Source organism: Acinetobacter sp. 24-47-39 (assembly GCF_056783825.1).
In genome coordinates this window covers 1-57,671 of the sequence record NZ_JBWYIP010000014.1, presented here as the reverse complement: position 1 = coordinate 57,671, position 57,671 = coordinate 1, and the positions used below count along the sequence as shown (strand labels likewise).

Here is a 57,671-nt window from a genome sequence, read left to right as displayed (position 1 = left end):
GCATATGGTACAGGTGTCCATAGCTTAAAATCGGGCAGTGCAGGTATTGCAAAAAATGAAGATTCACAATCGGGTCTGCCAATGCGTGTTTATCATGATTTGATGAAACAATATGGCGTAACAGCGGTATTCTCAGGTCATAATGAATTGCTTGAAACGGTTGAACTTGATGGCGTGCATTATTGGGATGTAGGGATCTCTGGCGATGGCTTACGTGGCCCGGGCTATTTCCCGACAACGACTTATGTACCATTTGACTTATTGCCTGAACAAGCACAGCGTACTCATTGGAGCGCACATGGTGATGCACCAGAAATGTGGGCAGGCAAGAAAATGATTGAAGGTGGTAAGCACTATGGCTTTGTCGAGGTTGAAGTTTTACCACAACCTGCGCTGAATCAATATGAGATTGTAATTCGCCCTCGTTATTCATTACCTGTCACTAATACAGCTGGTGAGTTTATGAACAAGTTTGAAGAGCGTATGTATAGCAAAGTGGTACGTGTAAATAAAAAGATGTAAGTTTTACAAGCTAATTAAAATGCTAAGGATGGTAATATTCTTAGCATTTTTTATTTTAAATGAATGACGATAATCCTGAGTACTCTTGCTGACAGATTTAAAATATAAGTCGGTGGATTTTGGGCTTTGGATTGTTTTTAATAATTGAATCTCCCTCTTGCGAAACAATGTTTCTCATCTTTGAGAAAGAGGGACTTTTCACGAATTAAATGATGTCAGTAAATTCGTGTTGCTCCTCTTTTTAGAGATGTTGAAAAGGATTATTTAAATATAGAATCACCAAAAATATTATAATCATGCATGATTGCTTCAAAGGATTTTGAATCGGTAGTCTTATCAAGATTATCTAAAGCTATTTTCTCTACTTTATCTTGTTGGTCAGGATTCATATTGCTTCTTTTTTCTTGAATTTCTAATGCTTTATTTCTCATGTATCCGATTAGATATTCAGGTATTGTAAGAGCGGAAGGTTTACATATTCCTTGCTTTAAGGAAACTCTGCTTGCTCTCATTTTTGATGAAAAATTAGAATTAACGATACCTAAGATGAGAAAAGTTGGAAGTTTGGTAAATATATAAATATTTTTATCTCCTTGTAAAACGTCCACGCCAATACTTCTGAGGAAATACCTATTTATATTGATTGGTAAATTTAATGATTGAGGAGGAGTATCAATTGCAGATAAGGGAAAAATATGTTGTTCATATTGATAGAGATTATTTTGTTTACTTAAAAGACAGTTTCTTAAATTAATTTCAGCTCGAGTGATCTGATCTACGAAATAGTTACTTTCATTTTCAAAGTTAGAATTTTTCTTTTTAATATAGATTAATGTTCTCCATGAGAGTGAGGCACAGAATTTTGCCAACCAATCTTTATATTCACTAATATAAATATTTTGATCTAAAAAAGGGATAAATATTTTTTCAGAAAATTGTTTTTCCCAATTGGAAAAAAGTAGTTCGCAATCGGCACATAATAACGACTCTTTAATGATATCTTGTTGTCTTTTATTGATATTATCTATGTTTCGAAGATATCCAGTTGCGCTAGTTTTTTAAGCCAATTCCCAACGAATTTGGGGATAATATGACTTTCTTTTAACTCTTTAGCTTCATGGCAAAGTGCACACAAATTATTCATTTTTCTATATGTATATTTTGAAAGTTTGAATGATATCACTTAAATTGCATTATTAATCAATAAATCCCTCCCAACCTCGCTTTAAGAAAGGGAGGAGCTACACGAATTTGAAAACTGACATAAAATTCGTTCAAAGTCCCCCTTTTTTTAAAGGGGCTTTAGGGGGATTCATAGATTAGAAAACAAAAAAATCCCCTCTTTTGAGGGGATTTTTAGTTCCCCCTTTATTAAAGGGGGCTAGGGGGATTCTAAAATCAATTAAACCACTGAATCATCCAAATTTGGTGCTAACCAACGTTTCGCCTCATCCAACGTCCAACCTTTACGCTTCGCATAATCTTCCAACTGATCGCCAGAGATTTTGCCCACGTTAAAATATTCGGTTTCAGGGTTTGCGTAGTAGAAACCGCTCACTGATGAAGGTGGCCACATCGCAAAGCTCGAAGTCAGGTAAGTGCCCATCTTCTCAGTTGTACCTAACCAATCAAACAATGGCGCTTTTTCAGAATGTTCAGGACAAGCAGGGTAGCCCGGTGCAGGACGAATACCCACATACTTCTCTTTAATCAATTCTTCATTTGAAAGCTGTTCATCAGCTTGGTAGCCCCAGAACTCTTTACGAATACGTTGGTGCAAGTGCTCTGCAAAGGCTTCTGCAAAACGGTCACCCAAGGCTTGAACCATAATCGCGTTATAGTCATCACCTTTGGCTTTGTATTCTTGCGAAAGTTCTTCTGCACCAAAGATCGAAACCGTGAAACCACCCAAGTAATCTTGCGCGACATCTTTCGGTGCAATGAAGTCAGCCAATGAGAAGTTTGCTTTACCAGTCACTTTGTCAGACTGCTGACGAAGATGTTCGAAGGTATGGGTCACATTGCCATTTTCATCAGTCACCGCAATAGTATCTGCCGCCACACGGTTGGCAGGGTAAATGCTGAATGTTGCACGTGCATCGAAACGTTTATTGTCAATAATGTCTTTCAGCATCGCTTGTGCTTGTTCATACAAGTCACGTGCTGCTTCGCCCACCACTTCATCTTCAAGGATTTTCGGGAATTTGCCCGCCAAGCTCCAAGAAATAAAGAATGGTGTCCAGTCGAAATATTCCACCAAAGTTTCTAAAGGATAGTTGGTGAATGTTTCAGAACCAATGAAGTTTGGTTTAACAGGTGCATGCTTTTCAAAGTCAATCTTGAAACCATTTTCAACCGATTCAGCATAAGATAGCTTCGCCGCTTTTGGTTGCTTGTTGGAAAGACGAGTACGGATTTTTTCATAATCCGCAGCATAGTCCGCTGCCAATTGAGGTTTCATGTCCGCAGATAAAAGCTGTGTTGCAACACCCACAGCACGAGAAGCATCGGCAGTGTAGTACACGCCATCATTGTGATATTGCGGTGCAATCTTCACAGCGGTATGCGCTTTAGACGTGGTCGCACCACCAATCATGAGTGGAATGTTAAAGCCTTTACGTTGCATTTCTTTGGCAACAAAAACCATTTCATCCAATGACGGTGTAATCAAACCTGATAAACCGATGATGTCAACTTTTTCATCAATCGCTGTTTGTAAGATTTTCTCACACGGTACCATCACGCCAAGGTCAACGATGTCATAACCGTTACAGCCAAGTACCACACCTACGATGTTTTTACCGATGTCGTGTACGTCGCCTTTAACAGTAGCAAGCAAGATTTTACCTTTGGCTTCGCCTTGGGTTTTTTCTGCTTCAATGAACGGATTCAACCAAGCCACGGCTTGTTTCATCACACGTGCAGATTTCACCACTTGTGGTAAGAACATTTTGCCGGCACCGAACAGGTCACCCACCACGTTCATACCTGCCATGAGCGGGCCTTCAATCACGTCGAGTGGACGCGCTGATTTTAAACGTGCCTCTTCGGTATCTTCATCAATATAAGTCGTAATACCTTTTACAAGCGCATATTCAAGACGTTTTTCAACAGGTTCATTACGCCATTCAAGATTTTCTTCTGCTTTTTGCGCACCCGCTTGACCACGGTATTTTTCTGCAACAGCAAGCAGTTTTTCAGTCGCTTCTTGACCGCTTGCGCCTTGGTTACGGTTCAGCACCACATCTTCAACGGCTTCTTTCAGCTCAGCATCAATGTCATCGTAAATTGCAAGCTGACCTGCGTTGACGATCCCCATGGTTAAGCCTTGTTGAATGCCGTGATACAAGAACACCGCATGGATCGCTTCACGAACAGGTTCATTACCACGGAATGAGAACGATACGTTTGAGATCCCGCCTGACACCATCGCATTTGGCAGGTTTTGTTTAATCCAACCGGTTGCTTCAATGAAGTCCACACCGTAGTTGTTGTGTTCTTCAATACCTGTTGCGACCGCAAACACGTTCGGGTCAAAAATAATATCTTCAGATGGGAAACCCACTTCGTTGACTAAGACATCGTAAGAGCGCTTACAGATTTCCTTTTTACGTTCAGCTGTATCCGCTTGACCATTTTCATCAAACGCCATGACAATGACTGCCGCACCGTACTGACGGCAGAGGCGAGCACGTTCGACAAACTCGTCATAACCTTCTTTTAAGGAAATTGAGTTTACAACCGCTTTACCTTGGACGCATTTCAAACCTGCTTCAATGATCTCCCATTTAGAAGAGTCAAGCATGATTGGCACACGTGAAATATCAGGCTCAGACGCGATCAGATTCAGGAAATGCACCATCGCTTCTTGCGAATCCAGCATCCCTTCATCCATGTTGATGTCGATGATTTGCGCACCGGCTTCAACTTGTTGGCGAGCAACATCTAAAGCTTCAGTGAAGTTACCTTCTTTAATCAGGCGTAAGAATTTTTTAGAACCTGTCACGTTGGTACGTTCACCGACGTTCACAAACAATGAATCTTTAGTAATGTTAAATGGCTCTAAACCACTTAAACGACATGCAGGTTCAATTTCAGGGATTTGACGCGGTGCAATACCTTCAACCGCTTGCGCAATCGCACGAATATGATCCGGCGTCGTACCACAACAACCACCCGTAATGTTAATTAAGCCACTTTCAGCAAATTCTTTAATAAATGCTGCAGTTTCTTCAGGAGTTTCATCATAACCACCGAAGGCATTTGGTAAGCCTGCGTTTGGATGCGCTGAAACAAAAGTATCCGCAACGTCAGACACGGTTTTGACGTGTGGACGCATCGCATCTGCACCCAGTGCACAGTTAAAGCCAATCGATAAAGGCTCTGCATGGCGCATTGAGTTCCAGAATGCTTCTGCGGTTTGACCTGTGAGTGTACGCCCAGATGCATCGGTAATGGTGCCCGAAATCATAATTGGCAGTTCGTAACCAATTTCTTTAAACACTTCTTTCACTGCAAAGATCGCAGCTTTGGCATTTAGGGTATCGAAGACCGTTTCAATCAAGATGATATCTGCACCACCTTCAATCAATGCCTTAGTCGCTTCAATGTAGTTAACTTTTAACTCATCAAAGGTGATGTTACGGAATGCCGGATCATTTACATTTGGTGAAATTGAAGTGGTACGTGACGTTGGTCCTAATACGCCCGCAACAAAACGTGGCTTTTCAGGTGTTGAATATTTTTTACATGCTTCTTTGGCAATTCGAGCTGCTTCACGGTTAATCTCAGGAACCAAATCTTCCATATGGTAGTCAGACATTGAAACACGCGTTCCATTGAACGAGTTGGTTTCAATAATATCTGCTCCAGCTTCAAGATAAGCTTCATGAATGCCTTGAATAATCTGTGGCTGAGTTAGAACCAATAAGTCGTTATTACCCTTAAGGTCGTAGGCCCAATCCTCAAAACGTTCACCACGGTAATCAGCTTCTTCCAATTTGTGGCGTTGGATCATGGTACCCATTGCACCATCAATAATCAGGATACGTTTGGCAAGAAGCGCTTTTAAGGTGGCGAGGGTAGACATCAAATGACTCTCACAAAAATCTGCACAAATAATGGTGCAATATTTTAGCAGAGTTACGTCCACTTTTCTGATAAATAAAAATTTATGAACCTATTCCCAAAAAATTAAGGATGAATTTCATCCATCAACTACGATGATCAATCTATCAAAACTGAAACTGTCTATATTTCATCATGTTGTCATAATCTAATGTAATAATAACTGCCGTTGTAACAAATGTGACAGTGATGTCATCTTTATTTCATCTATTTAATTACCGATTGAAATAAAGATTAAAGACGAGGATTTTGTATTAACTATCTGATTATTATTGATAAATTTTGAATATTGGTTGTTTTTAAAGTTTAATTTTCTTAAATAAGTGTCGTTTGGATGACTTATATGACAGCTCTTTGTCATATAATTGTAATAATTAAATTGAACAATAGAGGGGATATTTATCCTCTTTCTCTGCTTGCATGAATTCTAATCAAACTCCAGTTTCAGATTCAGCACAATCGTCAACGCCTATGCAGTCGACGAATGTTCACGTGCCAACGCCGAAATTCTTTATGCCAGTGTTCCTTACACTGATTGTTTCAACCTTGATTTACATTGGTTTTCAGTTGGCTGCTGATTTATCTCATGTGCCTGCTTTAAATCTTTATGCTGTGATCATGTTGGCCACGGCATTGTTTATCGCATTGGGTTTCGAGTTCGTTAACGGTTTCCATGACACGGCCAATGCTGTGGCAACAGTTATTTATACCAACGCTTTATCTGCACCTGTCGCTGTAATGTGGGCAGGCTTCTGTAACTTCCTTGGCGTAATGGTCGCAAGTGGTGCAGTTGCCTACGGTATTATCGCGCTATTGCCTGTTGAATTGATTATGAACGTCGGTTCAGGTGCTGGTTTTGCCATGGTCTTTGCCATGTTGATTGCCGCAATCGTATGGAACTTAGGAACTTGGTTCCTCGGTATCCCTGCTTCTAGCTCTCATACACTGATCGGTTCGATTTTAGGTGTGGGAATCATGAACTACATCTTAAACGCAGGTAATGGTGCGTCAGGTATAGACATGGAACAGGTGATGAAAGTGGGTAAAGCACTTTTATTCTCACCATTAATCGGTTTTGCATTTGCGGCTGTATTGTTCTTATTGGTTAAAAAAATCTTTAAGAAACAAGTGGAATTATTCCAACCACCAGAAGGGAATAAACCGCCGCCGCCACTTATTCGTGCCATTTTGATTTTCACGTGTACCGGTGTAAGTTTTGCACACGGCTCAAATGATGGCCAAAAAGGTATGGGTCTGATTATGTTGATTCTGATCGGGATCGTGCCATTGGCTTACTCTTTAAACAAGAGTCTAGATCAACAACATATCCAAACGTTTGGTCAGTTATCTGCTCAAACTGCTGATTTGATTTATCCAAATCACCAAGATATTCCAGATGAAAAAGCGCGTGAAATTATCACGTCATATATCCAAACCAAAGAAATCACGCCTGAAGTTGTGCCAGCTTTGGCAAGTTTAACGGATCATTTAGGTGAAAAAGTAGGAAGCTACACATCCATTAAAGATGTTCCTGAAGATCAAGTAGCTGAATTCCGTAATGATATGTACCTCAGCACGACTGCATTCAAGCGTTTAGATAAAGCAGAAGCTTTACCTGCCATGACTGAAGCGCAAGAAAAAACAGTGGACAACTACCGTGATAACTTAGATTCATTCCTTCAATACATTCCAACATGGGTGAAAGTTGCGACTGCATTGGCATTAGGTCTAGGGACGATGGTAGGCTGGAAACGTATTGTTGTTACCGTTGGTGAGCGTATTGGTAAACAACACATGACTTATGGTCAGGGGATGTCTGCAGAGTTAGTTGCAATGTCAACGATTGCTGCTGCTGATGGCTTTGGTATGCCAGTGTCAACAACACACGTTTTAAACTCTGCTGTAGCAGGTACGATGGTTGCGAATAAGTCGGGCTTAAACTTCCAAATGGTTCGCACAATCTTATCAGCGTGGATTTTCACACTGCCAGCAACAATCTGTTTGTCAGGTGGTTTATTCTGGTTGTTCCTTCAGTTCACCTGATTGAAATCAATACTTAAAGATTAAAAAAGCGCTGAACAATCAGCGCTTTTTTTATGATCAATTGTTTATGTCGCTTATTTTTGGAATTTAGACCAAAGTTTTTTCAAGGGGAGTTTTTCTTCAGCAAAACCATATAATGCGGCAAATGGTAGGGCGGTGCGTGCGAGATATGCTACACGCCATAACCCCCCATGATTAGCACCATGCATGATTAAGTCTAATGGATGATTGAGGGCGATGTCAGGATTGGCAACCGACTGTGGGTTTCTCAAATCATGAATCCACAACGCAGCCATAATCGCATTGGTCGTCGCGGGTTCAAACGCTTCAACATCAAACAAATTGGCACCATTGAAAGCAGCTTTTAATAATGGGTTTTTGGTTACCGAATGTGTGGTGGTCGATGGAGCAATATTAATGCTGACACGTTGACCTTGTGACCGTGCTAACGTAGCGCGCCATTGTTGAATCCTTTTCGCCAACGCATAATTTGGACCTTGTTCTACCACAAGACAGTCACATATCCCATACTGTTTATCATGACATTGGAATAAGCGTTCTTCATTTTGTTTGAAAAAATAATCACGAGAGACAGTTGAAATACTCTTAGACAGAATATTTTCAAGTTTAGAGCGTGATTTAAACTTATCTAATCCACCTTGAATAACTTCCTGTGGTACAGCGTAGACGTCAGTGGGCGTACACATATACATTAAACTGGTATTGGATTTTTGTTGGCTGACATGTTGCATAATGGCGTCCATCGCCATAGAAACACGAACGTGCTTTTCGCCATCTAAATACGCAATCGCGGCAAGATCTAAATCTTGATCAAACTGGGTGAGCCAATGTGCAATCTCAGGGGTATCTGTTAATAAGTTAACGCCTAAACGCTCTGCAGCTTCACGTATAGATGCAGATGAATCTATTGATTCGACACTTGGAGCGTATAAGGTCGCATTGCCTTGCAGAACAGTATTCAAAATCTTTGTCCATACTCGCTCATGATTTAAATCAAGCGCCACGATATTGGCTTTCCATTTCGCCAGCCAAGGTAAAGGTCCTGCTTCAGAAGCTGCACCAAACAGCACCATTGTTCGATCCGAAAGGTCAAACCACTCTGGATGTTTCACACACGCTTGTAATGCCTGAGCATGTGATGCTTCTATAATGCCTCGGTCTAACCAAAGTTGAATTTGCTCGAGTAGGGCTTGATCTTCTAAATTTTTACCCTGATAAGGTACAAACCATTGTGGCTCAGCAGTAGAGTTTCCTTGAAGTGTGTAGGTATTTAAATCTTTTGATTTAAGATTCATCACTTCATTCAATGCGTGTGTATGTTGATCACGTTGAAAACTAAACTCTTCATAAGCTTGTTGAAGTCCATCTTGAGCGATGCGCAGCGCAGCTTCAGGTGATGAGAGCCCACATTCTACCAACCGTTTAAAATGAATCGGATAGGATTTGCGCCAATTCTTTTCATTGATAACTGCATCAGCGTATTCTGGCTGAATCTGTTGTAATGCCGCACTGACGATGCGTTGGCCTGATTTTGAACTGCTGGGTTTAGAGGACGTGTTAGAGGAAAATTGTAAACCATCAGGTTGATTAGACATGCAAAAAATCTCAAAAAAAAATGAATAAATTCGCGGATGCCTACATTATCCTGACAAAATTAATGATCTAGGTGGCATTAATTACCAGATATTGATTGAATTATTACGAGATATTTCTAAAAAAAGGAAGCCAAAGACTTCCTTTATAAATAAAATCAATTATTTAGTATTTTTTATACCATTGATCAATTCTTCTAACATAAATGCAGTGTTATCTAAGCCAGCGCCCGTTAAATACCAGGCATCGGCATCAACAAAGATGACACGATTCTCTTTGACTGCTTGACTATTCTTGAGTAATGGATGTGATTGAATATGTTGTTTCGCAGCATAGTTTTGTGTGTTTACAGCACCACGGTCTAACACAATGATGAAATCAGGATTTTGTTTTATTGCTTGTTCTAGACGCTCTAAATTGCGTTGCGCGGCAGCACGAGCTTCTGGGGAGTTTGGAGCAGGTCGAGCACTTGAGGTTTGAGGTGCTGCAGTCGGTACGACTGACTTTAAGCCAGAAATATCATAGGCGAATCCAAATCTTTCATTGCTTGCATGTGGCATGAAATTATCACCCTTGGCAAAAAGCATCAGGCCGGATTTACCTTTAGTGAGTTGTTTAAGTTGTGCTTGAAGGGCATAGACATGATCTAATTTAGATTGTGCGAGTTGTTCCTTATTAAACATTTTTGCTAAAAAAAGTGTGCGATTTTTCAGGTCTTGATTGAAGTTTTGAGTATCAGGCCAGAGGTTGATTGCAGGTGCAATTTTTTTGACCTCATCTAATTTCGCGGCAGAACGCCCGCCGACAATGATGAGATCTGGCTTTTGTTCTTTTAATAAGGTTTGGTTGGGTTCAAATAAAGATCCAACTTTTAAATATTGTTTGTCATTAAATTTTTTCAAAGCACCAACAAAAGTAGTTTCGGGTACGATTGATGCTTGAATACCTAAAGCATTCAGTGTATCCAACGCGGATAGTTCGTAAACAGCCAGCTTCTGTGGTGTATTTTGAAGTTGAATAGTTTGATCTTGATAAGTGAATTGAACAGGTTGAGCATATGAAACAAAGGCACTGAATGAAAGAATGAGTGCCAATGGAAGTTTAATGTAAGTCATATCAATACCTCGAGGTTTGATAAAAGCTTAACATAAATATATAAATGATAATCATTATCATTGTTGAATCTGTGTTTTTGATTTATTTACCAGCATCAACTTTTAATTTAAGGGTATTTGTGCGGAGTGTTTTAACCCTCCGCAATGATCAAAGAATTAGAAAGGTAGTTGAAGCAACTTGCTGAAGAAATGTGGAATAACTTGAGGTTCAATCAATATCGTAACTACGACACCGTAGGCTGCACCCCATAAATGTGCACTGTGGTTGATGTTACTGTTTCCACGTTTACCTGACCAAATACTATAAGCAACATAAAGCACGGCAAAAATAATGGCTGGAACTGGAATAAAGAAGACAAATATCAGTTTCCATGGTTGAAATAAAATATAAGCAAACAAGACTGCTGATACTGCTCCAGAGGCACCTAGACTTGCCCAGCGGTGATCATTTTTATGTTTTAAATAGCTTGGAATAATTGCCGCGATTAAACCGCCTAAATAGAACAGAACAAATCCGAGTTCATATAAGTATTGTCGATAAAAACTCTCAATTACACTTCCAAAGAAAAAGAGTGTGATCATATTGAACAGTAGATGTGTTCCATCTGCATGTATAAAACCATGCGTGATAAATCGATCGTATTGACCTTTCTGCATGGCTGGAGGCCAAAAAATCAAACGATTCATAATATTTTGATTGGAAAATGCAACCAGTGAAATGGCAACCGTAATTAAAACGATGGTGACAGTATGATTAAAAGGTAAATCAAGCATATGGATAAGATTGAATAAATTGCTTTAATTCTATTCATCATGCCATTTTTTTAAATTTAATTGTTATTAATATAATAATTCTGACAAATTTAGTTGAATTTTAAATATTATCCCCGATCTTCAGTTAAAATAGAGTCTTCAGCTTGAGGAAAAATTGTTATGTCGACTGAGAACACCAGCACTGCAGTTGCTGAAGAAATTCCAAATTTATTAATTACACCAACTGCGCAAGAGTATTTGTTTGAACTTTTAGAGAAGCAAAATACTCCTGGTATCGCGGTACGTGTTTTCGTAGAACATCCGGGTACACCACGTGCTGAATGCTGCATGGCGTATAGTGCACCAGATGAAGTCGTTCCAACCGACTATAAACAAGAATATCCAAAATTTGCTGCATATATTGATACACCATCAATCCCATACTTATTGGATGCAGTGATTGATTACAACAAAGATCGCTTTGGTGGTCAGTTGACTTTCCGTGCACCTAACTCGAAAGTGCCACGTGTAGGTCCAGATGCATCGATTGAAGAACGTATAACCTATGTATTACAGTCAGAAATTAACCCTGGTTTAGCAGGGCATGGTGGAAACTGTGCATTGGTTGAAGTGGTTGAAGATGCTGAGCATGGTTTAACAGCGGTCTTGAAATTTGGTGGTGGCTGTCAAGGGTGTTCAGCAATTGATGTGACACTTAAACAAGGTGTTGAAGTTACGCTAAAACAGCATATCCCAGAGTTACAACGTGTTGTGGACCAGACAGACCACAGCCAATCAGAAGGCGCTTATATGAAATAAGTTGCCTTTAAATTTACAAAAGTTGATTTGAAAAGCTCCCATTAAAAGGGGGCTTTTTTTTATGAAAACTGAACAAAATGAGTAATATCAATAAAATTGAAATGTAAAAACAAAACTATAAATGAGAATAGTTATCATAATCTATTGCAAAGTGATTATCATTTGTTACAATGCGACACAATTCGAACAAGATCTCTCCACACATTCTTTGGTAATTACACAATGCAAAAGACATTTTTAAAATCTAAGTTAGCGTTTGCTGTCTTAACCACCATGTCGGTTTCAAGTTTTGCACAAGAGCAAATTGGTCAAGATACTAATGCAAAACAAGATACAACTAAGTTAAAAACAATTGTCGTAACTTCAGCGAGTGGTTATGAGCAAAATATAGCGGATGCTGCTGCTACGATTTCAGTGATTACTGCCGAAGAATTAGAAAAAAAATCTTATAGTGATGTAACTGATGCATTGAAAAATGTTCCAGGTGTATTTGTACAAGGCGGTGGAACGAACCAGACGATCTCCATTCGGGGTATGGGATCAGCTTATACCCTATTTTTAGTAGATGGACGTCCAATGAATGATGGTAGTCTTTTAACAACAAATGGGGGGGTTCAAGGAGCATCAGTAAACTTCTTACCGCCAATAGAATCGATTGAACGTATTGAAGTGATTCGAGGCCCGTCATCCTCTCTATATGGTTCTGATGCAATGGGTGGTGTAATTAACATCATTACTAAAAAGCATCAAGATCGTTTGACTGCAAGTATTCGAACAGAATATATCAAAGCTGGTAAATCGAATGACGTTAACAACGACGCAACCAATACCAGCTTGTATGTAAATGCACCATTAATTGATAAGCTTCTTTCGGTTCAAGTTACAGCTGGTCTTCAAACGATTGAAGAAAGTTCATTACAAAAAAATACAGCCGAAACAGGTGAGAGTGAACCAGATTTTCAAAAAACAAATCTAGGTACAAAGTTTGTTTTTACACCAGATGAAAAAAACACACTCACTGCTGAATATGTAAGAACTCAACAAGAGCGTACACACAACCCAGGTAAAAGTTATACCCAGTATGTTTCAGTAACGGGTCCTAAAGTTGATATTGATGGTAAAGATTTCGTTCTATCTAATGGAAATTATTATCCAGCATATAATACGAATAATCGTAATGATGATGGTGAGCTAATCTATCGTTCAGATGTCGTACCGAATACAGGGACTTACTCCGAATTAGAAAAAAATAATTTTAGTCTTACTCATGATGGTGATTACGACAATCTAAAACTTACTTCTTACTTGCAATATGATAAAGATAAAAATAATGCAATTACAGGGCGTACTGTGGGTAAAGTTCAAAATCCAGGGGGGATTTTATTTGAGACTATCACAGCCAATACACAAGGAACGTACTTTTTCGAAGATCATAGTCTGACCATTGGCGGGCGATATTTAAAAGAAAATCTTGAGGATGGTACAAGTAACCAAAATGCAGCGATGGCTGGTAAAGTCACTAAAATGGATCGATATCAATGGTCAATTTTTGCAGAAGATACTTGGAATGTCAGTGATAAGTTAGCACTAACCTTAAGTGGTCGTTTCGATGAAAATGAGTTTTTTGGTGATAATTTCAGTCCAAAGGCATATGCAGTTTATAAAGCTACAGACAACGTGACTTTAAAAGGAGGTGTAATTTCAGGCTATAAAGCGCCGAGCTTACGTAATTCTTCTCCAGATTACATGCTGAACTCAATGGGCGGGGCAATTATGCCAAACCCAAATTTAAAGCCAGAAACCAGTTTAACGTATGAAACAGGTTTTGCATTCACTCATCCTGAATTGGGTTTATCTGCAAGTCTTATGGTCTATCAAACTGACTTTAACGATAAAATTACTCGATCTGGTCGTTTAGATGGTAGTCGACTTCCCCCAAAAAATGACGGTGAGCCGCCTTACACTCAATCTGAAATTAATGATTTCGTTAATAGCAGTGCTTTCTATCAGTCCAACCCTAATCTGCCATATAACGCAAATGGTTATACACTCAACTATAACATTGATAAGGCCGAAATTAGAGGGCTTGAACTGACCACAGATTACAACATTACAGATTACTTAAAATATAGACACTCTTATACATTCACAGATAGTGAGCAAAAATCTGGACAGTATGAAGGTAAACCATTGAATAATTTGCCTAAACATATGTTTAATGCAGGCTTAGATTGGGACTTTAATGATCAATTGTATTTATGGACTCAATTGAATTATCGTGGCAAAACAGTGGGTGATACCGATGGAGATAAAACACCAGCTTATACATTTGTAGATGTTGGAGCTGTGTATAAGTATAGTGACCAATTCCAGCTATCTACTGGTGTATATAATGTTGCAAACAAAAATGTACTGAAAGATGGAAATGATTGGGTGCTTGATGGTCGACGTTACAGCTTTGCCTTGAATTATAAGTTTTAATGTCTTGTGCTTGGAGTGAGAGCGAGAATCTCACTCCAAGCTTTGAATAGTCGAGTTTAGAAGGAAAATAATGAAGCGCGTCGATGGCTATGTGGTTGACACTATCTATCCTATGTTTTTTTATCCAGAGATGCAGCCAATTTGGCTGAGTACAATCAGCCAATTTCAAGGTTATATAGCGCCAGATATATCTCAAAATTTTCGATATTTAGAGTTAGGTTGTGGTTGTGGTCTTAACTTGATTGTGGCAGCAATTGCAAATCCGCACGCTGAGTTTGTCGGAGTGGATTTTAATGACAAAAACATACAACGAGCTACAGAGCTTGCTCAATCCTTACAGTTAAGCAATATAAGATTCTTAAATATAGACTTTGAAAAATTTAACAAAAATAATAATGAAGTGTTTGATTTCATTGTCTGTCATGGAGTGTATTCTTGGGTTTCTGAACACAATCAATATTTTATTAGGCAGATTCTAGATAAATCTTTAAAGGACCAAGGGCTATTCTATTTACACTATATGTGCTTTCCTGGATCCGCTACTTTACAGCCTATTCAAAAAATCTTTAACTTGGTTGATAAAAATACGTCTCAGCAATCTGCTCAAAGTATTGAATTGTCTACAGCACTAGTGAGTGAATTAAATCGGAGAGGCGCTTTTATTGGATATGACAAAATACAAGGAATTGTGAATACATTAAAAAATGATACCAATTATCTCGCTCACGAACTTTTAACTGATTATTGGCAACCCCTTTATAGTGTAGATGTACATGAGATTTTAAAGATCGAAGCTGATCTATCATATATTGGGAGTGCAGTTCCAACTGAAAACTTAGATTCGCTTAGCATTCCAATCGACTTGCAACAGTTGATATCAGATGTGAATATTTCGAATACAAAAGAGTATCTAAAAGATATTGCTCGGGATTCAAAGCAGCGTATGGATTTGTTTCAAAAAAAATTAGTGAATTACCGTTTTGAAGACCATTTAGGAATTTTACATAAGATTAGATTAGATCTTATTCTTAACAATCAGCGATTGGATAATATTAATTTAAAAACATCAATTGGCCCAATTCAAGCTCCGAAGGAGGTGATCAGTGCCATTATTGAAAGTTTAAGAACAGGTTCTAAAACTTTTCAACAGTTACATCACCTTCCTTGTTTTCAGCAAAATTTAAAACTACTTGTTGAGAGTATATTTTTATTGATGAATTGCCATTATATCTATCCTATAAGCGAGCATAGAGAATCAAAGGACCTACGTAAAATAGAACGTCTCAATTCATGGCTGAGTGAGCATCAAATTGAGATTCAAATACCGACGACATATTTCTAATAAACCGCTCTAAGGAGCGGTTTTCTAATTAAGATGTGAGAATACTTAGTGCTGGTTCAGAATAGTAGAATTTTTCAAGATGTACACGTGCACGTTGTTTAAGGTGTTCACTAGAAATCATATGCTTAATTACGGGGCAGAGCAGAGCACTTAATTCATTTTGAACAAGGCTTTCGTTGATATTGATATCTTGCAAGATCAGATCGAAAGAGCGGTCTTGATTATGACAATACCACGTGTAAATACCATCGTGTACTTGTTGCTTTAGATATTCAGTTTGACGGAGGTGATCCCAAATATCATGTCCCATTGCCACAGTATTTGGTAGATCATTGATCTCAACATAGTTTTTAACAGCAGAGAGTGGGACTTGCTTTATTTTGTGCCAAAGATTGGCTTGGAAATGATATAGCTTATTGTCATCAAAGTGTTGGTTAATGACTTGTTCGCTAATTTGACTGATCTTGATAATATTTTTTTGAAGATAATGTTTGACCGTATCATCAAGATTGGAATCGGTGACACTTTCAAGAACTGATTTCCCCATTTTCATAAAGCGGCCGACACCGGGTACTTTTTTATTCATCACTGAATTATCAATATAATCCTGAATAGAATGATGGATTAACTCGGTGAGCATACTCGAAAATGCGGGATTGTTCACGATACGTTTAATCAGGGCTTGGCGGTGAGCGCTTTTAGATGAAATATAAAGTGCAATTCGATCAATGGTGTGAACCGAGATAATATCTTCGATTAGAGTCGTTTCGTTAAGCGGGTGAACCAACGCAAATCGAATATGCTCCGCAATCTGTTGAATGAGAGAATCAGTTGCAGGCGTATTTAGAATTTGTTTTTGAAGCAGCGCATTAATCGCCTCGAAAGACCAAATTTTCTTTAAAGGTTGTTTTCTAAACCATTGATAAAAATATAAAAATTCATTTTCAATAGTGTCATCTTGAGAAAATTCATGATCAAGAAATGCCAAATGAGCCTCAATCAACTGTTCGATTTTAGGATTTTTTTCCATGAAAATTCTCAATATCCTTAATTTGATGATGACGTTTTAACGGTATTCATCTTATTTAAAAAACTTAAGTAATGTTGCGCCACAAGATCAGGTGTTTCTACGATAGGTGTATGACCAATTTGATCTAATAGAATAGGGGGATGTGCTTTTTTTAAGGCGGTCCCTAATTCATGTGCAACTTCAACATTTACTATCTGATCTTGTTTTCCCCACAAAATCAATGTTTCAACCTCAATATTTTTTAACAATTGAGCAAATGATTCAACGGTGTACTGTTGATTGAGTTTAACAAGCTGATAAATCAGCTCAGATATATCCGCCGCGCGTTGAATAAGTGCTTGCTCTTGTTGTTTCTTGATTAAACTGGGTACGAAGGGAGCTTTATGCATGACTCTCTTAGAAACATAATTCAAGTCTCCAGGTTGTGAGATTAAAAGCTGCTTTAGATAAATTGGATTATTGAGAAAGAATGTTTTATTACTTCTGAATAATCCACCAGCACTGATCAGAAATAAACTTTTCATTTCTTGAGGATATTTAGCAGCATACATCAGTCCGATTGATCCACCGACAGAGTGACCCGCTAGATTAAGCTGGTTTTCAATGCGTAATGCTTCTGCAAAACGACGTAACTGTTCAGTCAGATGAGGAAGTGATAAGTCAAATCCCTTCGGTGTTAGCGTTTGTCCACTTCCAGGCAAGTCAACGATAATGACGCGATATTGCTGTGTGAGATTCCGAGCTACATGATTCCAACTGTCTCGGTTCATGCCTATACCATGAATTAACAGTAAGGCAGGTCGATCAGCAGGACCACCTTCACTATAAGACCACACAACATCACCGACGCGAATTGTTTTATTGGATAGTCCTGCCCAAGCACGTTCTTCATTTAAAACTTTTTGATAGTCGATGAATTCAACAGTATTTGCTCGGGTAGATGAGATGCCGAGGCTGAGCATTAACGTGAGTAAAATGCAAAATAAATGTTGATGCTTTAATGTGGGTAAAGGAAGATGAACAAACATGCAGGTGAAATCCCTTAAAACAGGGCGACATTATAATCAAGTGACTTTTATAAAGTAGTAGTTAAAAGTAAAAAACAAATCCTATTTTTGTGATAATTGGTTCTCGATTTATATAAGTTTTACTTCATAAACATAAATTTAAGCGCTGAATCAGCTGCTAAAGTGTTTAGTAAGGAATGATCATAATCATCAGATTTGAAGAAATTGAAGATATTTTTAGCAATTAACAAAAATTGTAACAGAGTTTAAATTTTGTCAGTGACAATCAAAAAGCACAGTATTAAAATTACCTCAAACCTTGATAAACCATGGATACAAGATGCTAACTGCACAAGAAGCTTTAGAACGTTTAAAAATTGGTAATCAACGTTTTGTTGAAGGTCAAACCAAGCATCAGCGATTATTGACGCATCATGAGCGTGCTCAGATGGCTGAAACTCAAGAGCCATTTGCGATTGTATTAGGATGTTCTGATTCACGTGTTCCAGCTGAAATGGTTTTTGATCAGGGCTTAGGTGATTTATTTGTTATTCGTGTAGCAGGCAATATCGTAGCTCCATCTCAAGTTGGAAGTGTGGAGTTTGCAGCCGAAAGTTTTAATTGTCCTTTAGTGATTGTATTGGGTCATACACATTGCGGCGCAATCGACTCAACGATTGAAGCATTACGTAATCCTCAACAACCGCCATCTGTTAATTTGATGTCTATTGTCAATCGCGTACGTCCATCAGTCGAAATTTTAATGCAAACTGAGTTAAAAGATGATTTGAAAAAGCTTTCAGTACACGCGGTTCGCTCAAATGTTTTTGCTTCAGTTAACCAGTTGCGCCATGGTTCTGCGGTGTTGGAAAACTTGATTGCACAAGGTAAATTAAAAGTTGTAGGTGCAGAATACTCACTTGAAACAGGTGAAGTTACATTCTTTGACTTCTAATATCAGCATTTTAAAAAAGCCAGCTTAAGCTGGCTTTTTTATTGATTGGGATTTATGGATCTATATGTCTATAACTTTATAGAGCGCCTTTAATATAAGGATATGCATTATTTAAGAGTTTAGGTTGAGCTTGTTCATTAGGATGAATCAGATCTTTTTGCATGAGTTTATTATTTCCAGCAACACCTTCTAGAAAAAAAGGGAGCAACTTCACATTAAATTGCTGGCTCACAACCCTATAATTATTTTCAAAGGCTTTGCTATAGGCTGAGCCGTAATTTGGAGGAATCTTCATGCCAAACATGAGGACTTTGGCATTAGATTTTTGGCTCAATTGAACTAATCGAGTTAGGTTTTGTTGAATCAATTTTGGAGGTTGACCTCTTAAACCGTCATTACCTCCCAATTCAATTACGACAATATCTGGTTTGTGTGTTTGAAGCAATTTGGGCAAACGTGCTAATGCACCACTGCTTGTTTCACCGCTGACACTTGCATTGACCACTCGATGTTGTTTCGGATACTGTTGATCAAGACGTTTTTGCAAAAGATTGACCCAACCTTTCTCGGTGGGTACGCCGTAACCAGCACTTAAACTATCACCAAGAATAAGGATAGTTTTTGCAAAGCTATTGATCGGTAAAAGAAACAGACAACTGCAGATAAATAAAAAGGCAGTTTTTCTCAACGTAACAATATTTAAACTTTGACTGATTTGCATAAAGGCTTTCTATGGTTCGTAATGACTCAACTTCTTCAATCATGCCACAAGCGTTAATTTCTGCACAGCAATTGACACAAACGATACAGATCCAACAAAAAAAGTTGACGATTTTTGAGAATCTAAATCTACAAATTTATCCTGGCGAGCAAGTCGCAATCACAGGCAGATCGGGTTCTGGAAAATCTACACTGTTGGGAATTCTGGCGACATTAGATCAGCCAAGTTCAGGAACATTGTCGATTAATGGTATAGCAGTTGAGCAATTAAGCGAAGAGCAACGCGCTCAAATTAGACTTGAAAATATTGGTTTTGTATTTCAATCCTTTCAGCTTTTACCTTCTTTATCTGCGCTTGAAAATGTCATGTTACCGCTGAGAATTCAAAAGAATTTTGATTATGCCAAAGCAGAACAACAAGCCCTTTATTGGTTGAATAAAGTGGGTTTAGATCGTCAAAGTACTCAAACACCTAAAGTACTGTCTGGGGGAGAACAACAACGCGTAGCAATTGCACGCGCTTTAATTGCTGAGCCCAAAATTGTATTTGCGGATGAACCAACGGGAAATTTAGATGGGACGACAGCCCAGGAGACTGAACAGCTTTTATTTGATTTGAATCGGGAGCTGGGCACTACATTGGTTTTAGTCACCCATGATCAAAAGCTAGCACAAAAATGTGAGACGCATTATGAATTGATCAATGGTCAATTACAAAAAGTACAAGGTGCTTCAAGATCTGGAGAGCGTGTATGAGTGCGCTATTTAAACCTTTGTTGAAGCAAAGTTTTGCTAGCACAGGGATTTATTTGCTCATTTTTGCATTGAGTCTCGCGATTAGTGCGACAACCGCTTTAAAGTTCAGTAATGATCAGATTCAACAAGCTGTTTCATTGCAGGCTGCTAAGCTTCAAGCTGCAGATCTAGTGTTGAGTGATCAATATCCGCTCAATGAAAAATTTAAACAGAAGGCAAGTCAATTCAATCTACAACAGTCCCAAGTGACAGTTTTTGGTTCAATGGCACATACTGATGAACAATTTGTCATGGTGAATGTCAAAGCGATTGAGTCCAATTTTCCGCTACGTGGTGAACTCATTATTCAACCTGATCAGACTGCTATTCGGTCAGGAGAGGTATGGCTGAGTCAACGTGCTTTAGATTTATTAAATGTTAAAATAGGGGAGAGGGTTCAAATCGCAGATGCGAGTTTTACAGTCACAGGAGTCATTGAAAAGGATTCTAACCAAGAACTCGGATTTTCAGCCTTTTCACCTACAGTGATCATTTCACAATCTGATGTTGCGGCAACCAATGCGATTCAGCCTGGTAGTCGTATCGAATATCGTCTGCTTATGTCTGGTGAGCCGAATAGACTTAATGAGTTTACGGCTTATTTTGATCAGCTCCATCCTAAAAAAATGATTGAACCAAATGCAGATGATCAGCAAGCAATGGAAACCCAAAGCTCAATTCGCTTGAGAACTGCGGATGAGGCGAATACCCGCTTGATGCGTCCAATTGAAAATCTAGATACTTTTTTACAGCTTGCAAACATTCTTACAATTTTACTGTGCAGTATTGCAATTGCGTTGACCAGTCAACGGTACGTTCAACAAAATCAAGATCATGTTGCTTTAATGAGATGTATGGGGGCTGCAAAGTTCCAAATTCTTAAGAACTATATTGCATTGCTTATGATTGCCGTCGCAATTTCGATGTTCATCGGTACTGGATTAGGGATTGGTCTAGGCTATATTTTATTACAGTTTATGTTACAACTGATTCCGCATTTAGACATCCAATTTAGCTTGTTTGATTTGGTTCTGGGTCCTTTGCCGATTGCAATATTCACCAGTGTCATTGTGATGTTTGGATTTATTGTCCCAAGTTTGATGCAGCTCTTAAATACGCCTCCAATTCGAGTTATCCGTGAGGATGTTAAATCTACGCGTTCTCTCTTGACCTTATTGGGAGCGGGAGCTGTAAGTCTTATTTTATTTTGTATTTTGCTCACTCAAAATATACAGCTCTCATTGCTCGTCATCGGTACGATCCTCGCATTGTGTGCAAGTATGTTCAGCTTGGTTTGGTTGCTCTTAAAGATGATCAAATCTTTGAAAAATAGATGGTCAGCCTATGTGCGTGTACCTAATCAAACAGCACTTCAAATTACTGCACTTGCATTAGGTCTGAGCCTGATTACAGTTCTTGTGGTATTAAGGACGGATTTATTAGATCGTTGGCAGCAACAGTTACCTGAAGGTACGCCAAATCAATTTATCTATGGTCTTCCTCCATTTGAAGTTGAGCAATTTAAAGCTCAGATCGAAAAAGAAGGTTGGCCAAGTACCCCATTGTATCCGAATGTCCGCGGACGCCTAATTAAACATAATGGTCAGCCATTTTCAGAATCATTAAGAGCGCAAAATAACTCACTCAGACGAGAGTTGAATTTGACTCAAGCTCAAGGCTATCCAGAAGATAATGTCATTGTCAGTGGGCAGCCGCAATTGCAGCAGGTGGGAGATGTTTCTGTAGAGGCAAATCTTGCTGAAGAGTTAGGAATAAAAGTGGGTGATCAACTCAGTTTTAGCTTGCCAGAAGGGGAACTTCAAGCCAATGTTGTAAATTTAAGAACAGTCGAGTGGGAAAGCTTCAGTCCAAACTTTTTCTTCATTTTTTCACCGAATACGATGGATGAAAATGCTGGAAGTTATTTAGGAAGTTTTTTTGTACCTCAATATGAAAAATCCAAGTTAGTCAATCTAATTCAGCAGTTCTCAAATACTGTATTTATCGATGTTTCCTTAATTTTAGAGGAAATTAAAAACTTAGTATCTGTTCTGGTTCAGATTATTACCATTCTTGCGCTTCTCGTCAGTGTTTCAGGCTTTTTGGTGTTGATTGCTTGCATTAATTTATTGATGGATGAGCGAAAGCGAGAAGTCGCGATTTTAAGATCATTTGGCAGCTCAAAATCCAATTTGAAAAATATGCTGAGTTTAGAAATTGGATTTATCGGCTTTATGGCTGGCTTAGTATCGTGTTTTTTTGCTGAGGTCATCAGTGCGATCGCCAGTTATAAAATGGAGCTCGCAATACAACCGCATTGGGAAATCTGGGTGATTCTACCCATGAGCATGATGATCTTATGTGCGCTGATTGGTCGTTATCGTTTAAGCTACCTAACTGAGATTCCTCCATTAAAAAGCTTGCGCGAACTCAATCAATCATAAAATTTATGAGGTCTAAAAAATGCAATTGGAATTAATACGCCAATTGCATTTTCATTTGCTGCAAAATTTCAGCCCAAATGGGTTGTATTCCGCTCACTAAGCCTAAGTTATATTGATACATGAGCCAACATAAGAAGATGCCTAGAGGAAGTACCACGATGGTGGTGGTGAAGCCTAGTCTAAATCGTTGACCGATGTACCAACATAAAGCCATGACTGCACCCATCAACATTCCGCCAATATGCGCTGCATTATTTATTCCAGGGATCATGAATCCCATAGCAATATTTAATGCCAAGATGATCAGCAGCGATTTACGATCAAAGAGAAATTGTTGTTGTGGTAAAGGGGGAAAAAGAGATAAGAGTGTTAAAGCACCACCTAAACCCATAACGGCACCTGATGCACCTGCGGATACACGTGGAAATAAATCATGATTGACATGCTCCAATAGCTCGTAACTATTCCGAATATCAATCAGCCCACTGACCAAGCTTCCCATAATGCCTGCTAATAGATACAAGCCTAAAAAATAAACGTGTCCAAGTGTTTTCTCAGCGACATTGCCAAAGATATACAATGCCCACATATTGAGCATTAAATGAATAAGACCAAAATGAAAAAATGTACTGCTGAAGATTCGGAGGGGTTCCTCTAAATAAGTCAGCGGTGCATAATCAGCACCCCAGCGCAAAGCATCTATTGTTGCTGGGTTTGATACATCCACCCCGCTAAAGATTTGCCAGATAAAAAGTCCAACATTCAGTGTAATGAGTAAAAACGTAATCTGACTTAACGGTAGACGTGATTGGCTTTGAAATTGGGGTGGTTGCATTTCAGTCATGTCATTGTATTCTGTGATAGTGATATGGATTAAGGTCAAGCATGTACTACGCTAACAAAAGGAGCAACACACTGACATGAAAGCATTTATTGTTCGAACTTTATTGGTCATTGTCAGTATCATCCTTGTAATTCAACTATGGATTTTTTCAAGTCTTGCATGGTGGAGAACCAATGCTGTTGATACAACGATGCTCATGCGTTGGACATATTGGACCGACAGTTCGAAGCCTATTCAGCATCAATGGCGTGATTATGAGAATATCAGTGATCATCTGAAACGTGCGATTATTGCAGCTGAAGATGCGAAATTTATGCAACATCATGGTTTTGATTTTGATGGCATAAAACATGCTTTGGAAAGAAATAAAGAAAAAGAACAAGTGGTTGCGGGTGGATCTACTATTTCCCAACAGTTGTCCAAAAATCTATTTTTATTTAATAAGCGTTCTTTTTTGCGTAAAGGACAAGAGGCTGTCGCCACTGTCATGATGGAGCGTATGTGGTCAAAACAACGCATTCTTGAGGTATACATGAACTCCATTGAATTTGGAGATCATATCTTTGGTGTGGAAGCTGCAGCACGTCATTATTTTGGAAAATCTGCAAGCAGTCTAACACGTGAGCAAGCCGCATTTTTGGCAGCGATCCTGCCAAATCCGCGTTATTATCAACATCACCGACAAGATCGCAAACTCAAAAATAAACAGCGTATTATTTTGCGTTACATGAATGCTTCAAGAATTCCGTGAGATGTAATTGTCTAAAAACTTTCGTGAGATCAAAAATGCACAGTGATCATGCGCATTTTTTATGAAATTGTCATAAATTTGAAGCATACTTAAGAAAGATCTTTAGCATGCAGGTTTTGTGGTATGAATACCGCGATGACAAATACTCCAACTGAATATACTTATAATGAACGATATATCAATCGTGAACTTTCGATTTTAGATTTTCATCTTCGTGTTTTAGAACAAGCGGTTGATCCATTGCATCCATTGCTTGAGCGAATGAATTTCTTATTGATTTTTTCAAGAAATATGGACGAATTCTTTGAAATTCGTGTTGCGGGTGTTATGGAGCAATTGGAGCTCGGTAATGAAAGCCGTAGTCCAGATGGGTTAACACCAAAGCAAGTTCTTGAGAAAATTTCACAGACTGCGCATGCTGCAATAGAGCGCCAATATCGTATTTTGAATGATGAAATTTTTCCAAAATTACGTGAAGAAGATATCTGCTTCTTACGTCGTGGAGAGTTAACACCTGCTCAATCCCAATGGATTAAAAAATATTTTCAGGAACAAGTAGCGCCAGTACTTACTCCAATTAGTTTAGATCCAGCTCATCCATTCCCGCGTTTAGTCAATAAATCACTCAACTTTATCGTCACGCTAGAAGGTAAAGATGCTTTCGGACGACAGATTGATTTAGCTGTTGTTCCTGCGCCACGTTCTTTACCACGTGTGGTTCGTTTACCTGACGAGTTAACCGATGGTAAAGAACACCACGTGATGCTGTCAGCGATTATTCATGAGCATGTCTCTGATTTATTCCCAGGAATGACTGCGACAGGTTGCTATCAATTCCGTGTGACGCGAAATGCGGATTTAGCCCTTAATGAAGATGTCGAAGATTTGGCAAAAGCATTAAAAGGGGAGTTAAACTCTCGTCGATTTGGACGTGCTGTCCGTTTAGAAGTGACAGAAAATTGTCCAAAACATATTTATGATTATCTTCTCAACGAATTCGACTTACATGAAGAACAATTATATAAAGTTGATGGACCTGTAAACTTGGCGCGTTTAGTGTCTAATTTTAAACGTCCACATTTAAGATATGACTCCCATACGCCGGTCATTCCTAAAGTATTAAAGAAGTCTGAAAATGTTTTTTCTGCAATGAAGAAACAGGACATTCTTTTACATCATCCATTTGAATCATTTGCTCCAGTTATTAATTTATTACGTGAGGCAGCACGAGATCCACAAGTTTTAGCGATTAAGCAAACATTATATCGAAGTGGACCTGATTCTGAGATTGTTCAAGTGTTGGCTGAAGCTGCACGTAATGGTAAAGAAGTCACAGCTGTCATTGAACTTCGAGCGCGATTCGATGAAGAGTCAAATATTGCGGTAGCAAATGTTTTGCAAGAGGCTGGTGCTGTGGTGGTTTATGGCATCGTAGGCTATAAAACACATGCAAAAATGATTCTCGTTGTGCGCCGTGAAAATAATAAATTGGTTCGTTATGTGCACTTAGGTACAGGGAATTATCATGCAACCAATGCCCGGATCTATACCGATTACGGATTGATGACAACGGACAAAGAGCTTTGTGAAGATGTGCATCGTATATTCCAAGAGTTGACTGGAATGGGCAAAATGGCAAAATTGAAGAAATTACTTCATGCGCCATTTACGTTGCATACACAGTTAATTAGTTATATTGATGAAGAGATTGCTCACGCCAAAGCGGGCAAGCCAGCTCAGATTATCGTAAAAGTGAATGCGCTGACTGAAGTGCAACTGATTAATAAACTTTATGAAGCATCACAAGCTGGTGTGCAGATTGATTTAATCATACGTTCAATTTGTTGCTTAAGACCGGGTTTATCAGGTCTTTCTGAGAATATCCGTGTGCGCTCTATTGTTGGACGATTCTTAGAGCACACACGTGTGTATTATTTTGGAAATGCAGGGCAACCACGACTGTATTGTTCAAGCGCAGACTGGATGGATCGTAATTTATTTAATCGTGTTGAAGTTTGTTTCCCTGTTGAGGATCCAACTTTGAGAAAGCATATTTATCAACATGGTTTATTAAATTATATGAAAGATAATCAACAAGCTTGGTTGTTAAATGGTGATGGAACTTGGTCACGTGCGCAATGCGATGAAGGTGAGACTCCTCATAATGCGCAACATAAATTGCTTGAACTTTTTAAATCTTAAATGATTTTTATAAAAAAAGGAGCCAAATGGCTCCTTTTTTGTGATGGCTTATTAGCAAATATCAGCAGTAATGCGCTGTAGAATTTGTAAAAGGACATCAAATTCGCTTTGCAATGGCGTACTTTTACGCGTCACTAATGACAGAATGCGTGAAGGGGCATTCTCAATTGGTCGGATCACCAATTGATCATTATTTTTCAGCATATGTGTATTTACCGCAATCTGAGGTAGTAATGTAAAGCCCAGATTAGAACTCACCATTTCAACCAAGGTTGGTAATGAGCTCGCTTTAAGACGATGATCATTTTTGCGTTCACCGATAGGGCATACACTTAAAGTATGGTCTCTTAAGCAATGACCTTCTTCAAGTAACATGAGGTGTGTCAAATCAAGGTCTTCTAGAGATTTAGCTTGCGACGTTTTGTGGTCAGCTTTATTTGCAACTAAGTACAAACTCTCTTTCGCAACTTCAGCGACTTTTAAGCCACGTGTGTCGAATGGGAGCGCTAACATGATCATGTCTAAATTGCCATGTTCTAGCTTTTCAACCAAATGTTCACTCTGTGCTTCATGAAGATGTAGTTGAATTTTAGGCAGCTCTTTATGAACTTCTTCTAACAATTGCGACAAAATAAATGGTGCAATCGTTGGAATAATTCCTAAATGAAGATCACCAGTAAGTGGTTCGCTCATCTCACGGCTCAGTCGCATGAGATCTTGAGCATCTGCAAGAAGGACACGTGCTCGTGCAACCACTTGCTCACCGAGAGGGGTTAAACGTACATTTTGGCGATCACGTTCAACGAGAACGCCACCCAATAAACGCTCGAGCTCCATAATCCCGCCAGAAAGCGTAGACTGAGTAACGAATGAGCGACGTGCTGCTTCTGTAAAATGCAACGTCTCAGACAGAGTCACGAGATATGACAGCTGTCTTAGGGATGGTAATGCAGCCATAGTGTCCTAGTGTTTATCATTTAAAATGTTTTGCAAACAAACCACTCAGTTGTGGGATGAAATGCGCAGGAATATCATGCCCCATTCCTTCGATTAATTCAAACTTTGCGCCTGATATTGCTTTTGATACTGCCTTGCCGTGGCTAAAAGGGAGTAGACGATCCTTTGAACCATGTACAACCAGTGTTGGCTTTTGAATTTGCTTATCGATAGAAACTAATGAGCCTGTACATAATATTGCTAAAAACTGTTGAAGTACACCCGCTGGATGATAACTACGCTTATATAATTTACGCGCGTTTTGAATAACTTCCAATTGATTGACGTAACCAGGTGAACCAATCGTCTGAATGACTTTAATACTATGATTTACAATACCATCTTCATCATTCGATGCAGGGCGACCAATAAGACTAAATAATTGTTTTGGAAATGGTGGCGGAAGAAATGGCTGATTATTACTGGTAAATAATAATCCTAGTTTATCCACTTTTTCTGGATATTTTGCTGCCAAAATCTGTGCGATCATTCCCCCCATTGATGCACCAATAATATGCGCTTTTTCAAGACCTAATCGTTCAATGAGTAACGCTACATCTTCAGCCATATCATATAAATTGTAAGGAGAGCCTTGATTTCCTAAACCAAAAGCAAATCGACCCATAAGTTTAAATGTATTGAGGCGAGGTCCCTTGTGCTTAATTTTTGTTGAGAGCCCAATATCTCGGTTATCGAAACGAATGACTCTGAAACCTTGATCTATTAATGATTTGCAAAAAAAATCTGGCCAAAAAAGCATCTGTGCACCCAGTCCCATGATGAGAATAATCGTAGGATGTTCAGCCTTGCCACCAACTTCAATATGAAGGTCGATCCCATTGCCTAGACTTACTTTACTTTCTTGCATGAATGGAGCATAAGGTGAAACTTGATATTCTAGTGCGTTATTCATTTTTATTGTGTCCAAACTGAAAGGGTACTTTCATTTGAAAATACCCTAAATCTTTGAATAATTAAACGGCAGCTGGAATTAAATCCGGAACCAGTTTGGTCAATGTTAAACGTTGCTTCGCTGCTGTTGGTCCAAGTAGCACAAATCCACGAAGCGTTGATTCTTGGTCAAGTGCTTTAGCAATAATTCCGTCATCGAGTTCTTCAGTTTCCCAAGTTGCTTCTACACCTTGAGGTATAGGTAATACAGTCAGTGGTGCCGCAGGGGTTTTCACTGCGACTGGCATCGCTGGATAATGAACTTGTGTATTTTCACCAGACAATGTTTTAGCTAAAGCACGTGCTTGTTGCATAATTGGCATGACATACGGAAGCAGTAAACCATTTACTTCTGCACAATCACCTAATGCATAAATATCGGTCTTATTGGTTTCCATTAAAGTGTTAGTCACAATTCCACGGCTGGTATGGATTCCTGCTTCTTGTGCAACTGATGTATTTGGTTGCAGGCCAACAGCGGAAAGAACAACGTCAGCTGTAAAGCTCTGTCCATTTGCAAGCGTTACGGTATAGCTTTCGTCTGAATTTTTACTTACACGATCTACAGTGGTGCTTAATGCAAACTGAATACCTGTTTCTTCAAGATTTTGCTGGAAAGCATGTGCAACGTGTTCTGGTAGAAGGCGACCCAAAGGTTGTGGGGCAAGATCAATCACAGTCGCTTGATGACCAGTGTTCTGTAAATCGTTGGCAAACTCACACCCAATGAGGCCTGCACCTAAAATGACAACACGCTTGTCTTGTTTAAGGTCGAGCTTAGAGCGAAATTCACGATAATCAATCAGTGAGTTAACTACATGAATATCATCAGCGCCATCACCTGAAATGGCTAAACGAATAGGGTTAGCACCTACAGCTAATATTAATTTGCTGTATATAAGGTTTTCAGCTTGTCCATCTTTTGTGTAGGTCAATTGATGTTGATTTGCAGAAATTGAAGTTACAGTCGCATGATGAATAATTTGCATATTCAATTGCGCAGACATTTTCTCAGCATCACCTAAGGCAATTTGCTCTGGCGCTTTTTTACCTACAAGTGCATTAGATAAAGTTGGTTTTGCATAGTTCACCGCATCATCTGAGCAAATCATAACAAGTGCTTGTTCAGCATTCAGTTTGCGAAACTCTCGCGCTAATGTGTAACCTGCCATGCCAGAGCCAACAATGATGATCGGTTGCATAGTACTCTCCAATACTGATAATTTTTTTAGTAAATAAGAAAAAAGACCATATCAAAATGGTCTTTAAAGGAAATCTGTATTAGATTTCAATCATTTCAAAATCTGCTTTTGATACGCCGCAATCTGGGCAAGTCCAATCATCTGGAATATCTTCCCATTTAGTGCCTGCAGCAATGCCATCTTGTGGCCAGCCTTCTGCTTCGTCATAAATCCATCCACAAACGATGCATTGATATTTTTTCATTTGATTCTCCAAAAAATACTGACAATTCCATTTATTGGTGTCAGCCAAAATCTTTCTCACACCTAGACTCGAGTGATATGAATTTTTATCGTTCATATTCAAGCAAATTTTTACGCAGTTCGAGGTGGAAAGTAAAGTAAATAACGGAGTTTAGCTGACTAAAAGAGAAGCTGAATGGCAGATTAGGACAAAACGCATGCTAATTATGCTAATGCATGATAGGACTGAGCATTAAATCTTTGAAATATTTGCCAAAATTATATGTATTATGATTTAAAAAAATTGTCAGACTTTTGTCGCGTATTGATTTACTAGCTATTCATATAAAATTTATACTGTTTGTATTTTATACTTGTTATTTAATTAAAAAATGGTTTATTAAAAATCAATAAGTTATATTGGTTGGTATTTTTTCTTAGCTCATGTTTGCTATATTTTTTGTCAATAATTCGTTAAAATTCACGCATTCTTTTGTCTAATTTTTATCTCCTATGTCTACTTCTTTGTCTACATCATTGTGGTCACACATTCGTACGGTCCAAGATTTTCCAAAACCAGGAATTTGTTTCTTTGATTTAACTCCTTTGTTCATGCAGAGCATTGCACCTTTAACTGACGCCTTAATCGAAAGTATTCCTGCGGAGCAATTGGCAGAGGTAGAGAGTTTCGTTGCGGTTGAAGCACGTGGGTTTGTTTTGGCGAGTTTGTTGGCGCAACGTACTGGTAAGGGGTTGTTGTTGGTTCGTAAAGCTGGAAAATTACCACCACCAGTAATTGGTGTGGGCTATAGCCTTGAGTATGGCATGGACCGTTTAGAAATGTCTGCGGATGTACAGGCTCAAAAAGTGATTATTGTTGATGATGTATTGGCCACAGGTGGTACATTAAAAGCAGTTAAGCAATTGATGGATAAATGTCAGCACACTGTTTTAGGGGCGAGTATTTTCCTTGATTTGCCAGACTTACACGCGGATTTAGGAATGAATATTTGGTCTGTTTTGGACGATAAATCAAAACCTCAAATTTAAGTCGAAAAGCCTTGTGATTCACAAGGCTTTTTTAATGTGATTGATGATTTGAGTGGCTGACTAATCCGATCAGGTAATTCAGGCGATCAGGGTTTTCCAGTTGATGACGGCCACCAATAATACTTTCAACGTACATGTATGGCTCTAATAAGTCAGAGGTACTATGCATATCAATCAGTTCATCACCAAGTTCGATATAAGCGATTTGAGATGAGGTTTTGGATTGAAGCTCCTCAATTGTAATCGCTGGATAATCAGGATCAAAAGATGGCATTAGGCTCGGATTTGCAATCACAGCAGGAAGTTGAAATCGATTTGACATCTTTAATGCCCAGTAACCACCTAGACTATGTCCTACTAAAATGTCTGGTTTAATTTTCTCGATCATATCGATATAAAAACGTTCAACAGCAGCGTATTTTAAATTTCGATAATCAACATTAATGCAATATTTATTTTTAGAAAGAATTGCCTGAAACTTGGTAGATTCTCTTGAAGAATCTAATCCATGCATAAACAATACTTTAGGCTCTTGAGTGTTCATAAGTCATCATTAAATCCATTCTATTTTTTATGATTGTTGAAAGTATACTTTTCCACAATTTATAGGATGATTGTAGAGTGCTGTATTCAAAGTACAACTTAGCTTTTGGTCTAAGAAATGTTCAGACCTAGACTTTAGTGGATGAAATTAAGCGTTTTTCAAATGGCTGATTATTTTTTCTAATGCTCAAGTACTTTGAATTCTGCTATGCTATGCAACTTCTTTTTTAAATAAAATTACGAGGCAGAGATGACGCAACAAAACGCTCAATCGACTTCTGAACAAGCCATTTCCGAAAACGATTTAATCGCACAGCGTCATGCCAAGTTAAAACAGATTCAAGATAAGGCTCAAGAGCAGGGTACGAGCCCTTGGCCAAACACGTTTAAGCGTGAACATTATGCACAAGACCTTCAGGATCAGTTTGCTGATAAATCAAAAGAAGAAATTGAAGGCAGTGAAAAAGTTTATGTCAAAGTTGCTGGTCGGGTGATGTTGAACCGCGGTTCGTTCATGGTGATCCAAGACATGACCGGCCGTATTCAGCTTTATGTTGCACGTAAAGAATTATCTGCAGAGACTTTAGACACCATTAAAGGTCTTGATCTAGGTGATATTATTGCCGTTGAAGGTTACATTGGACGTTCAGGCAAAGGTGATCTTTATGTGCATATTGAACATTTTGAACTCCTCACTAAATCACTCCGTCCTCTTCCAGATAAGTTCCACGGTCTAACAGATACAGAAGTTAAATACCGTAAACGTTATCTTGATCTGATCGTTAACGAAGAAACGCGTAAGACTTTTGAAATTCGAGCAAAAGTAGTTGCTGGTATTCGTAACTTCTTGACTGAAAAACGTTATATGGAAGTTGAAACGCCAATGATGCATGTGATTCCAGGTGGTGCTTCTGCGCGTCCATTTGAAACGCATCACAATGCCTTAGACATGCCATTATTCTTACGTATTGCACCAGAACTTTACTTAAAGCGTTTGGTTGTAGGTGGTTTTGAACGTGTGTTTGAGATTAACCGTAACTTCCGTAATGAAGGTGTGTCTACACGTCACAACCCAGAATTCACCATGATCGAATTCTACCAAGCTTATGCAGACTACAAAGACTTGATGGAACTGACAGAGCAAATGCTAGAAAAACTAGCAATTGATATCTTAGGTTCGACAGATGTACCTTATGGCGAAGAAGTGTATAGCTTCAAAGGTCCATTCAAGAAAATCTCAATGTTTGATGCAATTCTTGAACATAACCCACAATTTACACCTGAAAATGTAAATGATCGCGAGTTCTTAGCTGAGTTTGTTAAGAATGAACTTAAAGAGCAAGTGAAGCCAGGTTTTGGTCTAGGTAAGCTTCAAACGATTGTATTTGAGGAAACTGTTGAAACGAAACTTCGTCAACCGACCTTCATTACTGAATATCCTGCGGAAACCTCTCCATTGGCACGTCGTAACGATGACAACCCGCACATTACTGACCGTTTTGAATTCTTCATTGGTGGTCGTGAGCTTGCAAATGGCTTCTCAGAGTTAAATGACCCAATTGACCAGGCTGAGCGTTTCCAAGCACAGGTAGCTGAAAAAGATGCGGGTGATGATGAAGCAATGCACTATGATGCCGACTTCGTTGAGGCGCTTGAATATGGATTACCTCCTACAGCAGGTGAAGGGATTGGTATTGATCGTCTGGTAATGCTATTTGCCAATGCGCCAAGTATTCGCGATGTGATCTTATTCCCACATATGCGTCACAAAAATGCGTAATAGCGAAATTAAAAAAGCCCTTCTTTGAAGGGCTTTTTTAATTTTTCTTAACATAAAATTAAATTTAAATGTTTTTTAGTGTGAGTGCATTTTGAGGTTTTAATCACAAAATATTTAATTAAGGTGATAAAAAATATAGAAAATTATCATTAAGGCTAATCTGTTTAACCAGCTGTATGTTTATCAAAATATTTATACAATGTTATTAAATGTATCTAATTAAATGCTTAATGTAAAGTTAATGGATTTATAAATTAAAAATTCAAATAATCAATAAGATATAATCCTAAATTGATTTGTGATGAACCCGAATAGACTTATAAAAATCCTATCATCGAGCTTACTATTTTCTAGTCCACTGGTGTTTGCCAATGGTATTCTCCTCAACGATGAAAACCTGAGAGATGATTTAAATTGGCTGAATCAACAAGGTGTGATTCAAATAAGCACCTCGACATGGCCGCTAAGTGGTGATGAAGTCCAACGTGCCCTCTCCAATGCTAAAATTAACTCCATTGAACAACAAAAGGTTATTCAGGAAGTCGAAAGAGCGATTAAGCAGCAAAATGAAACATTAAAAGTTGATGCTTTCGCGGAGAGTGATCAAAAGAAAATCCCACAATCTTTTGCCGATCATCAAAAAGCACAATATGCGCTTGGTGCAGAGTTAAATCTTGGGGGGCAAAATTGGGATGCGAAGCTCAAAGTTAGAGGTGAAAAAGACCCTCAGATAGACAATGGGCAAGACGTTAACCTAGAAGGCTCATATCTTGCGGGTAAACTTTGGAATCAATGGCTCATTGCTGGTCAGATTCCAACCTACTGGGGACCTGGACACGATGGTAGTTTGATACGTGGAGATGCAAGTCGACCAGTATATGGTTTCACTCTACAGCGTGCTGAACAGTCTGCTTTTGATCATAAATGGCTCTCATGGATCGGGCCTTGGCAATACCAAGCTTTTGGCGGCCAGGTAGATGATTATAAAGCAGTTCCTGATGCTAAAATTATTGGTTTACGTTTGACCGCACAACCACTACCTTATTTAGAGTTCGGTGCATCACGCATTATTCAATGGGGTGGTGAAGGTCGCCCTGAGGATTTAGGAACTCTCTGGGATGCTTGGATTGGTAAAGATAATGTTTACGGGGATACTGTTAATCCATCTAACCAGATTGCTGGATTTGATGCGCGTTTGAATCTAAGCTATTTATTGAACCAGCCAATCGGCGTCTATGCTCAATACGTGGGGGAAGATGAAGCAGGTGGCTTACCTGCTAAGAAAATGTATCAGGCTGGGGTGGATTATTCTTCATCTTTAAAAAAAATGCCTTATCAGGTTTATGCTGAGTGGGTAGACACCACTACAAATGGGAAGGCCCAAGGAATATCTTATAATCACAGTGTTTATACAGATGGATATTATCAACATGGCTATCCTCTTGCACATGCGATTGGAGGAGATGGTGAGATGATTTCTTTGGGTGGAAATATTCGTTTTGATGCCATGAATAGACTTTCAGGTCGCGTATTATTTGCAAAAGTAAATCAATCAAATCGAGATACCAATGCTGCATTTTCTGAGGAAGATGATATCCAAGCATTAGATTTAACTTGGACGCATTTTGTGAAGCCGAATTTGCCATTAAAGATTAATGGTTGGATTGCAGATTCAGATCGTCATGGTAATGATGCAGGTGCTTCTGTTGGTATTGAAATACCTTTAGATGTCAAAAAACTGGGACGTTAATATTCTGAGATTAGCATTTGAAAAAGCCACCTAAAAAGGTGGCTTTTTTTATATGAGACTTGTTTGTATCCGAACTTTCATTTCTAAGCTAAGTTGCGCGATATAATCCTTCATCCATGGGTAATTCTGTCCCATTGGATTTACTTTAGTGGCTGTGTCTAAAAAACTAAGCTCAGGCTGACTGAATAATTGCTTTTCTAAGCAGTCTTTAAATTGCTCAGCGTTCGCATATAAATCTGTTTCAACTACAAAAAAGTGTTTTGGATAATTGTAAAAGGCGTAGCACAAATTAAAAGCTTTTTGATTGCCTTTTAAATGACCAATACTAATTTCACTTCTATGATCTTGATTGCTATGTGTAACGCCAATCAAGAACTTTAGTTTTTGATCAGTATGTTCAACAGCAAACTGTAAGCCAATTTGATCAGCAGTTAACTCGTGCTGAACAAAAATATTTAAAGCAGAACCATTTTCAGTAAACGGTTCTTGTAACACTAGAATTTGATGATGCTGATAAATATGACCAGCAATTTGAGCTCGCTCTAAATGTTGTTTAAGAGATTCAAGGCTAAGCATGGGAGATAAAAATAACTAATTTAGAGATTTTTTATATTGAATGAATCCTGTCTCGGTTGCAACACGATTATACAAAAGTCTAGCGTTATCATTGCTTTTATGGGTTAGCCAGTACACTCTATCATAATTATTTTTACATTCATCATAGCTAAATTCTATTAATTTCCTGGCTAAGCCCTGATTCCTGTAATTTGCATCAATAAACAAATCTTGGAGATAACAATAAGGGAGTGTAGTCCAAGTGCTTGCGTGAGAAATGAGATGTACAATTCCGACGACATTTTGATTTTTTATAATGGCATAGCCAAACATATCGGTTTGCGACGCATCAGATAATCGTTTGAAAGTCAGAGCCGCTTGTTGAGGATTCAATTCGGTCTTGTAGAATTCAAGGTAAGCTGACCAAAGGGCTAACCATTCTTGGTATTTTATATTAGAAAGGCCTGTAATTGTTATCATAATTAGATTGTCTCTTTGCTTATATTCTATTTGAGTATATTAATATAAAAAAACGAGATAAAGCTCCGTTGTCTAAATCACTATAATGAATATAAATTTTCAAAAGTGTCATAAGTACACATATTCTAGCTGGTGTTGTCCATGTCATTAAATGAGGAAAGACTTACTCATCTTAAACAGCTTGAAGCTGAGAGTATTCATATCATTCGCGAAGTTGCTGCAGAATTCGAAAATCCAGTCATGCTTTATTCGATTGGTAAGGACTCGGCAGTTATGCTGCATTTAGCGCTTAAAGCATTCTATCCTGCAAAACTCCCTTTTCCACTGTTACATGTAGATACAGGTTGGAAATTTAAGGACATGATTGCTTTCCGCGACAATATGGCTAAGCAACACGGTTTCGATCTTATCGTCCACCAAAATAAAGAAGGTAAGGATGCTGGGATTAACCCATTTGATCATGGTAGTTCGAAATATACTGATATCATGAAAACTCAGGGTTTAAAACAGGCATTAGATAAATACAAGTTCGATGCTGCATTTGGTGGTGCTCGCCGTGATGAAGAAAAATCACGTGCCAAAGAACGTGTGTATTCATTCCGTGATGATAAACATCGTTGGGATCCTAAAAACCAACGTCCAGAACTTTGGAATCTTTACAATGGTAAAGTGAATAAAGGCGAAAGTATCCGTGTGTTCCCATTGTCGAACTGGACTGAGCTTGATATTTGGCAATATATTTACTTAGAAAGTATTCCACTTGTTCCATTGTACTTGGCGGCAGAACGACCTGTTGTTGAGCGTAGTGGTACATTAATTATGGTGGATGATGAGCGTATGCCTTTAAAAGAAGGTGAAGTTCCACAAATGAAATCGGTTCGTTTCCGTACTTTGGGGTGTTACCCATTGACAGGTGCGGTGGAGTCAACTGCTAACACCTTGCCAGAAATTATCCAAGAAATGTTGCTTGCAACGAGTTCTGAGCGCCAAGGTCGAATGATTGACCATGATGAAGCCGGCTCGATGGAAAAGAAAAAGCAAGAAGGTTACTTCTAGAATCTCTCTTGCGCAGCAGCGTTGCTCCTCTCTTTGTAAAAGAGAGGAGTCATCCTCCTTTTTCAAAGGGGGAACGAGGGGGATTCAAATACACCGATTTCAACATATTTGTGGAGCTATGAGCCATGTCTCATCAATCAGATTTGATTAGCCAAGATATCTTGGGTTATTTAAAACAACACGAAAATAAAGACTTATTACGCTTTTTGACTTGCGGTAACGTAGATGATGGTAAATCAACTTTAATTGGTCGTTTACTTTACGATTCAAAATTGATTTATGAAGATCAATTGCAAGCAGTGACACGTGATTCTAAAAAAGTCGGTACAACAGGTGATGCACCTGACTTAGCGTTACTTGTAGATGGTTTACAAGCAGAGCGTGAACAAGGTATTACGATTGATGTAGCTTACCGTTATTTCTCTACAGAAAAACGTAAGTTCATTATTGCCGACACTCCGGGGCATGAACAATACACACGTAACATGGCTACAGGTGCGTCTACGTGTGATCTTGCGATCATTTTAATTGATGCGCGTTACGGTGTTCAGACGCAAACACGTCGTCATACGTATATTGCAAGCTTACTTGGTATTAAGAACATTATTGTTGCGATCAACAAAATGGACTTGGTTGAATTCTCTGAAACTCGTTTCAATGAAATTCAAACAGAATACGCAGGCTTTGTTGCACAACTTGGCGATCGTAAACCATCTAACATCATCTTTACGCCGATTTCTGCGTTAAATGGTGATAACGTTGTAAACAAATCACCAAATACACCTTGGTACACAGGCGAAACTTTGATGGGTACGCTTGAATCTGTAGAGATTAATCGTACTTCAGCTAAAGCTGACTTCCGCTTCCCTGTACAGTATGTGAACCGTCCTAACCTCGATTTCCGTGGTTTCTGCGGTACGATCGCCCTAGGTGATATCAACGTTGGAGATACGATTACTGCGTTGCCATCAGGTAAATCATCTACAGTTAAAGAAATCGTTACTTTTGATGGTAACTTAGAACGTGCAGTTGCCGGTCAAGCAGTGACATTAACGTTAAACGACGAGATTGATATTTCTCGTGGTAACGTACTTGTACGTGCAGACCAAGAAGTACCGGCAATTTCTCGCTCTGTTCAAGCGACTGTTGTATGGATGGCTGACCAACCGCTTGCGATTGGTAAGTTATATAACGTGAAGATTGGTACGCAAACTGTTCCTGCTAAGGTAACAGCAATTAACTTCCGTACAAACGTAAATACGCTTGAAAAAGTTCAAGTTGAAAACTTAGAGCTGAATGCGATTGCGAATGTAACGATTGAATTTGATGCACCAGTAGTATTTGACCGTTATCAAGATAGCCGTTACACAGGTTCATTTATCTTTATTGACCGCTTAAGCAACGTTACAGTTGGTGCAGGTATGGTTGAAGAGGCAGTTGAGTGGACTGCACATAATGAGCCTGTAACATCAGAAGCACGTGCGGCGCGTTTGGGTCAAAAACCTGCTGCGGTAACTGTATCAAATGCTGCAATTGTGAATGCACAAGTATTAGAAAGCTTATTGATCCAACAAGGTGTTGTCGCGATAGCTAAAGCTGGTTTAACTGCTGAGCAAGTTGCATTATTACGTGAAACTGGAGTGGTGGTCATTACTGATACTGCAACAGGTACGGATGCAAGTTTTGAAGTAGAAGCTGCTGAAGAATTGGCTGAGAAGATTGTGGAATTGGTTCGTCTTTAAGATTGACTGATTTAAAAAAGCCCGCCTGATGGCGGGTTTTTTTATTTAAAATTCAATAACGACCACACTAGCCCTAATGAGCTAAGATAGAATGAACATTAACGATAAATTCGAGATATGATGAAAATAGTAGCGTATTTGCTTTTGATGCTCTTAACGGCATGTGTTAATGCTCCGATACAACAAAAACACCCTAGTAAAGCTTGTTTAGAATACCAACAAATGATGACAGCGCCTATGCCTAGAGAAGCTATGCAAAAACTGCAAAAAAAATGCTTCGAATCTAAAGAATTGAGATTAACGGTAAAATTGGACTAAAAACTTAAAACATTTTCGTAGAGTAGAAAAGCTAAAAAATAAAATCATCGTTTAAAGTTAAATATTTTTTTATTGCTCATGAGTCTTGATTAAGATGGAAACTAATCCATTCTATTTAATATACATTTACTAAGAAAAAATTATTAAATCATGCCTCAAGGTTCAAAATTTTAACGATATTGGATTAGTTTTGTGTGCTTGAAACTTGAAAAATATAGGAATAGTGATTGCATTGGTGCTAAATTAAATGAGATGAAATGATTAGGCGCTACAATGAATAAAGCACTCCCAAAATTTCACCCCAAACATCTCAATTGGCTGATGCCGTTAATTTTGTCATGTTTGATGAGTGGTTCAATTTCTTTAATTAATATTGTAATGAATCGTGGATTTTTTGATGGGATCTGGGCGGTCTGGATAAAGACGTGGGCAATGTCTTGGTTAATCGCATTTCCATTGATCTTAATATTTTTACCTGTGGTAAGAAAAATCTTAATGCGTTTTGTAAAAACGATACCATAGCCCTTGAATGAAAGGTTTGATTAGCATTTAAAACAACAATTATAAAATTCTATGATCTTGCAACTGTTAAAAAATCGGGATAATTTTGCAAGTCGATAAAAATTACAACCTAAGGATTGGCATGACATATAACTCAGTATTCAAGGAAAACTTATTTCAGAATCAGGTCATCATTGTGACAGGAGGTGGTTCTGGTATTGGACGTTGTACAGCTCATGAGCTTGCATCATTGGATGCACAAGTGATTATTACAGGGCGTACCCAAGAAAAACTCGATAAAGTTGTTGCTGAAATCATGGAAGATGGTGGTAGAGCCTATGGCATCGTTTGTGATAATCGTGATGAAGCACAAGTGAAAGCCATGATTAGCGAAGTAACTAAAAAATTCGGACGAATTGATGGCTTGGTGAATAATGCAGGCGGACAATTTCCAGCGCATTTAGAAAAAATCTCAGCCAATGGATTTGATGCTGTCATTCGAAACAATCTACACGCTACATTCTATCTTATGCGCGAAGCTTACAATCAGTGGATGAATAAGCATGGTGGAAGTATTGTCAACATGACTGCTGATATGTGGGGAGGTATGCCGAATATGGGACATTCAGGGGCAGCCCGTGCAGGGGTTGATAATCTGACCAAGACAGCTGCTGTCGAATGGGGCAAATCTGGAGTTCGTGTGAATGCCGTAGCACCTGGATGGATTTTGTCATCAGGTATGGATACATATACTGGTGAAATGGCTGAAAAAGTGATTCCAAGTATGGCGGAGAAAGTTCCTTTGCAACGCATGGGAACAGAAGCTGAGGTGTCGTCAGCGATCGTCTATTTATTGTCTGAAGCGTCTAAATTTATATCGGGTGTCACGATACGGATTGATGGCGCAGCTTCTCAAGGCACACGTATATTTCCATTAAGTCCGGCTGAGAATAATCAAGCCTATGATGGATTTCACCGTTCTTTTTTACCCGAAGTGATTCAAAATTTAAAAAAATAAGAAATGCCCAATTGAAGCTTTAAACTTAACAATTGGGCATGTAAATTTAAAGTTTCTTACTGAATCGTGACTGTCACGGGTTTACCGTACAGGGTGTAGCTATAATTCGGAGCAATCGTGTATTGATAGCTCGGCATGACATAGGCTTTGCCTTTTTCACTAAACGTAATCGACTGACCATTTTTACTATATTTGGCAGAACCAGGCAGAACAATCATTGAATTAAAGTTTTGTGCTGAAGCCTTACCTATTTGAGTAACTTTTTCTCCACTAAAAACAACAGTCTGTCCCACTTTCGCAGTAATTTGACCTGGAGTATTGATCTTGACGACTAAATCAGAAGATTCATGAGCATAATCGGTGGTTAAGCCATGTGTTCCTTGTACATACATACGATTAAAATCATCTTTATTGGTGCGGAAAGTCCAAGGCCAGAAAGTTACGCCACGTAAACTCGCCATCGACATTAACTCTTTGCTTAATCCTGCAAAAGACGGGTTAAATGTAGATGAATATTTTTGAGTCGCGTCTAATATTCGACGTGTGTTTACAATATTGCTTTGTGCGTTCGGCGTACTCGTTAAGAAGCCTGTAGAAACACCCGGTAAGGTATTTTTCATCTGTAAGATTTGATCACCATTAAAACTGATGACAATCGATTGATCATAGGCATTGTGCTTATCTAAAAGTTCTTTAATCTTCGCTACAATTTCAGGCTTAGCACTTTTAATTTCGATGAAATTGGTCACATGGGGATATTTTTTGACTGCAGCCAAAACCTCATCCATGGTTGGAACTGGGCGACCATTGGGAATCGTTCGTAACTGACGAATTTCAGCTAAGGTAAGATCTTCAGTATTTCTATTATCACCTGTGGTACGAGTTAATGTTCCATCATGCATCAGGAAAACATGACCATCTTTCGATAGATAAACATCATATTCAACTGCGTCAGCACCCACCTCAATAGCTTTAATTGTTCCTTCTAAAGTATTTTCATCCTCTAAAGCTGGAATGCCACGGTGGCCTGTGATCAGGGGTTTTCTTAACAGGGTATTCGGTGCCATCTGCTTCATAATGTTTTGGAAAACATCTGGCTGTTTTGTATAGATCCCATTAATCCCAGTGCTTAAAATATCAGCTGCTTTGAATGCATCAATGCCATCTTTTTGATCTGGATGAAGTGTGCTTGCCCAAGGTGTAATCAATAAGCGTTGTAGATGAGATACGACTTCTGATTGCACTAAGTGCGGCGGTAAAATGACAATTTTTGATAAAGAAGAATTGGTATTATGCGCAATTTTTACAATATCTGATTTACTATTGGTTAAACCAGATTGTTTTGAATAGTCGAGTGCTGTACGCAATACAGGGATTTCAACACGAGCTTTACGTAAGAGTTCAGGCTGATCCGACACCAAGGTGATATCAGCGAGATCATAGTTTTCTGTCAACGTTTTCAAATTTCGGATTGTTTTTTCTGAATTGATCGTTAATAGCGGAATATGACGTCGTGTTGAATCATTTAAATAATCTTTTAAATGAGTAATTTTCTTTTGATCTTGGTTAAGAAGATTGAGTTGCTCATCCAGTTGATAGGCAACATGAGTTGCTAATGGAGCTGAGTTCAGTGTAGTTGCGCCAGCAGGCTGAGCGAGTGCTGGTGCCATGGAGACTGGCAATTGCTGATCGATTAGATCTGTAACTCGATTAGACTCTGGTAGGGCTTCAAGTTGCTCAGTCACTTTAATTGAATCTACACGCATCAAAGCGCCAGCTGTAGAAATGCCAATGCCACCCTGATTTAAATTGTAAGGTAGCGTGCTATCGAGTACGAGTTCATCATTAATATAATGGCGTACGCGTTGGCCATGTACAATGACTGTTGCTTTGTAGGTTTTATTTAACTCAAAATTCTCTTTATATGCAGATTTCTGTAAAACATTCCATGTGTTGTTAGGTTGACGCATAGAAAGTTCAAGACCACTTGCAGCGGTTGCATCAACCCGAAATGCGAATTGATAGTATGGAGTAAAAGCTGGATCAGCATATTGATCAGCGGCACGATAGATGATGCTACCCCAACGCCCGCCATTGTTATTTTCTAAGAACGCAAAATCCATATCGATACGATAATTACGATGTTGCTGTAGTTCGTTTGGCAACATGATGGTCGTCATTTGTGTATCGTGCGCCGTACCATTGATGAATAGTGCTCCATCTTTAACTTCAATATTCCCTGGATTGCTACGAAGTTGAGTCCAATCGTTTGGAATAGCAGTTAAAGCATTGAAATTTTCTTCAAAAAGTATTTTGGGTACAGGAACTTCAATTTCTGGTGTTTCAGGTTCTGGAGATGGATTAGGATTTTCTGTTTGATCTGGATTTGATACAGCATTTTTTTGATCATCATCGGAGCAAGCCGTTAAGCTTAATGTTAATAATATTGCTGACGTCAGTGTTGTAAATTTCATCATTAAAAAGTACTCGAAAAGTATGTCCCTAAGCGAGACACAATCTAAGTACATAAAATGACAATTCTATGGATTTGTCATAAAGTAAAAAAAATATTACATATTAAATATTTATGAAATTCATCAGTTTTAAATACTGTCGTGTTTAAGCGGTGAACATCATTAAAAGTCCAGTTGAAATCTTATGAAAAGATGAGGGAAAATGCGATTTTCGAAAAAAACCAACTCAGCGAACTGAATTGGTCTCCAAATATCAATGTGATGTGCTTATTGAATGGTCACAGTCACGGGTTTTGCATAGATGGTATAGGTGAAATTGGGTGCTATGGTGTATTGGTAGCTTGGCATGACATAGGCTGTACCACGTTCACTGAAACTCACAGATTGACCATTTAGACTATATTTTGCAGAGCCTGGTAGTACGAGCATCGTATTGAAGCTTTGGTAACTAGATTGACCCAGTTGCGTTAATTTTTGCCCAGCGATTTGTAAAGGTTGACCAACAGTTGCTGTTATTTGTCGTGGAGTTTTAATTTTGACCACAAAATTAGATGCATCTTGCGCATAATCTGTGGTCAACCCATGTGTACCTTGAATGTACATACGATAGAAATCATTTTTTATTAAACGGAACGTCCAAGGCCAGAAGGTCACCCCACGTAAACTTGCCAGATACATGACGTCCTGATTCAAACCACTATAATTCGGATTGAATGTTGAAGAAAATTGTCGTGTTGTTTCCAAAATTCTTCGAATGTTTAGAAAAGTAGTTTGTTCCTTTGGTGGATATACCAATAAACCCGTTGATACACCTTTTAGAGTGTTCTTCATTTCAAGAATTTGTTGCCCATCAAAACTTATGACAATGGCTTGACCATATGCATCATATTTATCAAGTAAATCTTTAATTTTTAAAATTATTTCGGGTTTTGCACTCTTAATCTCGATAAAATTGGTGACATGTGGGTACTTTTTAACTACTGCAGCCAATACTTCATCCATCGTCGGTATGGCAAGTCGCTGCCCGGTCGTTTTTAGTTTACGAACTTCTTCGAGCGTCATGTTCTCAATATTTTTTGCGATACCCGTTGTGCGCAAAACCGATTTATCATGCATTAAAACGACATGGTCATCTTTTGTCAGATATACATCATATTCCACGGCATCAGCACCAACTTCTATCGCCTTAAGAATACCTTCAAGCGTATTTTCATCAACTTGAGACGGGATTCCTCGATGACCTGTAATAAGCGGTTTACGAAGTAAGGTGTTGGGCGCCATTGAGCGCATGATGGAATGAAATAATTCAGGCTGATGTGTATAAATGCCATTTACTCCTGTTGTTAATATCTCAGCAGCTTGATAGGCATCAAGCTTAGGACTGGTCTGTCCAGAAATATTGTGGGTAAAACCTGCCCAAGGTGTGATCAATAAACGTTGCAAGTGTGCAACTACATGAGACTGAACCAAATGGGCTGGTAAAATCACAATTTTAGAAAGTGATGTATTGGTTGCCTGTGCAATTTTCACAACACTATTTTGATCTGAAATCAAATTGCCCTTTTCAGACCAGTCCAATGCTGTACGGATTTCTGGAATCTCCACACGCGCTTTTCTTAATAGATATGGATCATCAGAGACTAGCGTGACATCACTAAAATCATAATCTGAAGACAAAGATCTTAATTCAGCCAGTGTGTTTTCAGAGTCGATATGCAGAAGAGGAAGTGTTCTTTTGGTTTGATCAGAAAGAAGACTTCTGAGATGCATCGAGGTCTTATTGTCGAAATCTTTTAAAAATAATTGTTCATCAAGTTGGTACGCAATATAAGTGGCGGTATGAACGTTATCATTTGTTGATGAGTCGGCTGGTTGTGCTAAAGCGGGCGCCATTGCAACTGGATATTTGTGATCAATGACATCTGTGATCCGATCTTGAGTAGGGAGAGCATCAAGTTGTTCAATCACCCGTATTGTGTTGACCTTCATCAGCAATCCTGCTGCTGAAAGTCCAATGGCACCTTGGTTTAGGTTGGTGGGTAATTCACCATCAAAAACCAATTGATCATTCAAGTAATGACGAACACGTTGATCATGAACAACGACTGTAGCCTTATAAGGTGTATTTAAAGCAATGTTTGATTCGAATTTGGATGTATTGATGACATTCCATGTGTTATTTGAGCGTCTAAGTGCGAGTTCTAGACCATTATAAGCAGATGCATCTGCACGAATAGCAAACTGGTAGTATGGTGTATATTCAGGTTGAGCAAACACATCTGAAGCTCTATAAATAATACTTCCCCAACGAGTACCGTTATTACGCTCAAGGTATTCAAATTCTAACTCAATTTTATAGTTGCGAAGCTTTTGAAAATCCGAACTTAACATGATCGTGGTGGGTTTGATTAAGTCTTTGCGACCATCAATCAGTAAGGCACCTTCTTTAAATTGAATGCTACCTGGATTTGAAGGCAGGATATTCCAATCAGAAGGTATTGAATAAATTTCAGTAAAATCCAGATTTAAATATGTTTTTGGTTGTGGAACATTGATCGGTGTTTCAGGTTCGAGATCCGGTGGTAGAGATGGTTCTGGATCTTCAGGCTGAATTGGTATGGTTGGCTCAGGAGTATTTGGTAAGGTTGATTTAGCTTGATCTTCCCCAGAGCATCCTGCTAAACCGAGCATGAGCGATAGTGTGACAACTAGAGTCTGCTTTTTCATGTTAAAAATTCTCGAGTGTACGATCCATGACGACCTTAAAATCTACGAAATTAAGGTTACAATTCCTTTGTAAATCAGAAAAATACGAAGCTTTGTTTGTATTATTAAGTTATTTTAATATTCGTGTCTGAGGCAAGGTTCAATATAAAAGAGTTAAAACTTGCCATCCACCAATAATGACACGAATGATCCCCAAAGCGACGAACAATATCATTTCAAAAAAACAGAAAAATAAAAAAGTCCAACCTGCTGCACCATCCACTTTGCTCGCATCGTATTCAATGTATAGCAATAACAACACCAGCCCAATTTGGAAGTAGATCATCGCAATTACTGCTGAATCCCATGGAAAACTTAACAAAAAAGTCCAACAGATGATGACCAAGGCAGCAAAACTGCATGGCAAAATAAATTGCAGCAAGTAACGCATATTATTTTCCCCCACAAAATAATGATTCGTTTTCATCCTTATACATAAGTAATACAGGACTTTATCAATGCGATCAACTATGATGAAATTGATTGAAATGAATGAAAAGTATTGTAAATAAAGGATTTGATTATGGCACAAAGCATGCAACACGTGATCATTACTGAACCAGGCGGCGTTGAGAAGTTGGCTTATGAAACGGTTGATATTCCGCAACCTAAAGACAATGAAGTCTTGGTGAAAGTACATGCTTTCGGCATTAACCGTCCTGATATTTTACAGCGCCAAGGTTTATATCCAATGCCTAAAGGGGTCACACCTGTACCTGGGTTAGAGGTATCAGGTGAAGTCGTTGCTGTAGGGGCTGAGGTAAACGCCTATCAGGTCGGGGATCAAGTGTGCGGACTCACCAATGGTGGTGGTTATGCCGAATATTGTGTGGTGCCTGAATCTCAGCTGATTAATATTCCTGAAGGAGTGAGTCATATTCAAGCTGCTGCAATTCCAGAAACATTTTTTACCGTTTGGGCGAATATTTTTCAAATGGGCAAAGCTAAAGCGGGGGAAACGGCTTTAATTCATGGAGGAACCAGTGGGATTGGAACAACAGCATTAATGTTGTGTAAAGCATTTGGCTTAAAAACTTTTGCGACTGTTGGCTCAGATGAGAAAGTAAAAGCAATTCAAGATTTGACGCATGCAATTAATTATAAAACGGAAGACTTTGAACAGGTCATTCAGCAAGCGACTGAAGAAAATGGTGTAGATATTGTCTTAGATATGGTTGGAGCGCCTTATTTAGCTCAAAATCTGAATATACTACGTCGTGATGGACGTTTGGTTTATATCGCATTTCTTGGAGGAGCTAAAGCCGACGGCGTAAAATTAGGTCAAATCATGATGAAGCGTTTAACCATTACTGGCTCAACTATGCGTGCACGTACCACAGCAGAAAAAGCCAAAATCGCTCAAGATTTAAAGACACATGTTGCGCCGTTATGGGCAAAAGGTGAATGTCTACCGATGATCTATAAAACTTTTAATTTTGATGAAATTCAAGCGGCTCATTTGGCAATGGATGCAGGTGATCACATTGGTAAAATTGTGGTGAAAGTGTTGGATTAATCTTAACCACCTATGTTCGATTCAGTCAGTGCTGAGGATGAATAATCTGCTTCGTCTCAACAGACTTAAGATTATTCATCTGCTAACCAATTCTTAGACTGTTCATTGCTTGCGTCCAATCTTGGCAAGAACAGCGCGGACAATCTTGAAGTGGTTGTTGAAGTTCAGTACAGAATCCACAATGTGTACACGCATATATTACGCTAGGTTTTACCTTGTATATTGATTGAGCTTGATCTGGAAAAATTGGTAAGCCATATTTAACTTGCTCATCGGGATAAAACAAAATACTGAAATTCCCATCGGACTCTAATAGACCGACTCGAATTTGACCTAAATGCTCAACGGATTGACGACGCATTTCCGAAAAGAACTCATCATGCGACATATTACCTCGCTTGAATGCTTCAAGGACGAGCATGCCATCTTTTACGATGTAACAGGATTTACCTTCGACTAAGTCTTCGAAAGGCTGATATTTCATCATTAACCACGTTGTGGTGCGGTAAAGCAAGATGATCACACTCATGACGACTACGGCTTGAATTAAGGGTAAATCCTCCGTAAACATTGGATCTCCAGCAATTGATCCAAGACAAAGAATAATGGCAACTTCAAAGATGGAGAGTTGTCTAACCCCTCGCTTGCCAGTCAAACGAAGAAAAAGAATGATGAGTAAATACATCACCACACATCGGATTAAAATTTCGAAAACAAATACCCATGTGGTGTCGTAAAAAAAGATAGAAGCAAAATCCATTTGTTCCTCAATTTTCTAGGTGATTCTACTTAAGCTATCAAGCGCCAAAAAAAAGAAATACAGAATTATTGTCGAATTATTATGACTTTATGTAGATGTGGTACGTGACTTGAATATTAAATCATGTTGTTTAAAAGATAGGGAGTGGAATTACAGTTGTTAATGTTAATCAGGATTTCGAATATATGAGATAAGGTTGGCATTTTTTATTCATTACAATGAGCTGAAATGTTTGTTATGTATTTGTAATATTCTGTTATATTCTTATGGTTGCATGTTTCGGTGTTTAACCAAGAGTTAAGGTGTATTTTGGATTCATTCCGTAATCGCGTTCTGTTCATATTTGCTGGGTTAACCATTATCCTTGGGATATGCGTATCGCTGTATATTGGAAATATCGCATCTCAGCACTTGGCTAAAGCCAGTGGACAGACCCTACATGTCGCAGCAAAAAATATCAGTAATGCCTTGGCAACTTCTCTTGCCGAACGCGAGCGCGAAATGGTGCTGCTCAGCCAATCTCCATTCTTTTCAGAAGCAAATCTAGATGATCCACGTGTTCGTACACGCTTGGAACAAGTCAAAAATGCGTATGTCTATTATGCTTGGATGGGGGTAACGGATTTAAACGGTGATGTTCAAATCGCTGCGGATGGTATTCTTGAAGGTGAAAATGTTTCTTCACGGCCATGGTTTAAGGCAGGTTTACAGGGTACGTACTTAGGTGATGTGCATGAAGCTGTGTTATTGGCAAAAAAAATTCAAGCTTTAAATCCTCATGAACCGATGCGTTTCATTGATTTCGCAACACCAATCTATGATCCAAATACTCAAAAATTAAAAGGAGTGTTAGCTGCACATGCAGATTGGGAGTGGGCACGTCATATTCTCAACAAAGCCTTATCTCAAACAGCATCTCAGCGTGGCATAGAAGTCTTTATCCTAAATAAACAGGGTGAACTGCTGTATCCATTTAAAAGTATTGGACGAGTCCAGCCACCTCAACTTCAAGTCAACGATGCACTTTATTATATTGATGATTGGAATGAAGGGCAGGATTTCTTAACCGCAAATATTGCGGTGGAGTCCGAGACTAAAAGTGATATTGGTTGGCATGTGGTAATTCGTCAACCTTTGGCGATTGCTTTGGCAGATATGCGTGATTTGCAATTCAAAATCTTCCTGATTGGTTTATTCGTCTCGCTGTTTATCTTTTATGTGATTTATCAACTTGCCAATAAATTGAGCAGACCCATTGAGGCTTTAGCCAAATCGGCTTATGCGGTCGAACAGGGAGACGTGCATACGGCATTTCATAGTCAAAGCAGCATCCGTGAAATCCAAGGATTATCACATTCTCTACAAAGCATGACGCAAACCTTACTGGAACAGAAACAACAATTACTTGATGCAAACCAATCACTAGAGCGGAAGGTTCAAGAGCGTACTCGAGCACTTGAATTGGCTAATCTTGAGTTGATTCGATTGTCACGACATGACGCATTAACAGGTTTACACAATCGCCGTGCTTTAAACGAACAACTTGAATACTGGTTTGCTCAACATAAAAGAAATCAAATTGGCTATGCAGCACTTATATTGGATGTCGATTATTTTAAGCAAGTCAACGATCAATATGGTCATGATCAAGGGGATCAAGTGTTACAACAAGTAGCAAAAATCCTTGATCAAGCAACACGTGAAACCGATTTTGTGGCACGTTATGGTGGTGAAGAGTTTGTAATTTTATTACCTGCAACACATCTGATGGGTGCGCAAATTTTGGCAGAGAAAATTCGTACATTGGTGGAACAAGCTATTATTTTGGCAGAGAAAACTTTGACTGTCAGTATTGGTGTCAGTGTGACTGATCACAACGATGCTGATGCTTATGCCATTCTTAAACGAGCAGATCGACATCTTTATCAAGCAAAAGCCAATGGTCGAAATCAAACTGTGATTGATGCTTAAAATAAAGCATCCACATTTTGCTAAACTCAGTATTCTCTCATTGGACTAAGCACCTAACGTGACTTCATTCAAAATTCAAACCAGTTCTTTTGCACAACTTGTTCAAGTTCCTCAAGATCATAAGTTGAGGATTTTGATTGATCAGATTGAACAACAAAAATTACAATTATCCGCATGGCAACACGCGCAAGAAGAAATTCTTGCCTACACGCAGAAGAAACTTATTCCTGTCTATCGTGATGTTTATCAAGTACTGTTTCAGCAATTACAAAGTCTATGGAATAGCCTAAGTCAAATTGATTTAAATAAGTCGTCTCAAAAGGCAGTAGAAGAGAAGTGTTTTAACTTGACCCAAATGTTGAGCAAATCAAATATGCTCAATGAAACTCAACTTGAGACAGTTAAAAAATTACATATTTATTTTGAACAGGTGTTTGCTCAACCACGAAATAAGCAAGATAAAAAGAACAACTTCGAATCTAGTCAAGCACCAGATGCTCATGGTGAACAAAATGATTCAACGATTGATGACGATTCGTTATGGGACAAAGCGCAGTATCAACAAGCAAGGCAGCAAGCCAAACTTAAACGGCAGCAAGATAAACAAGCCGAAGCAGAAAAGTTAGTGAATCAATCACTGAAAACAGTATATCTCAAAACAGCATCTATCATTCATCCAGACCGTGAACCTGATGAATGCAAAAAGGCTGCAAAGACGGCATTATTACAACGCGTTAATGAGGCCTATGAACAAGAGGATTTATTCACGCTATTGAAGTTACAACTTGAAGTCGAGCAACTTCAAGTCGGTATACAGAAAGCTATTCAGCAAGATCAATTGAAGTACTATCAACAAGTATTGCAAGCACAGCGTTTAACTTTAGAAAAGCAAATCCAGATATTGATTAATAGCTTAGTGTGGTCAAACAAGGCAAAAATTGAAGTACAAAAAACTCAAGGTGCTTTAAATATTCAAAAGCTCTATCTACAGATTGACCAAGATGTTTCATCGTTAAAACAACAACTCAAATTGGAAAAGCAGCGTTTAATGGAAATGTCAAAAGCTTCCGGGTTAGCATTTTTGATTGAACATTCACTTCTTTGAATCCAAAACATACGAGCTATAAATAGCTGTTACTGACATCTACTCATTCCGTATTTCTCAATGGTTGATTGTCCTATTATTAAAAAATTAATATTATAATTTATATAAAATGTGTATTTTGTCGCATTTATTTGATGTATTGACCATAATATAACGATAATGCTCTAAAAACTAAAACTAGGAATAACATGAAAAGTAAAAAAGTCTCAGACATTATGATTGAAGTGTTGGAACAAGTCGGCGTAAAGCACTGTTACGGCATAGTTGGAGATACGCTTAATCACTTTACCGATTCTTTATCGCGTAGTTCTATTCAATGGATCAATGTTCGCCATGAAGAAGTAGGTGCATTTGCAGCAGGTGCAGATTCATTGATGAGTGGCAATTTAACAGTATGTGCTGGCTCATGTGGTCCTGGAAGCTTGCATTTTATTAATGGTCTGTACGAATCACACCGTAATGGTGCGCCTGTGGTTTTGATCGCAAGCCAACTTTCAACCGAACAAGCAGGCTATTTAGATTTTCCCCAATATGTCGACTTTAAAGAAATTTATAAAAGTTGTTCTGTATATTGCGAGGAGATCAAAGCAGCCAGTCAAGTCAGACATGTGATGACATTGGCCTGTCAGGCAGCACTGAATAAACGTGGCGTAGCGGTGGTCATTATGCCAACCAATATCAGCAGTCAATATATTCAGGAATCATTGGATTTCAGGGTACATCATCCGCAGCCTGAAACTACGCCTAATCCTGCTGAACTTCATCAGATTAAAAACTTCATCAATGCTCATCAAAAAGTCACGATTTATGCGGGTATTGGAGCTCAGCATGCTCACGATGAAGTGGTTGAACTTTCGAAAAAATTAAATGCACCCGTTGTGCATACCTCACGTGCGAAACATTTTATTGAATATGATAATCCTCATAATATGGGGATGAATGGTATGTATGGTAATAAAGCAGCCTTACATGCGATTAATCATAGTGAGGTATTGTTACTGCTTGGAACGGACTTTGCGTGGCCACAGTTTTATCCTAAACACGCGAAGATTATTCAAATCGATGTCGATGCTACTCATTTAGGTCGTCGCTATCCTATAGATTTTGGTGCTGTTGGACATATTGCACCAACGCTGCGTGCATTAATCCCTTTAGTTGAAAACAAGCAGAACCAACACTTTATTCAAGAGTGCTTAGATTTAAAGAAAGTTGCAGATGCAGCTCGTTTGAAAGAAGAGCGTATAGGTAAAGATGGTTTGATCCACCCGCAATATGTGGTGGCGCTTCTCAACAAATATGCAGATGATGATGCATTTTTCACTGGAGATGCAGGCTCATCGAAACTATGGATGCTTCGTCACATCGATACCAATGGTAAGCGTAAATTGCTATGTAGTTTACTGCACGGTACGATGGCAAACTCGATGCCTCAAGCACTCGGGATTAAAAAAGCCTTTCCTGAACGTCAGGTGATTGCGCTATGTGGTGATGGTGGTCTGAGTATGCTGTTGGGTGATCTCATGACCATCGTACAGGAAAAGTTGCCGATCAAAATTGTTGTCTTTAATAACCATTCGCTCAATTTTGTAGAGCTTGAACAAAAAGTTGATGGCTTACTGGATAATTTTACCAAATTAGCGAACCCTGATTTTGGCAAAGTCGCTGAAGCGATCGGGATTTATGGCATGACTCAAAAAGATGGTCATGGTTTGGAAGCAGCTATTCAGAAATTTTTAGCTCATGATGGTCCTGCACTAATCGATATTCATACCAACCCTGTAGAGTTGGTGATGCCACCAGAACCAAAATTTGAGCAAGTGAAGGCGACTTCATTGTATGCGATGAAGGCGGTTTTAGCTGGTCGAGGAGATGAGGTAAAAGATCTAATCGTGAATAATTTTATAAAATAAAATCGTTCGTCTCTTTAATGATTTTTTATGACAGTTTCTTCAAGTACTCACGGGATATTTATATCTGCTAGGCTTGAAGAAGCTTTTTTATACCGTTAAGTAAAACTCTAATAAAGAATACAGTAAATTTACAATAAAAAATATCTTAAAAAATAAGTATTAACCCTTCATAAAATCATTTTGATCAATATCGTCATTGTTCCAAATGTTCATATTTCCTATAACTGTGTTCCATTTTTGATTCAGTCATGATCAAGATGTGGAGATCATTTGATCTATGAGAAAATATCAAATAGATCAAAATAATAATGGTAAAAATCACATAAATTAATGAACGGTTCGCGTATTAAGGTTTAATGATGAGAAGTTTTTTTCAAGTATTTTCACTTTCTATTCTTTCTTCAAGTGTATGGGCAGGTGCAGATTGGGATTATTACCACCCTGAACAATGGAACAAGCTAAGCCCGAACTATGCAGCTTGTTCTGGTCAGAATCAGTCACCAATTAACATTGAGCGTTCTGTAAAAGCGGATTTGAAACCATTGCAGTTTAGCTATCAAACTTTGATTCAACGTATTCATAACAATGGTCATACGGTTCAAGTCGACTTTAAAGAAGGCGGAGAGTTGATGCTGGATGGTGATCGTTTTCAACTCAAGCAGTTTCATTTGCATACCCCAAGTGAAAATAAAATCCATGGCAAACAATATCCGCTAGAAATCCATTTTGTACATGCCAATGCCAAAGGAGAGCTGGCTGTCGTGGGGATGATGTATGCACAAGGTGCAGAGAATCCGCAATTGGCAAGAATATGGAATTCATTACCGAAGCAAAAAGGGCAAACAGTTGAGTTAAAACAGCCCCAGTCTGTTAATCATTTATTGCCAAAGAATTTGGATTATTATCGTTTTAGTGGGTCGCTCACCACACCTCCATGTTCCGAGGGTGTTCGCTGGCTAATTTTAAAAGAGATTCAAACAGCCTCAGCCAAGCAGATTGAGGACTTTGCAGAATTACTGGGACATCCGAATAATCGACCTATTCAGCCGTTGAATGGCCGTGTAGTTGTGGAGAATTGATAAAAAGGGAGTGGGGGAAATATTGATAGAGCATAGAATTCTCTAATAATTTTCTCCTCTCCCTATGGGATGATAAGCAATGCTTTGCAAGGGGATGAGGGATAGAGCAATAGTTAAAATCTGAAAAGCAACGGTTGATGTCTATGACGGAAGAGAGTGGTATCGGGATGTTGTTGGAATGTGGGATATTTTAGTTTTTTTATTTTTAGTTTGAATAAGTGCAGTAAGGTACGTTATTTTAAAGATGACAAGACTTATGTCTAAATTAAATGCTCATTCATTTTTATATACATACAAAAAGAGAAAAAGAATAAATGAGTTTTTTCATCATCTTAGCTTTTATTGTGGTTGCAATATTATTCACAGCTTATAAATTATTTGGTTCAAATTTAACGCACCGTACCGTTGTCGAAGCTCAACAGGAGAATCAAGAGCCTAAGAGTCGGTCAGGTTTTGTTAAAGTGGATTTAACTGATGCTTCAACAGTCGTCATTTCATTGGCACAGGATAGTTTCATTCGCTTTAAAAACCAAAATCGTGTAATGAGTGTTGAAACCGTACAAGAACCCAAAAATAATCGATATTGTTATTATGCTTGTAATTTTGGTGATGATCCTTATGAAAGGAATATTGAGCTGAATTTAGAACTGAATGGTAAGAGTTTCCAATTTGAAAAAGTCTATGATCTTTCCCTTAAACAAACCAATGAGATCATTGAGGGAATTGAGTTCGAGCAAAGGTGGTCGAAAGCGAATAGTTCATTAGAAGATGCTTTTCAAGATTACAAACGCTTTATGCAGGATTTACTTGATTTAGGATGTCAAAACTATTTTGGTCTAGATGATATTCGTTATAAAAAAGAAGACTACAACAAAATTCTAGTTTCTGGTGATCATACTTGTCTCGCCCCTGATCTCATTCAATTTGATGAATTTAAATCTGTATTAGAATCCGAAGACTTTTTATCTCTTGATAGTTACTTTTATGTGGGGGATTTTGAAATTTCTATTTTTTATAACCGTGATTACTCAGCCACATTCGAGATACGGTACTTAGCTTCAATATACAGTGCTTTAAGTTTTTATGGTGCTGATGATTTATATCTAGATGAATTATCAATCAATGAAAAACAAATAAAACTAGAAAAATACAGAGAAGAGTGTTTATTGGGTCGTAAGGAAGAAGAGGAGGAGATCAAGGAAGCAGGATTTAAAGTTGATGAAAGTTATAAGGATCCTTTCATTCAATTTAAGATTTAGCTTTAATCAAGCAACAATAATTAAAATCACAACGAAAAGTTCTCTCTCCCTCTGGGAGAAGGAAATAAAAATGAAAATAGATCCCCAATTATTAGAATTTGCCAAATCCATGCGCCACACCGCCACAGATGCAGAACATCTGAAGTGGCAAATACTTCGCGCCAAACGATTTATGAACCTTAAATTTCGCCGTCAGCATGTGATCAAACCTTATATTGTGGATTTATATTGTCATGAAATTAGTTTAGTGATTGAGTTGGATGGTAGTCAGCATGGAATGGATGATGTAATTGAATATGACGCTGAACGCACGAAGTTTTTAGAGGCTTTGGGTTTAACAGTGGTGCGGTATTGGAATCATGATGTGTTAGAGCGGACGGATGGGGTGTTGGAGGATTTGTGGCAGGTGTGTGTTGAATTAAAAAATACCTCTCCCTAACCCTCACTTGCGCTTCGTTTTAAAGCAGTGCTTTAAAACTTGCTCAGGAGAGGGAATTCCATTGTGAAATTTATACAGGCATTAAATCAAATGACGCTCCCTCTCCCTATGGGAGAGGGCTGGGGTGAGGGCTTTAAAAGACATTGCCTACAATTTTTGATAAATCGTTATCACGAGTAATAGCCCATTTCCAAAAAGCTGAGAAAGGGAAATCAGGATTACACATCACCTTAAGTTCATTTATTAATTTATTTTTGGTTCTCTTTGTCAAAGGTCGTTTTGGATATATTAAGTTAAATCTTATATTTAATAACTGCATCTGATATTTTTGTATATCTCTAATTAATGAGTGCCTACTAATTTTTCTAAGTGCTGTATTAGTTTCATTAAAGCATTTTTCAAGAAGTGCAATAGTTGAGGAAATTTCTTGATTGTTAGGTAAATTCCCTAAAGTTACACTTACTAGATGAGCATCATTATTAACAAGAGGGCAATGTAATTCAATTGCCTGTGATACATCAATAGGTTGACAACAATCTAAAATATTTATATGTGTATCGCCTTTAATGCCATTGCACCTTACACAGGCATAAAAAAGGTTATGCCAGTCATATTTTTTTGTATCGTCACCACGATGTGGATCACGATGCTCAATATTTACATCAGGAAAATCTTTTCTTTCACAAAGATAACATTTACAAAAGAATATTTTTTGAAGCTCTTCAACGACATCCGCAGCTCGATAGTCTTTAGTAGATGCAGTTAGGCTTTTAGGGAAAGTGGTAGGTCTTACAACTGAAAACATGAATTAGTGACCCTCATGCTTCAATTTAGCAAGCTTATTCTTTGCGACCATGTACTGAAGTTGCAACTCAACTGATAGTTTTTCAAAGGCATTATTAATTTCATCTAATAAACTTTGAATTACATTCAGGTCTTGAGTTGAGTCTTCTGAGTTAATGAACTGTAAAAGTTGATTAGAAAGCTGATTTATATTTTCATTATCTTCTTTAACATGGAAAAGTTCTTTAATAATTGATTCATGTGAATAAAGACTTAAATCTTCTTCAAAAAATTCACCACTAGAAATATCATAAACTACAGTTTTATTATCAGTTGATGTAATAACAAAAGGCGAATGGGTGCTTACAATAAATTGAATTTGGGGGAATAATTTAGTAAAGAAAGGGAGTATTTTTTTCTGTAAAGAAATATGCAAATGAGCGTCTATTTCATCAATTAGTACAATACCTTGTAATTCATCTGGCGTGATTTCAAAAAATTCTGAACGAACTAATAGATCTGCTAAAATTTCAAAAATAGCCAAATAACCTGAAGATAGGTTTTGAAAATCAAATTCACGATTTTCTAATGAAATTTTGAATTTGTAATTTTGACGGTAAAAAACTAAGTGGGCACTATTGTCTTCAAATAAAAATTTAAGATGGGTATTAAAGTCATCAAACCATTTTTGAAATTGATTGGCCTGCTCGCTATTATTATCTTCAGTCAGTGCTAAAGATTGATTAACTTTGATATTTACTAAATGTTGTTCAAATTTATTACTGAAACTAATAGACCTCTTTCATAAATCATTTTTTGCTCAGTTCCAAGTTGTAGATTCCAGCGATTAAATTGAATCTCAAACCAAGCCTTTTACCTCT

46 protein-coding genes (1 of these 46 running past the window's edge) are annotated in these 57,671 nt (G+C 38.3%); 24 read left to right on the top strand and 22 right to left on the bottom strand.

The features are described 5' to 3' along the window. On the top strand, positions 1 to 522 hold the 3' portion of the coding sequence (locus AC1M9C_RS12650) for a metallophosphoesterase family protein (protein ID WP_481953823.1). Its footprint begins 1,236 nt before the window's first position; the window shows 522 of its 1,758 coding nt (coding positions 1,237-1,758); its start codon lies beyond the left edge, outside the window; the stop codon is at positions 520 to 522. A 260-nt stretch (positions 523 to 782) separates the two neighbouring features. On the opposite strand, the gene AC1M9C_RS12645 is transcribed toward AC1M9C_RS12650, so the two are convergent. Both AC1M9C_RS12645 and metH read right to left on the bottom strand, forming a co-directional pair. Then, positions 783 to 1,391: a hypothetical protein gene (locus AC1M9C_RS12645; RefSeq protein ID WP_481953822.1), complete on the bottom strand. Its 609-nt coding sequence runs from the start codon at positions 1,389 to 1,391 to the stop codon at positions 783 to 785. Positions 1,392 to 1,924: 533 nt separating this feature from the next. Further along, entirely contained in the window at positions 1,925 to 5,611 is a 3,687-nt protein-coding gene (metH, locus tag AC1M9C_RS12640) for a methionine synthase (RefSeq protein ID WP_481953821.1), read from the bottom strand. A 458-nt stretch (positions 5,612 to 6,069) separates the two neighbouring features. On the opposite strand from metH, the gene AC1M9C_RS12635 reads away from it, so the two are divergent. After that, the gene (locus tag AC1M9C_RS12635; RefSeq protein WP_481953820.1) at positions 6,070 to 7,692 is read left to right on the top strand and encodes an inorganic phosphate transporter; all 1,623 of its coding nucleotides are present in this window, start codon (positions 6,070 to 6,072) and stop codon (positions 7,690 to 7,692) included. A 74-nt stretch (positions 7,693 to 7,766) separates the two neighbouring features. Here the strand turns inward: AC1M9C_RS12635 and AC1M9C_RS12630 are convergent, their stop codons facing one another. The 3 genes from AC1M9C_RS12630 to AC1M9C_RS12620 all read right to left on the bottom strand — a co-directional run bounded on the left by AC1M9C_RS12630 (position 7,767) and on the right by AC1M9C_RS12620 (position 11,195). Beyond that, complete coding sequence (locus tag AC1M9C_RS12630) at positions 7,767 to 9,308, bottom strand: hypothetical protein (protein ID WP_481953819.1); 1,542 nt, start codon at positions 9,306 to 9,308, stop codon at positions 7,767 to 7,769. Between the two features lie 159 nt (positions 9,309 to 9,467). Beyond that, positions 9,468 to 10,421, bottom strand: a complete 954-nt coding sequence (locus AC1M9C_RS12625; RefSeq protein WP_481953818.1) for an ABC transporter substrate-binding protein — start codon at positions 10,419 to 10,421, stop codon at positions 9,468 to 9,470. Positions 10,422 to 10,577: 156 nt separating this feature from the next. Beyond that, on the bottom strand, positions 10,578 to 11,195 hold the full coding sequence (locus AC1M9C_RS12620) for a rhomboid family intramembrane serine protease (RefSeq protein WP_481953817.1): 618 nt from the start codon (positions 11,193 to 11,195) through the stop codon (positions 10,578 to 10,580). A gap of 159 nt (positions 11,196 to 11,354) precedes the next feature. Between AC1M9C_RS12620 and nfuA the strand changes: the two genes are divergently transcribed. From nfuA to AC1M9C_RS12605, 3 genes are all read left to right on the top strand, one after another. Beyond that, positions 11,355 to 11,993 (top strand): Fe-S biogenesis protein NfuA, encoded by a 639-nt coding sequence (gene nfuA / locus AC1M9C_RS12615; protein WP_035269609.1) that lies wholly within the window; start codon positions 11,355 to 11,357, stop codon positions 11,991 to 11,993. Positions 11,994 to 12,215: 222 nt separating this feature from the next. Next, positions 12,216 to 14,474: a TonB-dependent receptor domain-containing protein gene (locus AC1M9C_RS12610; protein WP_481611740.1), complete on the top strand. Its 2,259-nt coding sequence runs from the start codon at positions 12,216 to 12,218 to the stop codon at positions 14,472 to 14,474. 70 nt (positions 14,475 to 14,544) lie between these two features. After that, positions 14,545 to 15,816, top strand: a complete 1,272-nt coding sequence (locus AC1M9C_RS12605) for a class I SAM-dependent methyltransferase (RefSeq protein ID WP_481953816.1) — start codon at positions 14,545 to 14,547, stop codon at positions 15,814 to 15,816. A 28-nt stretch (positions 15,817 to 15,844) separates the two neighbouring features. Here the strand turns inward: AC1M9C_RS12605 and AC1M9C_RS12600 are convergent, their stop codons facing one another. Continuing rightward, positions 15,845 to 16,846 carry a hypothetical protein gene (locus tag AC1M9C_RS12600; protein WP_481953815.1) on the bottom strand — a complete coding sequence of 334 codons (1,002 nt, stop codon included), beginning with the start codon at positions 16,844 to 16,846 and terminating at the stop codon, positions 15,845 to 15,847. A 17-nt stretch (positions 16,847 to 16,863) separates the two neighbouring features. Next, entirely contained in the window at positions 16,864 to 17,874 is a 1,011-nt protein-coding gene (locus AC1M9C_RS12595) for an alpha/beta fold hydrolase (protein WP_481953814.1), read from the bottom strand. A 319-nt stretch (positions 17,875 to 18,193) separates the two neighbouring features. Here AC1M9C_RS12595 and AC1M9C_RS12590 point away from each other — a divergent pair, with 319 nt between their 5' ends. Continuing rightward, positions 18,194 to 18,808, top strand: coding sequence for a carbonic anhydrase (locus AC1M9C_RS12590; RefSeq protein ID WP_035266649.1), 615 nt, complete (start codon positions 18,194 to 18,196; stop codon positions 18,806 to 18,808). A 76-nt stretch (positions 18,809 to 18,884) separates the two neighbouring features. Here AC1M9C_RS12590 and AC1M9C_RS12585 read toward each other — a convergent pair whose 3' ends face one another. Beyond that, positions 18,885 to 19,529 carry an arylesterase gene (locus AC1M9C_RS12585; protein ID WP_481953813.1) on the bottom strand — a complete coding sequence of 215 codons (645 nt, stop codon included), beginning with the start codon at positions 19,527 to 19,529 and terminating at the stop codon, positions 18,885 to 18,887. A gap of 41 nt (positions 19,530 to 19,570) precedes the next feature. Here AC1M9C_RS12585 and AC1M9C_RS12580 point away from each other — a divergent pair, with 41 nt between their 5' ends. After that, the gene (locus tag AC1M9C_RS12580; RefSeq protein WP_481586553.1) at positions 19,571 to 20,284 is read left to right on the top strand and encodes an ABC transporter ATP-binding protein; all 714 of its coding nucleotides are present in this window, start codon (positions 19,571 to 19,573) and stop codon (positions 20,282 to 20,284) included. Then, positions 20,281 to 22,767 carry an ABC transporter permease gene (locus tag AC1M9C_RS12575; RefSeq protein WP_481586522.1) on the top strand — a complete coding sequence of 829 codons (2,487 nt, stop codon included), beginning with the start codon at positions 20,281 to 20,283 and terminating at the stop codon, positions 22,765 to 22,767. Before AC1M9C_RS12580 ends, AC1M9C_RS12575 begins: the two co-directional genes overlap by 4 nt. Positions 22,768 to 22,798: 31 nt before the next feature. On the opposite strand, the gene AC1M9C_RS12570 is transcribed toward AC1M9C_RS12575, so the two are convergent. Then, positions 22,799 to 23,611: a rhomboid family intramembrane serine protease gene (locus AC1M9C_RS12570; RefSeq protein WP_481586521.1), complete on the bottom strand. Its 813-nt coding sequence runs from the start codon at positions 23,609 to 23,611 to the stop codon at positions 22,799 to 22,801. Positions 23,612 to 23,687: 76 nt separating this feature from the next. Between AC1M9C_RS12570 and mtgA the strand changes: the two genes are divergently transcribed. After that, complete coding sequence (gene mtgA / locus AC1M9C_RS12565) at positions 23,688 to 24,362, top strand: monofunctional biosynthetic peptidoglycan transglycosylase (protein ID WP_035266660.1); 675 nt, start codon at positions 23,688 to 23,690, stop codon at positions 24,360 to 24,362. A 123-nt stretch (positions 24,363 to 24,485) separates the two neighbouring features. Beyond that, positions 24,486 to 26,564, top strand: coding sequence for a polyphosphate kinase 1 (gene ppk1, locus AC1M9C_RS12560; protein WP_481953812.1), 2,079 nt, complete (start codon positions 24,486 to 24,488; stop codon positions 26,562 to 26,564). A gap of 51 nt (positions 26,565 to 26,615) precedes the next feature. Here ppk1 and oxyR read toward each other — a convergent pair whose 3' ends face one another. The 4 genes from oxyR to rubA all read right to left on the bottom strand — a co-directional run bounded on the left by oxyR (position 26,616) and on the right by rubA (position 29,957). Further along, positions 26,616 to 27,521, bottom strand: a complete 906-nt coding sequence (gene oxyR / locus AC1M9C_RS12555) for a LysR family transcriptional regulator OxyR (RefSeq protein WP_179997701.1) — start codon at positions 27,519 to 27,521, stop codon at positions 26,616 to 26,618. A 16-nt stretch (positions 27,522 to 27,537) separates the two neighbouring features. After that, positions 27,538 to 28,473, bottom strand: a complete 936-nt coding sequence (locus tag AC1M9C_RS12550) for an alpha/beta fold hydrolase (protein ID WP_092766881.1) — start codon at positions 28,471 to 28,473, stop codon at positions 27,538 to 27,540. Positions 28,474 to 28,534: 61 nt separating this feature from the next. Next, positions 28,535 to 29,713 (bottom strand): NAD(P)/FAD-dependent oxidoreductase, encoded by a 1,179-nt coding sequence (locus AC1M9C_RS12545; RefSeq protein WP_481953811.1) that lies wholly within the window; start codon positions 29,711 to 29,713, stop codon positions 28,535 to 28,537. 79 nt (positions 29,714 to 29,792) lie between these two features. Then, a complete protein-coding gene (rubA, locus tag AC1M9C_RS12540; protein ID WP_000760495.1) occupies positions 29,793 to 29,957 on the bottom strand; it encodes a rubredoxin RubA in 165 nt (54 codons plus the stop codon). A gap of 491 nt (positions 29,958 to 30,448) precedes the next feature. Here rubA and AC1M9C_RS12535 point away from each other — a divergent pair, with 491 nt between their 5' ends. Next, on the top strand, positions 30,449 to 30,985 hold the full coding sequence (locus AC1M9C_RS12535) for an adenine phosphoribosyltransferase (protein ID WP_035266671.1): 537 nt from the start codon (positions 30,449 to 30,451) through the stop codon (positions 30,983 to 30,985). Between the two features lie 31 nt (positions 30,986 to 31,016). Here the strand turns inward: AC1M9C_RS12535 and AC1M9C_RS12530 are convergent, their stop codons facing one another. Beyond that, positions 31,017 to 31,529 (bottom strand): YqiA/YcfP family alpha/beta fold hydrolase, encoded by a 513-nt coding sequence (locus AC1M9C_RS12530; protein ID WP_179997703.1) that lies wholly within the window; start codon positions 31,527 to 31,529, stop codon positions 31,017 to 31,019. Between the two features lie 249 nt (positions 31,530 to 31,778). On the opposite strand from AC1M9C_RS12530, the gene lysS reads away from it, so the two are divergent. Next, the gene (lysS, locus tag AC1M9C_RS12525) at positions 31,779 to 33,308 is read left to right on the top strand and encodes a lysine--tRNA ligase (protein ID WP_092766879.1); all 1,530 of its coding nucleotides are present in this window, start codon (positions 31,779 to 31,781) and stop codon (positions 33,306 to 33,308) included. Between the two features lie 301 nt (positions 33,309 to 33,609). Continuing rightward, complete coding sequence (locus tag AC1M9C_RS12520; protein ID WP_481591938.1) at positions 33,610 to 35,058, top strand: capsule assembly Wzi family protein; 1,449 nt, start codon at positions 33,610 to 33,612, stop codon at positions 35,056 to 35,058. A 48-nt stretch (positions 35,059 to 35,106) separates the two neighbouring features. Here AC1M9C_RS12520 and AC1M9C_RS12515 read toward each other — a convergent pair whose 3' ends face one another. Continuing rightward, complete coding sequence (locus tag AC1M9C_RS12515; RefSeq protein WP_481591939.1) at positions 35,107 to 35,634, bottom strand: hypothetical protein; 528 nt, start codon at positions 35,632 to 35,634, stop codon at positions 35,107 to 35,109. Positions 35,635 to 35,649: 15 nt separating this feature from the next. Further along, a complete protein-coding gene (locus AC1M9C_RS12510; RefSeq protein ID WP_481591940.1) occupies positions 35,650 to 36,093 on the bottom strand; it encodes a GNAT family N-acetyltransferase in 444 nt (147 codons plus the stop codon). 141 nt (positions 36,094 to 36,234) lie between these two features. Here AC1M9C_RS12510 and cysD point away from each other — a divergent pair, with 141 nt between their 5' ends. From cysD to AC1M9C_RS12490, 4 genes are all read left to right on the top strand, one after another. Further along, on the top strand, positions 36,235 to 37,149 hold the full coding sequence (cysD, locus tag AC1M9C_RS12505; RefSeq protein ID WP_035266686.1) for a sulfate adenylyltransferase subunit CysD: 915 nt from the start codon (positions 36,235 to 36,237) through the stop codon (positions 37,147 to 37,149). Between the two features lie 125 nt (positions 37,150 to 37,274). Next, positions 37,275 to 38,891, top strand: coding sequence for a sulfate adenylyltransferase subunit CysN (gene cysN, locus AC1M9C_RS12500; protein WP_481591941.1), 1,617 nt, complete (start codon positions 37,275 to 37,277; stop codon positions 38,889 to 38,891). Between the two features lie 591 nt (positions 38,892 to 39,482). Next, positions 39,483 to 39,731, top strand: a complete 249-nt coding sequence (locus AC1M9C_RS12495; RefSeq protein ID WP_035266689.1) for a DUF2798 domain-containing protein — start codon at positions 39,483 to 39,485, stop codon at positions 39,729 to 39,731. Between the two features lie 121 nt (positions 39,732 to 39,852). Next, on the top strand, positions 39,853 to 40,728 hold the full coding sequence (locus AC1M9C_RS12490; protein ID WP_481953810.1) for an SDR family oxidoreductase: 876 nt from the start codon (positions 39,853 to 39,855) through the stop codon (positions 40,726 to 40,728). 56 nt (positions 40,729 to 40,784) lie between these two features. Here the strand turns inward: AC1M9C_RS12490 and AC1M9C_RS12485 are convergent, their stop codons facing one another. The 3 genes from AC1M9C_RS12485 to AC1M9C_RS12475 all read right to left on the bottom strand — a co-directional run bounded on the left by AC1M9C_RS12485 (position 40,785) and on the right by AC1M9C_RS12475 (position 46,359). Next, on the bottom strand, positions 40,785 to 43,205 hold the full coding sequence (locus tag AC1M9C_RS12485; RefSeq protein WP_481953809.1) for a glycerophosphodiester phosphodiesterase family protein: 2,421 nt from the start codon (positions 43,203 to 43,205) through the stop codon (positions 40,785 to 40,787). Between the two features lie 264 nt (positions 43,206 to 43,469). Further along, positions 43,470 to 45,929, bottom strand: a complete 2,460-nt coding sequence (locus AC1M9C_RS12480; RefSeq protein WP_481591943.1) for a glycerophosphodiester phosphodiesterase family protein — start codon at positions 45,927 to 45,929, stop codon at positions 43,470 to 43,472. 139 nt (positions 45,930 to 46,068) lie between these two features. Next, a complete protein-coding gene (locus AC1M9C_RS12475) occupies positions 46,069 to 46,359 on the bottom strand; it encodes a hypothetical protein (protein WP_481591944.1) in 291 nt (96 codons plus the stop codon). Positions 46,360 to 46,491: 132 nt separating this feature from the next. On the opposite strand from AC1M9C_RS12475, the gene AC1M9C_RS12470 reads away from it, so the two are divergent. Further along, positions 46,492 to 47,484, top strand: a complete 993-nt coding sequence (locus tag AC1M9C_RS12470; RefSeq protein WP_481614180.1) for an NAD(P)H-quinone oxidoreductase — start codon at positions 46,492 to 46,494, stop codon at positions 47,482 to 47,484. A gap of 82 nt (positions 47,485 to 47,566) precedes the next feature. Here AC1M9C_RS12470 and AC1M9C_RS12465 read toward each other — a convergent pair whose 3' ends face one another. Beyond that, the gene (locus tag AC1M9C_RS12465; RefSeq protein ID WP_035266694.1) at positions 47,567 to 48,244 is read right to left on the bottom strand and encodes a YetF domain-containing protein; all 678 of its coding nucleotides are present in this window, start codon (positions 48,242 to 48,244) and stop codon (positions 47,567 to 47,569) included. Positions 48,245 to 48,553: 309 nt separating this feature from the next. Here AC1M9C_RS12465 and AC1M9C_RS12460 point away from each other — a divergent pair, with 309 nt between their 5' ends. The 6 genes from AC1M9C_RS12460 (at position 48,554) to AC1M9C_RS12435 (ending at position 56,007) form a co-directional block, all read left to right on the top strand. Beyond that, a complete protein-coding gene (locus tag AC1M9C_RS12460) occupies positions 48,554 to 50,215 on the top strand; it encodes a sensor domain-containing diguanylate cyclase (protein WP_481953808.1) in 1,662 nt (553 codons plus the stop codon). Positions 50,216 to 50,273: 58 nt separating this feature from the next. Beyond that, positions 50,274 to 51,320, top strand: a complete 1,047-nt coding sequence (locus tag AC1M9C_RS12455) for a molecular chaperone DnaJ (protein WP_481953807.1) — start codon at positions 50,274 to 50,276, stop codon at positions 51,318 to 51,320. Positions 51,321 to 51,508: 188 nt separating this feature from the next. Further along, the gene (locus AC1M9C_RS12450; protein WP_481595827.1) at positions 51,509 to 53,230 is read left to right on the top strand and encodes a thiamine pyrophosphate-dependent enzyme; all 1,722 of its coding nucleotides are present in this window, start codon (positions 51,509 to 51,511) and stop codon (positions 53,228 to 53,230) included. Positions 53,231 to 53,589: 359 nt separating this feature from the next. Next, positions 53,590 to 54,309: a carbonic anhydrase gene (locus AC1M9C_RS12445; RefSeq protein ID WP_481953806.1), complete on the top strand. Its 720-nt coding sequence runs from the start codon at positions 53,590 to 53,592 to the stop codon at positions 54,307 to 54,309. A gap of 314 nt (positions 54,310 to 54,623) precedes the next feature. Further along, on the top strand, positions 54,624 to 55,568 hold the full coding sequence (locus tag AC1M9C_RS12440) for a hypothetical protein (RefSeq protein ID WP_481953805.1): 945 nt from the start codon (positions 54,624 to 54,626) through the stop codon (positions 55,566 to 55,568). A gap of 70 nt (positions 55,569 to 55,638) precedes the next feature. Beyond that, positions 55,639 to 56,007 (top strand): endonuclease domain-containing protein, encoded by a 369-nt coding sequence (locus tag AC1M9C_RS12435; RefSeq protein ID WP_481953804.1) that lies wholly within the window; start codon positions 55,639 to 55,641, stop codon positions 56,005 to 56,007. A 133-nt stretch (positions 56,008 to 56,140) separates the two neighbouring features. On the opposite strand, the gene AC1M9C_RS12430 is transcribed toward AC1M9C_RS12435, so the two are convergent. Both AC1M9C_RS12430 and AC1M9C_RS12425 read right to left on the bottom strand, forming a co-directional pair. Next, complete coding sequence (locus AC1M9C_RS12430) at positions 56,141 to 56,812, bottom strand: hypothetical protein (protein WP_481953803.1); 672 nt, start codon at positions 56,810 to 56,812, stop codon at positions 56,141 to 56,143. 3 nt (positions 56,813 to 56,815) lie between these two features. Beyond that, positions 56,816 to 57,520, bottom strand: a complete 705-nt coding sequence (locus AC1M9C_RS12425; RefSeq protein WP_481953844.1) for an AAA family ATPase — start codon at positions 57,518 to 57,520, stop codon at positions 56,816 to 56,818. Positions 57,521 to 57,671 lie beyond the last annotated feature (151 nt).

What these genes read in the sequence shown, in the direction of transcription:
- metH (WP_481953821.1), bottom strand. Translation starts at nt 5,611, where the DNA reads ATGTCTACCCTCGCCACCTTAAAAGCGCTTCTTGCCAAACGTATCCTG.
- AC1M9C_RS12635 (WP_481953820.1), top strand. Translation starts at nt 6,070, where the DNA reads ATGAATTCTAATCAAACTCCAGTTTCAGATTCAGCACAATCGTCAACG.
- AC1M9C_RS12630 (WP_481953819.1), bottom strand. Translation starts at nt 9,308, where the DNA reads ATGTCTAATCAACCTGATGGTTTACAATTTTCCTCTAACACGTCCTCT.
- AC1M9C_RS12625 (WP_481953818.1), bottom strand. Translation starts at nt 10,421, where the DNA reads ATGACTTACATTAAACTTCCATTGGCACTCATTCTTTCATTCAGTGCC.
- AC1M9C_RS12620 (WP_481953817.1), bottom strand. Translation starts at nt 11,195, where the DNA reads ATGCTTGATTTACCTTTTAATCATACTGTCACCATCGTTTTAATTACG.
- nfuA (WP_035269609.1), top strand. Translation starts at nt 11,355, where the DNA reads ATGTCGACTGAGAACACCAGCACTGCAGTTGCTGAAGAAATTCCAAAT.
- AC1M9C_RS12610 (WP_481611740.1), top strand. Translation starts at nt 12,216, where the DNA reads ATGCAAAAGACATTTTTAAAATCTAAGTTAGCGTTTGCTGTCTTAACC.
- AC1M9C_RS12605 (WP_481953816.1), top strand. Translation starts at nt 14,545, where the DNA reads ATGAAGCGCGTCGATGGCTATGTGGTTGACACTATCTATCCTATGTTT.
- AC1M9C_RS12600 (WP_481953815.1), bottom strand. Translation starts at nt 16,846, where the DNA reads ATGGAAAAAAATCCTAAAATCGAACAGTTGATTGAGGCTCATTTGGCA.
- AC1M9C_RS12595 (WP_481953814.1), bottom strand. Translation starts at nt 17,874, where the DNA reads ATGTTTGTTCATCTTCCTTTACCCACATTAAAGCATCAACATTTATTT.
- AC1M9C_RS12590 (WP_035266649.1), top strand. Translation starts at nt 18,194, where the DNA reads ATGCTAACTGCACAAGAAGCTTTAGAACGTTTAAAAATTGGTAATCAA.
- AC1M9C_RS12585 (WP_481953813.1), bottom strand. Translation starts at nt 19,529, where the DNA reads ATGCAAATCAGTCAAAGTTTAAATATTGTTACGTTGAGAAAAACTGCC.
- AC1M9C_RS12580 (WP_481586553.1), top strand. Translation starts at nt 19,571, where the DNA reads ATGCCACAAGCGTTAATTTCTGCACAGCAATTGACACAAACGATACAG.
- AC1M9C_RS12575 (WP_481586522.1), top strand. Translation starts at nt 20,281, where the DNA reads ATGAGTGCGCTATTTAAACCTTTGTTGAAGCAAAGTTTTGCTAGCACA.
- AC1M9C_RS12570 (WP_481586521.1), bottom strand. Translation starts at nt 23,611, where the DNA reads ATGACTGAAATGCAACCACCCCAATTTCAAAGCCAATCACGTCTACCG.
- mtgA (WP_035266660.1), top strand. Translation starts at nt 23,688, where the DNA reads ATGAAAGCATTTATTGTTCGAACTTTATTGGTCATTGTCAGTATCATC.
- ppk1 (WP_481953812.1), top strand. Translation starts at nt 24,486, where the DNA reads ATGAATACCGCGATGACAAATACTCCAACTGAATATACTTATAATGAA.
- oxyR (WP_179997701.1), bottom strand. Translation starts at nt 27,521, where the DNA reads ATGGCTGCATTACCATCCCTAAGACAGCTGTCATATCTCGTGACTCTG.
- AC1M9C_RS12550 (WP_092766881.1), bottom strand. Translation starts at nt 28,473, where the DNA reads ATGAATAACGCACTAGAATATCAAGTTTCACCTTATGCTCCATTCATG.
- AC1M9C_RS12545 (WP_481953811.1), bottom strand. Translation starts at nt 29,713, where the DNA reads ATGCAACCGATCATCATTGTTGGCTCTGGCATGGCAGGTTACACATTA.
- rubA (WP_000760495.1), bottom strand. Translation starts at nt 29,957, where the DNA reads ATGAAAAAATATCAATGCATCGTTTGTGGATGGATTTATGACGAAGCA.
- AC1M9C_RS12535 (WP_035266671.1), top strand. Translation starts at nt 30,449, where the DNA reads ATGTCTACTTCTTTGTCTACATCATTGTGGTCACACATTCGTACGGTC.
- AC1M9C_RS12530 (WP_179997703.1), bottom strand. Translation starts at nt 31,529, where the DNA reads ATGAACACTCAAGAGCCTAAAGTATTGTTTATGCATGGATTAGATTCT.
- lysS (WP_092766879.1), top strand. Translation starts at nt 31,779, where the DNA reads ATGACGCAACAAAACGCTCAATCGACTTCTGAACAAGCCATTTCCGAA.
- AC1M9C_RS12520 (WP_481591938.1), top strand. Translation starts at nt 33,610, where the DNA reads ATGAACCCGAATAGACTTATAAAAATCCTATCATCGAGCTTACTATTT.
- AC1M9C_RS12515 (WP_481591939.1), bottom strand. Translation starts at nt 35,634, where the DNA reads ATGCTTAGCCTTGAATCTCTTAAACAACATTTAGAGCGAGCTCAAATT.
- AC1M9C_RS12510 (WP_481591940.1), bottom strand. Translation starts at nt 36,093, where the DNA reads ATGATAACAATTACAGGCCTTTCTAATATAAAATACCAAGAATGGTTA.
- cysD (WP_035266686.1), top strand. Translation starts at nt 36,235, where the DNA reads ATGTCATTAAATGAGGAAAGACTTACTCATCTTAAACAGCTTGAAGCT.
- cysN (WP_481591941.1), top strand. Translation starts at nt 37,275, where the DNA reads ATGTCTCATCAATCAGATTTGATTAGCCAAGATATCTTGGGTTATTTA.
- AC1M9C_RS12495 (WP_035266689.1), top strand. Translation starts at nt 39,483, where the DNA reads ATGAATAAAGCACTCCCAAAATTTCACCCCAAACATCTCAATTGGCTG.
- AC1M9C_RS12490 (WP_481953810.1), top strand. Translation starts at nt 39,853, where the DNA reads ATGACATATAACTCAGTATTCAAGGAAAACTTATTTCAGAATCAGGTC.
- AC1M9C_RS12485 (WP_481953809.1), bottom strand. Translation starts at nt 43,205, where the DNA reads ATGATGAAATTTACAACACTGACGTCAGCAATATTATTAACATTAAGC.
- AC1M9C_RS12480 (WP_481591943.1), bottom strand. Translation starts at nt 45,929, where the DNA reads ATGAAAAAGCAGACTCTAGTTGTCACACTATCGCTCATGCTCGGTTTA.
- AC1M9C_RS12475 (WP_481591944.1), bottom strand. Translation starts at nt 46,359, where the DNA reads ATGCGTTACTTGCTGCAATTTATTTTGCCATGCAGTTTTGCTGCCTTG.
- AC1M9C_RS12470 (WP_481614180.1), top strand. Translation starts at nt 46,492, where the DNA reads ATGGCACAAAGCATGCAACACGTGATCATTACTGAACCAGGCGGCGTT.
- AC1M9C_RS12465 (WP_035266694.1), bottom strand. Translation starts at nt 48,244, where the DNA reads ATGGATTTTGCTTCTATCTTTTTTTACGACACCACATGGGTATTTGTT.
- AC1M9C_RS12450 (WP_481595827.1), top strand. Translation starts at nt 51,509, where the DNA reads ATGAAAAGTAAAAAAGTCTCAGACATTATGATTGAAGTGTTGGAACAA.
- AC1M9C_RS12445 (WP_481953806.1), top strand. Translation starts at nt 53,590, where the DNA reads ATGAGAAGTTTTTTTCAAGTATTTTCACTTTCTATTCTTTCTTCAAGT.
- AC1M9C_RS12440 (WP_481953805.1), top strand. Translation starts at nt 54,624, where the DNA reads ATGAGTTTTTTCATCATCTTAGCTTTTATTGTGGTTGCAATATTATTC.
- AC1M9C_RS12435 (WP_481953804.1), top strand. Translation starts at nt 55,639, where the DNA reads ATGAAAATAGATCCCCAATTATTAGAATTTGCCAAATCCATGCGCCAC.
- AC1M9C_RS12430 (WP_481953803.1), bottom strand. Translation starts at nt 56,812, where the DNA reads ATGTTTTCAGTTGTAAGACCTACCACTTTCCCTAAAAGCCTAACTGCA.